This window comes from Kordiimonas lipolytica (genome assembly GCF_001550065.1).
Map to the genome: position 1 here is coordinate 391,466 of NZ_LRUB01000017.1, position 57,671 is coordinate 449,136.

Genomic DNA, 57,671 nt, shown 5'->3' on the forward strand with positions numbered 1-57,671 from the left:
CTGATACTGGTAGGTGCAGGAGGCGATCAGGCAGCCGGGGTGTGTTTTCGGCAGGTCACGCAGCATGTCTGTGAGGCCGTCGATCATATGCAGGAACTGCTCAAGCGGGTCGTCGGTGGCCGCGTCTGCGGCTTCAAACAGGTCCGCAAAGGCCTTGTTGTCACGCTCCAGATAGCGAAGATACATATGCTTCGCCAGCTCCGCCTTGTCCTTGAAATGATAAAAGAAGCCGCTTTTGGTGATACCAGCGGCTGCGATCAGTTCATCAATACTGGTGGCGGCGAAGCCTTTTTCCAGGACGGACTGTTCCGCAAGTTCAAGGATCAGGTCTCGTTTTGACTGTTTCTGTTCTGTCACAGGCCCCATTCCGTGTGTCAAAAAACATATAAATCAATGGCTTGGCTTTACTGTACCATAAGTACACTAGCCCGCCCATGACCAAATAAAGATAGTGGCCGCGAACGGGCGCCATGGTTGGACGCCTGAAAACTAAAAACAGACGCGAGGAAAAACCATGACCAATAGCAATCTGCCAAATGCTGGCGAGCTGATTTATCTGACAGACAGCGGGCTTGAAACCACGCTGATTTTCCATGAAGGATGGGATCTGCCGTATTTTGCGGCGTTTGACCTTCTGAAAACAGAAAAGGGCCAAAAGGCGCTTCAGGCTTATTACATGCGCCACGGTGAAATCGCGATCGACCAGGGGCGCGGCTTTTTGATGGAAGGCCCAACCTGGCGCGCGAGCGCTGACTGGGGCGACAAGCTGGACTATTCAGCTGACGCACTGGCTGCCGCCAATCGTGCTTCGATCGATCTGATGAATGACGTGCGCAGGACATTGCAGGCACACGCGGATATCCCTGTGTTGGTCAGCGGCTGCATCGGGCCGCGCGGTGACGGCTATGTGGCCGGCGAGGTGATGTCGGCTGAGGAGGCGCGTACCTACCACCAAGCTCAAGCCGATGCGTTCATGGAGGCCGGGGCGGATATCATCGGTGCCATCACCATGACCAATATTCCGGAAGCAACAGGCGTGGCCCTTGCCGCAAAAGAGGCCGGGATGCCGGTTGCCATCTCCTTCACCGTTGAAACCGACGGTCGGCTGCCAAGCGGTGATGCCCTCAAGGCTGCCATTGCGGCAGTGGATGCGGCAACAGGTGCCTATCCGGCCTATTATATGATCAACTGCGCCCACCCGGAGCATTTTGGCCATGTGCTGGAAGCGGATGCCGCCTGGATGAAGCGCATCGGCGGCCTTCGGGCCAATGCATCGCGCTGCAGTCATGCAGAACTTGATGAAGCCGAAGAGCTGGACGACGGCAACCCCGAAGAATTGGGCCAGCAATATCGGGCGCTTCTTGAAATCTTCCCGCAGATCAAAGTGCTGGGCGGATGCTGTGGCACCGATCACCGTCATATCGCCAGCATCGCGAAGGCGTGTGCGTCTCTTTCAAAGGCAGCATAAAGGCGCGCGCGGCATTCTTGATGTCGCCCCCGGGCAACAAGCGCCTTGCCCGGGGGCGTGCCATGCAGTATAGCGGGAACAGGTGGTGCTGGCCCGGCGTCTGAGGCGTTGGGCAGCTAAGAGGGAACACGGAGGTTGACCTGTCAACCATATGCCGTGGCTGTACCCGCAACTGTGATTGGGGACGCGTTTCAATAAGGCCCACTGGACCGTTGTAAGGTCTGGGAAGGGTGAAACCGCGGATGATCCAAAAGCCAGGAGACCTGCCACCGCGTCGCCCATCTGTCAGCCGGGCTAGCTGATCAGAGCGGTTCTCCCGCAATGGCGACAATCCCGCTGAAACGCGCGGAGATTGTCCCTGTCTTGATAAGGCAAGCTCCCCTTCAGTGGTTTTGTGCAACCAAAGACAACGGGAGCGGGCATGCCGTTTGCCCTGCATTTGAAAAACTGGTTGATCGCAGCATGCTTCGCGCTGTTGCTTCCAACGCGCGTCTCTGCGGGGCCGACTGTGGCGGGGCTGGACTTCTGCGCCGACCAATATGTCCTGGCCTTTGCGAACCGGTCTGACATTGTCGCCGTGTCCCGTGATGCGCAGGGTCCCAGTTCCTATTACCGAAATCGCGCAGTCGGTCTGCCTGTCCTTCAGGGCGGTGCGGAAGAATTGCTGATGCTGAGGCCAGATGTTCTGGTGCGCAGCTGGAGCGGAAGTGCCGCCATGGACCAGCGTTTTGACCGGGTCGGCATTACGGCCTATCAGCCACCTTATGCGCTCAGTTTTGAGGCCAATCTGAAGAATTTCGCCGATGTGGCGGCCCTTCTTGGGCATGAGGCCGAGGGCGAGGCCTTCATGGCGGACTATATGGCCCGCTACCGGGCGCTGCAGCAGGCAGCGCCGATCCCCCTGAAGGCTGTCTACATGACGCCCAGCGGCTTCACTGCAGGTCGCGGTAGTTCGGTGGATGATGTGATCCGCCTGGCAGGGCTCGACCCTATTGCAGAGGATCTCGGCCTCAATGGGTGGGGTCCTCTGCCGCTAGAGCAGTTGGTGATAACGCCGCCTGATGTTGTGATCGGCAGTTTCTTTGAAGAAGGGGCTGTGCATGTCTCGAACTGGAGCGGTGGGCGCCACACAGTGTTCCGCGACCTTGTAGCCGATGTCCCCTCCATCATGGTGCCCAGTGGGATGATGTCCTGTGGGGGCGCCTTCATGGTGGATGCCGCTGAATATATTCGTGCGGAAATCAGGCGTATGGGCCTTGTGCCCACAACAGTGGCGACCGCCTCCAAAGCGCTGGAGGGCCGCCGATGATCAGGGCACTTGGGCAGAATGGAACGCCGCTCAATGTGGCGCTCGTGGCGATTATCCTGATCGTCGCGTTGATGTCAGGAATGTTCGGGCAAGTTGATCTGGATTTGGTGCAAGTGGGGACGGCCGTGTTCGGGCCAGCCGATAGCCCTGAGGCCATCATCGTGCGCGAACTCAGGCTGCCGCGGGTGCTTCTGGCGATCCTGGCCGGTGCATCGCTCGGCTATTCGGGGGCGGCGCTTCAAGGCCTGCTCAGGAACCCGTTGGCGGACCCGGGCGTGATTGGCGTGTCGGCAAGCGCGAGTCTCGGTGCCGTGATTGCGATCTATATGGGGCTCGCGGCCCTGACGCCGGTCGCTATTCCTGTGATGGCCATGGTGGGGGCTTTTGCTTCTACCGCCATCCTGATGCTGCTGGCATCAAGGGACGCCAGCGTGCTGACGCTGATCCTCGCGGGCATCGGGATTTCGAGCCTCGCGACGGCGGCGATCGCGCTTGTTATGAATTTTACATCCAACCCGGTGACCGTGCAGGAAATGGTGATGTGGATGCTGGGCTCGCTTGAGAACCGCACCTTTGATGACCTGACGCTGGCGGGGCCTTTCATCGTGGCCGGTTGGATTGTGATGATGGGCGTGGGGCAGGGCCTGAATGCCCTTAGCCTTGGTGAAGACGCGGCACACACGTTGGGGATTGACTTGAAGCGTTTGCGCTGGCGCGTTGTGCTTGGGACTGCGCTCTCGGTTGGGGCGACGGTATCTGTATGTGGTGCGGTCGGGTTTGTCGGGCTTGTGGTGCCGCATATGGTGCGGGCAGTAATCGGCTATGAGCCGCGCCGCTTGTTGTTGCCCAGTGCCCTGCTGGGTGCAATCCTGATGATGCTGGCTGATATCCTCACACGCCTGCCTATTGGCCACGGCCAATTGCGCCTGGGGGTGGTGATGGCCATTATCGGTGCGCCTGTGTTCCTCTATATCGTGTTCAAGACGCGGGAGAGCATGCGATGAACGGGCTGCATGTCTCGGGCCTCTCCGTCACACTGGGCGGCAACCGTATCCTCAGCGACGTGTCTTTCGATGTTGAGCCCGGCCATGTGGTTGGGCTGATCGGCGCCAATGGGGCGGGAAAAAGCACGGCGCTCAAGGCGGTGCTGGGCATCGTGGCGCCTGAGGCGGGCGACATCCGAGTTGGCGAACAGGATGTGGTGGACCTCAGTCCTCGCGAACGCGCCAAGAAGCTTTCCTATGTGCCACAGGGCGCTCCGGTCCACTGGCCGCTAACGGCGGAACGCCTGGTGGGGCTTGGTCGCACACCACACCTGACACCCTGGCAGGATGTGACGGACGCTGATCAGGCCATGATTCGGTGTGTGATGCAGGAGACCGATTGCTGGCACCTGCGCGACCGCCTTGTGACGACTTTGTCTGGCGGGGAACGCTCGCGTGTGCTTTTGGCGCGCACCATGGCGGTGGGTGCCCCCTTCATGCTGGCGGATGAACCAACATCATCGCTTGATCCGCTACATCAGCTGCAGGTGATGGATATCATGCGTGGCCAGGCTGCTTGTGGCGCCGGTGTGCTGGTGGTGCTGCATGATCTTAGCTTCGCCCTGCGTTACTGCGACCGCCTGGTGCTCTTGCACCAAGGCGGCGTTCTGGCGTCTGGTAGCCCCGCTGAAGTGCTGACCGACGCGAACCTCGAGACCGCTTTCCAGGTGAAGGTCGCCCGATGGACCGAGGGCGGGGAGCAGTTTTTGGCGCCCCACGCCGCAAACGGGGGATAGGCCGTGGCCCGCTCGCTCATGCTGCAGGGCACGGGCTCTGACGTTGGCAAGTCCGTGTTGGTGGCGGGGCTGTGCCGCGCCTTCCACAATCGTGGACTGAAAGTCCGGCCCTTCAAGCCGCAGAATATGTCGAACAATGCCGCCGTCGCCAAAGAGGGTGGCGAGATCGGCCGCGCCCAGTGGCTGCAGGCCCGCGCCGCGCGCGTTCCTCCAAGCGTTCATATGAACCCGGTTCTTCTGAAGCCCGAAAGCGATACAGGTGCGCAGATTGTGCTGCAGGGTCAGGTTTACGGCAGGGCTGAGGCTCATACCTATCAGGAATGCAAGCAGGACCTGTTCGCGCGCGTGATTGAGAGCTATGAGCGCCTGAAGGCGGAAGCCGATCTTGTGCTGGTGGAAGGTGCCGGGAGCCCGGCGGAAGTGAACCTGCGGGCCACGGATATTGCCAATATGGGCTTCGCACTGCCGACCCAAACCCCCGTGGCGCTGGTGGGGGACATTAACCGGGGTGGTGTTATCGCCGCCGTTGTGGGCACGTATGCCCTGCTGCCGCCTGAGGAACGCGCCCTGATCAAGGGTGTGATCATCAACCAGTTCCGGGGCGATGTACGCCTGTTTGATGGCGGCCTCAAAACGATCACGGAAGTTACAGGCTGGCAGGACTTTGGCGTTGTGCCTTTCCTGCGCTGCGTGCGCGACCTTCCGGCGGAGGATGCTGTGGTGCTTGAGGGGGCGAGTGAAAAACGCAAGGGCCATCTGCGCATCGTCGTGCCCATGCTGCCGCGTATTGCCAATTTTGATGATCTGGACCCCTTGCGAGCGGAGCCGGGTGTGGAGGTGATTTTCATACGTCCAGGCACACCGTTGCCGCGTGACGGGGACCTAATTGTGTTGCCTGGAACCAAAGCGACCATCGCTGACCTCAGGTTTCTCAAGGCCGAAGGCTGGGATCTGGACATCAAGGCCCATGTGCGAACCGGTGGACGCGTGCTGGGCATTTGCGGCGGCTATCAGATGCTGGGCATTAGGGTGTCTGACCCGAACGGCGTGGAAGGTGCAACCGGTGAAGAAGAGGGACTTGGCCTGTTGAATGTTGAGACCATCCTGCAGAAGAACAAGGAAGTGCGTGAGGTGATGGCACACGCGCCGGTGCTTGGTGTGGACCTTGTCGGATACGAAATCCATACAGGCGATACCATTAGCATGGGCTCTGGTAGCCCCTTCATTCTTTCTGGAGGGGCAAGCTTAGGTGTTATGTCTAAAGATGGTCGTGTGATGGGAACATATGTGCACGGTCTTTTTGAGAAAGCAGCCTTTAGGCAGGCCTTTCTCAGTCGCTGTGGGAAAGCAGGGGAAACATTACAGGATCATAGCCAAAGGGTAGACCAAACGCTGGATGATCTGGCTGAAGCCCTTGAAAAGCACCTTGATCTTGATGCCCTTTATGCGGCAAGCAGATAAACAGGCGAGCAGCCAAGGCTACCAAGGGACAGGGCCATGGAAAATTTACTGACCATCTTCGATATCGCGGGCATCTTCGTGTTCGCTGTTTCCGGTGCACTGGCGGCGGTCAGAAACGGTATGGACCTGTTCGGGATTATTGTGCTTGCGCTGATGCCAGCTGTTGGCGGCGGAACCCTTCGCGACCTGATGCTGGACCAGCCAGTTTTCTGGATCGAAGGCACGCAGACCATCTGGATCGCACTTGGCGCAGCTTTCCTGACTTTTCTGGGGGCACGCTACCTGGATGGCAAGCGCTTGAAGTGGCTTGCCTGGGCGGATGCGATCGGTCTGTCGCTCTTTTGCGTGGTGGGTGCGGAAAAAGCACTAGACGTCTCAGGCAGCATGCTTGTGGCAACCATGATGGGTGTTGTGACCGGCGTTGCGGGCGGTATCATCCGTGATGTCATCTGCAACGAAATCCCGTTCGTGATGAAAAGAGGCGAGATTTACGCCACGGCCGCCTTCTTTGGTGCCGGGGCTTTCTGCTTGCTGGTCTATGTCGGTGTTGCGGGACCCATCGCGTTATGGCTTGCCATGCTTGGGGCTTTCCTGATGCGCGCCGGCGGCATCGTTAAGGGCTGGACGCTGCCGCAGGCACTGCACTAGTGCGACCTAGAAGCTCAGTATCTGCCCGGCCTTTGGGTCTACGCGGCCATCGACCATGTCTGAATAGATGCTCAGCATCAGGCTGGGGCCTTTGTGGCGCTCAATCTCAATCCAGCTGGCGGCAGGTTTGATGAAGCTGAGCCAGGCTTCAGCCGTATTTTTCTGGAATCCTTCAGGGCCCCAGTCTGCCAGCCGTTTCTGGCCCTGGGACGGGGCAAAAAACATGGTTGGCTTGGCACCGGGCAGGTTCGAATTGTCGCCCATCTCATCCCAGTGGGACGCGCCAACCGCACAGCTATAGACCAGATTGTCGCCGAAATGCGTATGCACATCGGTCCGCACCTGGCCGCTACCGGCCATATCAATATAGATGGTCTTCTTTGACGCATCCAGGCTGGCTACGTCGCCGTATGCCACGGCCTTGTCGTAACAGCCAAGGCTTTCAACGAAGCCAATGTTGCCGGGGGACGTGAGCCCGATCACATGGGTGCCGTCCCGTTTGGCCAATTGGAAGGCTGCGCCGAATGCCGTTTTTGAGGAGGCGCTTGAAAGCACAACCTGCGTGGCACCGAAAAAATCATTGTCTGCCATGAAATCATCGATCAGAAAGCTGGTCATGAACAGGGGGCGGAAGATCATCTGCAGGTCTTCCATGCTTTCTACATAGCCCGGATCAGTGGCGGCATTGACATACTGGTTATAGACGATTGCGAGCTCTGCCCTGTGCGGGCTGCCGTCCAGGAAACCGCCGGGGGTGACTTTTGCGGGCCTCACTACCAGATGCGTGGACATCGGGTAGTATCCGTAGAAGCGTTCGCCTACTTTCACGCCAGGATGGTTGCTGGCTTCCACATCTGCAAAGCCCCAAACCGGGATACGGCCCCAGCCATTTTCGGCCGGGAAAAATTGCCAGTATTTCATCACGTCACCGAAGGCAGCGTATGTCACATTGTTAGCTGTGAAGGCGAACCGGTCCAGCTTCAGCAGCACTTCGCCATCCTTCAAATCAGGCAGGTCGTGGCTTCTGAACTCGGTCTTGTGGAGGTCCGCTTTGGCGACCAGAAAATCGGTGCACTGTGTCATGTGATGCTCTTTTGCCCATGGTTTTTATTTTGTCCGTTAGACATGACCTAGGGTGAAGCTTTTTGCATTCAACTGCTCTTGTCGCTGCCGCGCCAAAAAGGCATACTGCGTTCAATTGGGGATCCTGGAGGACGGATACTATGGAATTTTTCAATACTGACGAGCTTGATACCGACAAGCTGGTGGCGCAGGCCACGGACATGGGCCTTACGATTATCGCTGCCATCCTGGTACTGATTATCGGTCTTTGGCTGGCCGGCGTGGTGGAGCGGCGCCTGAACGCCATGTTCAAGCGAAGTGACAAGATTGATGCAACTGTTTCGACCTTCCTGGCGAGCCTTGCGAAATATGTTGTGATTATATTCACGGGTATCGCGCTTCTGGACCAATTTGGTATCGAAACCACATCGCTTGTGGCCGTGCTTGGTGCTGCGGGTCTTGCGATCGGTCTCGCGCTGCAGGGCACGCTTTCGAACCTGGCGGCGGGTGTGATGCTGCTGATTTTCCGGCCTTTCAAAGTGGGGCAATTTGTGGAGGTGGGCGGTCATGCTGGCACGGTAAAGGGTATTTCCCTGTTCCTGACCAAGCTGGATACCGGTGACAATGTGCGCATCACCATCCCCAACAATTCGGTATGGGGCAGCTCCATCCGCAACTTCAACCATCATGATACGCGCCGCCTTCAAATCGTTTACGGCATCGGCTATGGCGACGATATAGACAAGGCGATGGCTATTATCAAAAGCTGTATCGAGGCAGACGAGCGCTGCATGAAAGACCCAGAGCCGGTGATCGCAGTGACGTCTCTTGGCGAGAGCTCCGTGGATATCATGGTGCGGGTGTGGTGTGCGTCTGGGGACTATTGGGCGCTGAACTGGCATCTTCTGAAAACCGTCAAGGAGCGGTTCGACGCTGATGGTGTCTCGATCCCCTATCCTTGTCGCACCATCTATCAGGGCGAATAAGGCGCAAGACTACATCTTTCGTTTAAAAAAATCGTTCAGGGCAGCCTGTGGTCAGTCAAAACCATTTCATTGGTTGACTGCGCCCGGGCTGCCCTGTTTTATGTCGCGGGTGGGCCCTGCGGCTGGGTGGTGCAGGGCCTTAGGAAAATAAGAATATCTCGTTACAGCTCCTGGAGGGGATCAATGATTAAAGCAGTACTCAAGTCGTCCGTTGCGGCGACGGCTCTGTTGCTTGCGGCGTGCGGCAACAGCGAACAATCGAATGACGCACCGGCGAACGAGCAGGTCGTTGCTAAAGCAGACGTGACGCCTGAACTAGGCAGCTTCGGTGTTGACCTGACCGCACAGAAAACCAGCGTCAAGCCGGGCGACAACTTCTTCGAATATATGAACGGGACCTGGCTCGACACGTTTGAGTTGCCGGCTGACCGCACCAACTATGGCGCCTTCACTGTGTTGGCCGAACGGTCCCGCGACCGGACCAAAGCCATCATCGACGAAGTGACCGCGGGTGATTTCCCGCAAGGGTCCGTCGAACAGAAGATCGGCGACTATTACAACAGCTACATGGATGTGGAAGCGATCAATGCGCGTGGCATTGAGCCCCTGCGTCCGCTGTTGGATGAAATCGCGGCTGTCGAAGACGTGACGGGACTGACCCGCATGTTCGGTCGTGAAGGCATGGACAGCATGATTTCGCCAGTATCCGGCGGCCTTGGCATCGATCGCGAAAACCCGGACTATTATATCCTGAACCTCGGCCTTGGCGGCCTTGGCCTGCCGGACCGCGACTATTATCTGGACGACAGTGAACGCTTCCAGGGCATCCGTGACGCCTATAAAGCCCACATCGCAGAGATGCTCGGCTTCGCGGGCGTAAGTGCGGAAGACGCAGCTGCACAGGCAGAAACCATTCTGGCACTTGAGACCAGGCTGGCTGAGAAACAGTGGGAACGTGCAGACCGCCGCGACCGCACCAAGAACTTCAACCCGACCACCATGGAAGAGCTGAAGGCGAACTACACAGGGTTCGATTGGGACGCTTTCTTCGCGGCAGGCGGCATTGAAGGCCTGGCGAAAGTGAACGTAAGCGGCCCGCAGCCGCTGAAGGATGCTATCGCGCTGGTGAACGAGATCCCGGTGGCTGATTGGAAGGCCTACCTGACCTATCATACCATTTCGAACCACGCGGCGATCCTGTCCGAGGAAATTGATACGGCTAACTTCAACTTCTTTGGCAAGACACTGCGCGGCCAACAGGAACAGCAGGACCGATGGAAGCGTGCAACGGCACGTGTCGGCGCCCTGAATGCCCTGGGTGAGGCTATTGGTCAGGTATATGTGAAGCGTCATTTCCCACCTGAAGCGAAGGCCGAGATGGTCAAGCTGGTGGAGAACCTGCGCACGGCCATGGGCCAGCGGATCGACGGCCTTGACTGGATGGGTGAAGAAACCAAGAAGGAAGCGCATGCCAAGCTTGCCTCCTTCAATCCGAAGATCGGTTACCCGAACAAATGGAAAGACCTGTCGAAGATCGACATCAAGGAAGGTGACCTGTTCGCCAACGCCAAAGCGATCGACGCCTTCAATTATGAAGATCTGCTGGGCCGCTTCAAGCGCAAGACCGACAAGGACGAGTGGTTTATGACGCCACAAACGGTCAACGCCTACTATAACCCGCAGTTCAACGAGATCGTATTCCCGGCGGCAATCCTGCAGCCTCCGTTCTTTGATCTGGGTGCAGACCCGGCTGTCAACTATGGCGGCATTGGTGCAGTGATCGGCCACGAAATGGGTCACGGCTTCGATGACCAAGGGTCCAAATCTGACGCCACAGGCGTGCAGCGCAACTGGTGGACCGACGAGGATCGCGCGGCGTTTGAGAAGCTGACGTCCGTGCTTGGCGCGCAGTATGACCAGTATGAGCCGGTACCTGGCAACCATGTGGACGGCACTTTCACCATGGGTGAAAATATTGGTGACCTTGGTGGCCTGCGCATGGCTTACACGGCCTACAAGCTGTCTTTGGGCGGCAAGGAAGCGCCAGTGATTGACGGCCTGACCGGCGACCAGCGCTTCTTCATGGCCTGGGCGCAGGTTTGGAAGCGCAAGTATGCAGAAGAAGAACTTCTGAACCGCCTGAAGTCTGACCCGCACAGCCCGTCTGAATACCGGACCAACGGCATCGTGCGTAACATGGATGAATGGTACGAAGCCTTCGACGTGAAGGAAGGCGATGCGCTTTACCTGCCGCCGGAAGAGCGCGTGCAAATCTGGTAATCCAGTATCACGAGAAGATTGGGAAGGGCCGGTTTTCCGGCCCTTTTCTTTTGGGCTGTTCCGGGTTTTCACAAACGGCTGATTTCGGCGTCTTTTTTGCGAGACTGATCAAGAGCAGGAGGGAGATATGTCAGGAAAATCACCAGTCACCATCACCGTTGTTACAGAGAACAATACAGGCGGGAATATTTCTGAAGTGAAAGTTACCGTGGGCGGAGAAGTGATCGACAATCTGACCGGCCTCGGCAAAGGCGCAAGTTCGCTGCCAAACCAATATAGCGGCCCTTCCGGCGATTTGGCCTGGACAGTGTCTTTCAGGGATGATGACGGAAACAAGAAAGCTGGCTCTGTCGATAGCGGCGCAACCAAGGCTGACCACAGCGCAAAGGTCATCCTGAATGCAGACGATTTCAATGTTAGTAAGCCAAGCGGTGATGCCACAGGCGACTATGACTAACGCTTTCCAAGCAATGACAGAATGATTGAAGGGCCGGTTTTTCCGGTCCTTTTTCTTGTTCACAAAATCCAAATTGACGCGTCTGCCCGTTAGCGAGCATTTCGGTTAGACGGAGGGCGTCGTGCGACGGCACAGAATGGTCAATATGATCCTGGTAGCGGCCAACAGGACAGGCGGCCCAATAGAACAGGTCAAGATTGCGATTGGAAGCAAGATGCTGGTGTGTCTGCCGAAGCTGGCGGCGGGGGAGATGTCCTTGCCAACGGAGTATAATGGGCCGACCGGGTCTCATGTCTGGCGCGTATGGCTGGTGGATGAAAACGGCAAACGCCGACGGGGCAAGGCCATTTGCCCGGTCACTCGCAAGGATGACAACAGGTGTGCTGTTGTTACCCTGCATCTGGGCGATTTTGTTGTTACCAAACGGCGTTGCCGCGCTGTTTCTTAAACAGTGCTGTTTTTTGAAGCTGAGTGAAAATTTTTGCTTCACAAACATAAATGCCGGGCGTCAGGCGTAATGGGGTATGTTTGTGCAGTATTCGGTTCAGTCGCGCTGTATGCACTTTTTGTCGCATTTTTCTGGTGCCCTCGGGCCTGCTTCCCATATGACTGCGGTTGAATTCAATGTCCAATCGTGGGGGAGGGGCACAGATGACCGATGCTGTTTTGGCGGTTGTTGCTGCAGTATTTCTTTTATCAGTTTCCGCTTTTTCAACAAACGCTGAGCCGAGGGAGCAACCGGAGGTGCGCATGCTGCCTGGCGGCACCTATATTTTATATGGTGGCGCTGACTTGGGGTCCTCCGTTGGAGTGGTTGAAACGCAGGACGGCCTTGTCTTGATCGACACGATGGAAGCCGGTGCCGCAGACCAGCTCGGGCAGGCCCTGCGTCGGCTTTCAAAGAAGCCTGTAAGTCATATATTCAACACGCACGGACACCGGGATCATTCAGGTGGTAATGACGTCTTCCTTCGCCAGGGCGCTCGCCTCATGGACTATCAGGTGCTGATGGCAAGCCGCGATGAGGTGAGTGGATTGGGTGATGCGCTTACGCTTGCACTGGGCGGTGTGCGGATTGAGATTCATGCAATCGCCGCCCACACGTCAGGCGATATCGTTGTTTTTTTGCCGGATCAGAATGTTATCTTCATGGGGGATACATTCACAACAAACTGGCATCCCACCTTTTATGCGGGTGGTGAAACAGGGCAGCTTGCGGTGATCGACAAGGTGCTTCAGCTCGCAGATGAACACACGGTGATTGTGCCGGGGCACGGCCGGGCGGGGAACCGTGACAGCCTGCTTTTGTATCGGTCTGCCTTCCGTCGCTGGATGGAGAAAATACGGGCTCTTTCGCACAAGGGCGCAAGCGTGCATGACATGCAGGCGGACCCCGAGTTGCGGCAAATCTCAGTGCGTTTCCTGCAGGATGGCAGTACCCAAGCGTTGCCTGAATGCGCATACCAGCGCTTCGTTGAGCGTACAATCTCAACCGAGCTGATGCCGACTGACCGGGAAGTTCTTGCGCATCTGGAGGACTATATCGGGGCGTACCGATATGAAGACGGCATTATCCTGCGGATCGAACGCGCTGATGGCGGCGTGCGCGTGACCGAAGGCGGAGCCCTGTCTGGTCTCGCTGTCCCACTATCAAAAACCCGGTTTCATTTTCGCGGGCGACTGGAGGGCGAAGGACACCTGACTTTCCAGATTGACGCCGAAGGCAAGGTTTCAGGTGTCACCTATATGGACGACGCAGAGAGCTGGTCGGCGGTCCGAATCCACAACTAGTGGGGCGCCTGCTTGTCTGGTATCCTTCCCTAAACAATTGGGGATGTTATGACGCGCTCTGCTGTGTGCCGGTTGGCGATGGTTTCAATGTTTCTGCTGCTTTCCGGATGCGCGGGAAGTGGCTTTTTCTGTAAAGCGGACCATGATGATCCGAAAGTCGCCAGCTTGATGCGCGATAGCTGCGCGGGCAACCGTGGTGCCAGCATGCAGTTGGGGTTGTGGTTCGAAGGGCATGATGACTATGAGATGGCGGTGCGCTATTACCGCGTGGCAGCCACGCCGGATATTGGCCAGACCTTTATCTGGGTACCGCCGGCGGGTGATGTTGGCGGGTATGTCATGCCCATCAGCACAGGGCCGGGGACACCCGGTAACGCCGAAGCGCAATATCGGCTGGGGCTGATGTACCGTGACGGCAGGGGCGTGAAGCAGAGTGTTGCGAAAGCGCGCAGCTATTTCCAGCAGGCCGCTGAACAGGGCCACGCTGACGCGAAGGCGATCCTCGCGGCTAACGGCTAGCTTCGCCTAAAAGCCAATCGGTGAAGGTTTTTACCTTCTTCAAGCTGCCTCGCCCTTCGGTATAGGCCAAATAGTATGCATTCCGGCTTTTCACTGGCCCGCCAAACGGGGCAATCAGGCGGCCTGTCGCCAGATCATCCGCCACATACATCAGCGGCAACACGGCCACCCCCAGGCCGGACCGCGCGGCCTCGATCATCATGGTGAAATTCTCGAACTGGGCGCCGCCGCGCGCGCCGCTGTCCGCCAGGCCCGTGCCCTCCAGCCATTCGGTCCAGGCGGTGGGGCGGGTGGTCATCAAAAGCCGGTCATAGTCATTGATGTTGGCGTCTTCCTTGCCTTTCATCAGGGCAGGGGCGACGACAGCGATGATCTCCTCACTCACCACCTTGTGGCTGGTCATGCCTGGCCAATTGCCGTCGCCATACTGCACGGCGACATCCGCGTTCGCGGCCTTGAAGTCATCTGGCGTCAGGCCCGTGACGATGTTGAGCTGGATGTCAGGGTAGGCGGCTGTGAAGTCGCCCAGCTTCGGGATCAGCCAGCGTGAGCCGAATGTGGGCAGAAGCCCCAAGGTCAGCACGCGGTCATCTGCGCCCCAGGTGATAAGTTTCAATGTCTCATTCTCTAGCCCGGCCAGGAGGGGAGCGACCGCAGCGGCATACTGTTTGCCCGCTTCCGTGGGCACAAGGCGTTTGCGCTCGCGCCTGAAAAGGCTTTGGCGTACGAATTCCTCCAGGTTGCCGATCTGGCGGCTGACCGCGCTTTGCGTCAGGTTCAGGGCCTCGGCGGCGCGGGTGACCTGGCCGGTTTTCATGACCTGCTCAAAGCATTCAAGGGCGATCAGGCTGGGAATTCTGCGTTTCATGGCTCAGATTCATGATTATTTGTAATGATAATAGTCCGAAATGTTACTTTATGAGGCCAGAAATTACTATATACATTCACTAAATTCATTAAGTGCCCGCCCGCGCGGGCGTAGTTGAGGGAAGAATAATGTCAAAGCCAGCATTCAATTGGGAAGATCCGCTGCTCCTGGATGAGCAACTCACCGAAGACGAGCGCATGATGCGCGATGCCGCGCGTGCGTACTGCCAGGACAAGTTGATGTCCCGCATCCTTGAAGCCAACCGCCACGAGCATTTTGACCGCGAGATCATGAGCGAGCTAGGCGAGATGGGCCTTCTGGGCGCAACCCTGCCTGAAGAATATGGCGGCGCTGGCGTATCCCATGTGGCTTATGGCCTGATTGCGCGCGAGGTTGAGCGCGTGGACAGCGGCTACCGCTCTGCCATGTCTGTGCAGTCGTCGCTGGTGATGCATCCGATCTATGCTTACGGCAGCGAAGAGCAGCGCAAGAAATACCTGCCGAAGCTCGCAAGCGGTGAGATGGTTGGCTGCTTTGGCCTGACCGAGCCAGACCATGGTTCTGATCCGGGCGGCATGAAATCCCGTGCGGAAAAAGTGGACGGCGGCTTCAAGCTGACCGGCAACAAAATGTGGATCACTAACAGCCCGATCGCGGACATCGCCGTTGTGTGGGCGAAGCTGGATGGCAAGATCCGCGGCTTCATCCTTGAGCGCGGCATGGAAGGCTTCTCCACGCCGAAGATCGAAGGCAAGATGAGCCTGCGCGCATCCATCACTGGCGAGATCGTGATGGACAATGTGTTCGTGCCGGAAGAAAACCTGCTGCCGAATGCAAGTGGCCTGTCTGGCCCGTTCGGGTGCCTGAACAAAGCGCGCTTCGGCATCGCCTGGGGTGCGCTTGGTGCCGCTGAGTTTTGCTGGCACGCTGCCCGCCAATATACGCTGGACCGTTCCCAGTTCGGTCGCCCGCTTGCACAGAACCAGCTGGTCCAGCAGAAGCTCGCGAATATGATGACTGAAATCACGCTTGGCCTGCAAGCCTGCCTGCGCGTTGGTCGACTGCTGGATGAAGGCAAGTCCGCGCCAGAGAATATCTCGCTCATCAAGCGCAACAGCTGCGGCAAGGCGCTGGATATCGCCCGCATGGCGCGCGACATGCACGGCGGCAACGGCATCTCTGACGAGTTCCACGTGATCCGCCACATGGTTAACCTGGAAACAGTGAATACTTACGAAGGCACGTATGACATTCACACGTTGATCCTGGGTCGCGCACAAACCGGCCTCCAGGCCTTTATGTAAGCAAGTCCGAGTTCGGAGTAAGCGATTATGGCAGGCCCTTTAACCGGCATCCGTGTTCTTGATCTCAGCCGCATCCTGGCCGGGCCCTGGGCAACCCAGTGTCTGGCCGATCTGGGCGCGGAGGTGATCAAAGTGGAGCGCCCCGATGTGGGCGATGACACGCGCACCTGGGGCCCGCCATTCTTCGAGGACGGCGACAAGCCGGTCTCGGCCTATTTTATGTGCGCCAACCGGGGTAAGAAGTCTGTCACTATCGATTTCACCAAGCCCGAAGGGCAGGCGTTGATCAAAAAACTGGCTGAAAAATCCGATATCTTGGTTGAGAATTTCAAGGTTGGCGGGCTGGCGAAATATGGTCTGGATTACGATAGCCTCAAGGCAGTCAACCCCGGCTTGATCTATTGCTCGATCACTGGCTTCGGCCAAACTGGCCCCTACAAGGACCGGCCGGGCTATGACGCGCTTATCCAGGCGCTCGGCGGCCTTATGAGCATCACGGGCGAACCTGACGGCATGCCCGGTGGCGGACCACAAAAGGTCGGCGTGGCGGTGACGGACCTGTTTACCGGGCTCTATAGCACCATCGGCATCCTGGGCGCGCTGCACCATAAGGCGCGGACAGGCGAAGGCCAGCATATCGATATGGCATTGATGGACACGCAGGTGGCTGTGCTGGCGAACCAAAGCATGAATTATCTGGTCTCAGGCAAGGAGCCCAAGCGGCTTGGGACCGCGCATCCGTCGATTGTGCCGTATCAGGTGTTCGCTTCCGCCGACGGCCATATGATGCTTGCGGTGGGCAACGACGGCCAGTTCGCACGCTTTTGTGAAGCAGCTGGCATGCCCGAGGTGGCGGCAGACCCACGCTTCAAATCGAATCCCGGACGGGTTGAGAACCGGGAGGTGCTGATCCCGATGGTGGCGGAAGCCATTGCCCGCAAAACGACAGACGAATGGATCGCGCTTCTTGAAGCCCACAATGTGCCGGGCGGCCCGATCAACACCATGGAACGCGTGTTTGATGACCCGCAGGTGGAAGCTCGCGGCATCACGCTTGCGCTCAAGGCTGAAGACGGCTCTGTCATGCCGTCCGTGGCTAATCCCATACATTATTCCGGAACCGAAATAAGCTATGACAAGGCCCCGCCAGCCCTGGGTGCGGATACAGATGCGGTGTTGGCTGATGTGCTTGGCATCACGCCTGAAAGCCTCAAACTTGTGAAAGCCACAAAGGTCCTGGGCTAGTCTTCGCCGAATGTAACACCCGGCATCGCCCGGGTGTTGACCTTCAGCTCAAATACATCAGGGCGGCTATAGTGGCCGTCTGTATCCAGTGCCTGGCATTCCTCAAGCTGCTTTGCCATATCAACTTCCCCCATCACAAGGCCGGTGCGACCATAAACCGGATCCGCGATATAGCTGCCATCAGCGGCAATGATCGCGCTGCCGCCGGTGTGGATTTGTGTGTCATCGTCTCCCGGCATGGAGGCCAGCAAAGATTCGGCTTCAGGGGCGTTTACGGCCAGCGAGTGAAACCCCGCCATCACATCTGCCTTGGTGATCACGGCACCCGCGGCGGCCACGGCGCAGCGGCCCTCAAACGCATAGTGGCGGCTGGCCACATGGTTCATTTCCTTCACCATGGGCCACTGGGCAATATGGATGGCCTCGCCTTTCGCATGCATGGCAGCGCGTGCAAGCGGCATCCAGTGTTCCCAGCATATCAGCCCGCCAAGGGTGCCCCACGGCGTGTCGACGGTGGCGAGCGTGGAACCATCTCCCCATCCCCACACCAGCTTTTCGGTATAGGTGGGCATCAGCTTGCGGTGCGGCACTGGGTTTCCTGCGCCCGGCATGAAATAGAGCGTGCTGTTATAAAGCGTGTTGCCGATCCGCTCATGCGCCCCCATGACCATGTAGGTACCTAAGCGGTCGCAGCTTTCCTGCAGGCGTGCCAGATGGTCGTCGCCAAGCTGGACGCTGTTTTCCGCCAGCAGGCGAAACAGGGTCTTGGCGCCCGGGTCATCCCAGAGGCCTGCGCCAGGCGCAAAATCAAGCCACACTGGGTAGCCGGGCAGCCAGGTTTCCGGGAACACGATGATGTTGGCGCTGGCCTTCGCGGCCTCTTCCATATGTGTGATGGCTTTTTCCACACTGGCGGAAAGGTTCAGGAAAACAGGGGCTTCCTGCACGATGGCGATGGTTGGGTTGGTCACAATGTTTTCCTTAGAATGATTTGGACAGGCCAATAAGAAGGAGGGTGTCGCTAACGTCCGCGACGTGGCCTGCATTAAAGCGCTGACCCGCGTTGGCCTCAAGGAACCAGCCGCCCAATTGCGTGCGGTAGGCCAGTTCAAGCGCCAGTTCGCGTGATGAGGGTGTCAGCGATAGCTGCCGTTCCTTGAATAGCACATTGCCATCAATGTCCAGCCTGTCGCCGACAGTGAGGTGCGCGTTCGCACTTTCAACCCTGAGGGGCTGATGCAGGGTCAGGCTCAGCTGGTCGGTGTCTGTCATAACATCCATGGCTGTCAGCCGCGCCGTGAAGCTGGTGCCCAAAATGGTGCCAACATCGTCAAAAAGGCTACCGGTATGTGCACTGGTTCTGGTCATCGTCGCGGTGCCGCTCACGCTGGCGCTGATGCGGTCCGAGACAAACCATGTGCCGCTTGCGCCAAGCCAGGTGGTGTCTGCGCCGCCTGCAAGTGCCAGGCTGCCTGCTGACCGACTGCCGAGCACGCTGCTGTCCTCATGCGATAGCCCGGCTTCAAGCGCCCAGCTCGCGCTGGTGGTGAAATGTTCGAACCGTGCGCCCACGGACTGTGTGCGGCTATCGTCTCTGAAGGCCTTGACCGGATGACGGTCCGTGCCGCTATCCTGATCGAGCGACAAGCCAACCCATACCATGCTGTTCTTGCCCACCGGCTGGCCGACTGCCATGTAGCTGCCACCGCCACCAGGTAAGGGGCTGCTGTTTGCATCGGTAACCGACAGGGTTTGTCCCGTGCGGTAATCCACCGGCTGACGCCGGAGCGCGTCAGTAAGGCTGCGACCTGTGCCGATGACCCAGGTCGTGTTGCCCAGCGTGCCTGTAAATTCAAAGCTGGCGTCGATGGTGGGATCGAAGCTCTGTTCGGCCTGACCTGTCAGGGCAAAGGTGGGCGCAAAGTCCCTGTCGCGTGCCAGTGAATAATTCAGCGCCATGCCGCCAAGGCCCAGGCTGCTGGCCTGCTGGTCACGCCGCAGGTTCAGTGCGCCCTCCAGTAGACGCTTGTTGGTACTGGCCTGCACGAGGCCTGACGCGTCCATCTGGAAATCGCGGCCGTAGCTATCAAGGATCATGATGTCTTTAAGCCCGGCATGCAGCCCAGCTGCGTCACCGAAAGCACTGCCCAGCAGGATGGCGGCGTCGGCGACAGGTTGCGCACCTGCCTTGACAGCAACCTTGGCTTGCCCCACAGGCTGAAGTGCCGCATCCAGGTTCAAAAGCCCTTGGCCGTATATATTGTCGACCCCGGCTTCACCCAGGTCGGTGGCTGTCTCAAACAGAATGTCCGCAACTTCACGGCCAGTCAGACTGGGCCAGCGATCAAGGATGAGGGCCGCGGCACCTGTGATGTGTGGCGCGGAAAAACTTGTACCGCTTAGAAAATAGAGCCCGGGGCCATTGGCTTCCGTATTCCATGGTGCAACGATCTTTTCGCCTGGCGCAACCAGATAGTGAAAGCGGGCAATGCCGTCACCTGCACGGTCAGAGAAGTCTGAAATTTCGAGGTTTTCATCCACTGAACCCGCAAGGATCAGCGCGCCCTTGCCATTGTTCAGGATGCCCCTTTCCACAAGCCGGTCAATGGCGTTGAGGTTTGATAGTGACGGCTCTGGATCATAGTTGTTGCCAGCGGAACTGACAATCAGCGCACCCGCTTCGATGGCGGTGGTTTCAAATTCAAGGGTATAGCGCTCATCCACGTCCGGTAGGTTGCTCACCACGTCATCTTCATCGAAACCAAGCGATTTGTTGATCACTCTCGCGCCATTTTCATAGGCGTAAAGATAAGGGTTGGAAACGGTATAGAGAATGCCGTTCGACCTCTCCTGATAGCTGCGAACGCCCGAGAAAAAGTCCACCGCGATCACTTCGGCGTCATAGGCCACGCCGTGGGTGTCAGCATCGTTCTTGATACCGGCCGCCACTACAGCCACGGCTTGGCCATGCGGTTGAGTGGATGCGGGCTTGTCAAACTGGGCTTCGTAGATTGCGCGTAGGTCTGGGTCTATGCCGCGGCTGGCACTGTGGAAGTTCACCTCATTTGAGGCGAAATTGAAATTGAAATCCACCAGCCCGATGGTGACACCGTCGCCGGTGTAGCCCTTGGCATAGGCGCTGGCTGCGTTGATGGCCTCAAGTCCCCAGGATCGATCATATTCCTCAGTTTTAAAGTCTTCGGGGTTTCCGTCCAGCGGGGGCTGTTCGGGTGGCTCTACAATCGTCGGAATGACGGGAACCAGCCTTGGCGAGCTGGACCCTCCACACGCTGCCAAGGTTGTGGATAAGGCTATAAGCCCGACCAGATTGAGCCAACTGATGCGACGCAGCATACGGTTCCCCTTTAACCCGCTTCCTACCCTGTAACTTTAGATGAATAAAAGCCTTGCACAAGCCAGCTGAACAAAATTTGAATGAACTCCAATGCCTACTACACGAATAGTTGACGCTGTCTTGAAGTGCGCCTCCGCATCTCCGCTGATAGACAAACAAAAGCACAGACAGGAGCATACCATGAAGCGCATTATACCATTATTGGCCGCGATCATATTCGTTACAGCCCGTCCCGCTTGGGCCGGGGAGGACCCCATCTATACCGGCATTTTTAATAACCGGGCCGCGGGCGGCTATGATGTGGTGTCCTATTTTACGGACGGCACGGCGGAAAAAGGCAGCAAGAAATATCAGACAGACTATATGGGCGCAGAATGGCGGTTCACATCAGAAGACCATCTCAATGCGTTCCTGGCTGAGCCCACAAAGTATGCGCCGCAGTATGGTGGATACTGCGCCTGGGCCATGGCACGTGGGTACACAGCGAAAGGGGACCCCGAGCAGTGGCGGATCGTGGATGGGAAGCTCTACCTGAACTATGACGCGTCAGTGAAGGCCAAATGGGAAGCCGACATACCGGGATTTATAACGAAAGCTGATGTGAACTATCCCAAGCTCGTGGACCTGGAGGAGAATTGAGAATGCGGATTTCGCACTATCTGGCCGGTATCTGGCTCCTGGTGGCAGGCGCTGCCCCAATTGTGGTCGCCGAGGCGCCGACCCTGGGGGTCAATCATATCGGGCTTGCGGTGTCAAAACTTGATGCGTCGGCATCCTTTTTCGTCGATACGCTCGGTTGGCGCCGGGCCGGTGGCGACCCTGACTATCCAGCGATATTCGTCACCGACGGCAAGGCGTTTGTTACATTATGGCAGGTGGAAAATCCGTTGGAAGCCGTGCCATTCAACCGCATGAAAAATGTCGGCCTGCATCATATGGCCATGACCATGGAAAGCCTGGAAGCGCTTCATGCCCTGCATGCGAAGCTTTTGCAGACAGAGGGTGTCACCATAGAGTTCGCTCCGGAATTCATGGGGCAGGGGCCCACCACGCATATGATGATCCGCGATCCTTCGGGCCTGCGGCTGGAGTTTGTTGTACCCGCCAGCCGGATGCCCAAGGCGGAAGGCGAGTAAACGTCAGGTCCATTCACCTTCGGTTGGGATCTTGATTGTCGTGCCGCAATGTTTACAGTGCACGGCGTCCGGGTCATGCCGGTTCAGACCGCAGGTTTCGCAAGCATATTGCACCTTTGTAGGCCTGAAGATTGTTTGTACCAGGCGCAGGAACAAAGCCACGCCAAACACCATGATGATCACAGACACCATGCGGCCCAGTGTATCGTCCATGGTGATGTCGCCAAAGCCTGTGGTCGTCAGGGTCGCAACTGTATAGTAAAGCGCGTCCAGATAGTTGTTGATGGACGCGTTCCGCCCCGCTTCTAGCACATACACAACGGCAGTGATGACAAACACGAAAATGGCAAGGTTGACGCTTGAAAGGATAACCTGCTCATTCTGCCGGAACCAGGAGGATTCCTGCCGTATGGTCTTCAGCATATGGTAGCTGCGCATCAGGCGGAGCATGCGCACCACGCGCAGGAAGCCAAGGTTGTCGATGAAGAGCGGGGCAATCAGCGAAAAGATCACGATCAGGTCTGCGAGCGAACTGAAGCTGACAAGGAAGCGCAGCTTACGGCGCGCGATATAAAGCCGGGCGGAAAACTCCACAAGCAGGAATAGGGCGATACTGTAGTCGATGATATACGTGGCGAGGCCACGCTCCAGCAGCGATGACAGGATGAAAAAGGCGATTGTCAGCAGATCCAATGCCAACAAGGCCAGTCGAAAGCGGTGAGCCCGTTGATCTGCCCCGAAATATAGATGTGCCAGTTTTTCTTTCACCCTGGTTCCTCCCTTGGACGAGCTTGTGCGGGCTGTTCGCGCTAGCAGAAACCTGCCCCATCAGAGCGAACCCTGCAAGTGTCTTGGCGCTGTCCTAGTGCTGCGATTGACGGGCTGCGGCATTGAACGATACACTCCCAACACATCTGGGAAGTTCGTCAAATATACGGGACAGCCGTATCAGAGGGAGTTTTGTATGCGTATGCTGCGTATTTTTGTGGCCCTGGTAGCCGCGTTTGGGGTGATGGCTAGTGCCACTTGGGCCGACACAAGTGCCCCTATCATTGTTTATGACACCCAGTTTCACCCAACCATAGCCCGGAACGGGATGGTGGTGAGCCAGGAGACTTTTGCTTCTGAAGCAGGCAGAGAAATCCTTGAAAAGGGCGGTAATGTGGTGGATGCGGCGGTGGCCACGGGGTTTGCCTTGGCCGTTACCCACCCACAGGCCGGTAACCTGGGTGGCGGCGGCTTCATGATGATCTACCTTCGGGCGGAAGACCGGGTGATAGCGCTGGATTACCGCGAGATGGCGCCCGCGGCGGCCCACAGGGATATGTTCCTCGATGAAAACGGCGATGTAGATGACAATCTCGTACAATACACGATGAAGGCCAGTGGTGTCCCAGGGACAGTGATGGGCCTGACGACAGCCCTTGAGAAATACGGCACCATGTCCCTCGCGGATGTGATGGCCCCGGCTATCAGACTTGCGGAAGAGGGCTTCCCGATGACATGGGCTTTGAATGAGTCGCTCGGGCGCTATGCAAAGCGCCTGAAGGCAGACCCGGAAAGCGCCAAAAACTATTTTAAGCCGGATGGCTCCCTTTATGAAGCTGGGGAGATTTTCCGCCAGCCTGATCTGGCAGAAACGCTGAAAATTATCGCAGCCAAGGGTGCTGCCGGGTTTTATGAAGGCCCGGTTGCCGACAAGCTCATCTCGGCAATGGAGGCGCAGGGCGGCATCATGACCCATGAAGACCTGAAGAAATATCGCGTGGTCGAGCGTACGCCACTCACGAGCAGTTACCGCGGGTATCAGATTGTTTCCATGCCGCCGCCATCGTCTGGCGGAGTGCATGTGATACAAATGCTGAATGTTCTGGAAGGCTGGGACATGAAATCGCTTGGCCATAATAGTGCGGCCTATATTCACCGGCTGACGGAAAGCATGAAATATGCCTATGCGGATCGTTCAAAATATCTGGGAGACCCGGACTATTTCGATGTGCCGGTCAAGACGCTAACCAGCAAAGAATACGCAGCTGATATCAGGGGCAAGATCAATCTCGATCGCGCAACACCCTCGACAGAAATCGCACCCGCGCAAAACCTTCCGGAAGAAAGCAACGATACCACGCATTTCTCGGTGATGGACAAGGCAGGCAACATGGTTTCCAACACCTACACGCTGAACTACACCTACGGCAACGGTCATTCGGTGCCAGGTGCGGGGTTCCTGCTGAACAACGAGATGGATGATTTTTCTGCTAAGCCGGGTATGCCGAACGGCTATGGCTTGCTGGGTGGGGAAGCCAATTCCATCGAGCCGGGCAAGCGCCCCTTGAGTTCCATGACACCGACTTTCCTTTTCAAGGATGGAGAGCCGGTTATGGCGACCGGCAGCCCAGGCGGGTCTACTATTATCACAGTTGTTTTGCAGACAATCCTGAATGTGATGGAGTTTGACATGAATGTGCAGGCCGCAGTCAACATGCCGCGCATTCACCACCAGTGGTATCCTGACCGTTTGTTCCTGGAACCGGGTCATTCGGTTGATACTCGCCGCATGCTGGGGCAGATGGGGCATAAGGTGAAGACGGGGGCCAATGAAGCTTGGGATACCGTTCTTGGCTCTGCCCAGTCCCTCGCCCGTTCGGTGGATGGCCTGATCCTGGGGGCCGCTGATCCGCGCAGACCGGGCTCCTTTGCCGCTGGGTACTAGCGGCAGCTTCACAAAGAGAAAGGCCACCGGACATCCGGTGGCCTTTCTTTGTTTCGCCATGCTGTGCAGCCTATTCGGCCTGTGCAGGTGCTTCTTTCTTGGGTTTGCCCTGGAAAATGCGTTTTATCGCCGCCCATAGGCGCCGGAACATGGCACCGATGTCCAGCCCGATAGCGAACAGGGCCGGTACCATCAGAAGCGTCACAAAGAAGGCAATCAGGACGCCGCCTGCCAGTGCAACAACCACCGGCTTCAGGAAGGCCGCCTGGATCGACTGCTCCAGCATCATTGGTACCAGACCAACGAAAGTAGTGACAGACGTCAGCAGGATTGGGCGGAAGCGAGCAACGCCTGCTTCCACGATCGCCTCAATTGGCTTCATGCCTCGTTCGCGTAGCTTGTTGCAATAGTCCATCAAGACAAGGTTGTCGTTGATCACAACCCCTGCAGCGGCCGCAATACCGAAGTAGCTGAAGATGCCCAGTGTCATGTCCGTTGCAAGGTGGCCCAGGAATGCGCCCACAATCGCATATGGGATCGCGATCATGATCGCAAAGGGTTGCCAGTAGCTTTTGAAGGCTACCGCCAGCATCATATACATGATGAAGAAAGCCATGCCGTACAGTTTGGCGATCTCGATCAGGAATTTCTGCTGTCCTTGCGCCTGGCCAATTGGCTCACGGTTCACGCCGGGATACTTCTTCTCCCAAGACGGGAAGAAATTTTTCTCAAGGTCCTTCATGATGTCATCACGAACGCTTGTCTTGAGATCGGCACTGACACGGGCCGCACGGCTCATGTTCCAGCGGTTGATCGCGGTAATGCCTGGGGCATATTCGAGATCTGCAATTGCCAGCAGCGGCACCTCTTTACCATCAGACGTCCGAACACGGAAATCTTTCAGGCTTTCAATGGTGCGACGGCTTTCCCGTGGATAGCGAACCATGACTTTTACGTCCTGGCCCTCACGTGGGATGCGCTGTGCTTCAACGCCATAGTATGCCTGGCGAACCTGTGTCGATACATCCGCAAGTGTCAGGCCAAGCTTTTCGGCGCCGGGCTTGAGTTCAAGGCGGATTTCCTCAGACGCACCGGAAAGGTTGTTCCGCACATCATAGAGGGCATCATAAGTGCGCAGCTGTGATTCAAGATCGTCAACCGCATCGCGCAGGATGTCGAGGTCAGGGTGACGAACCGACAGCTCAAAGCCCGGGCTGTTGTTGCCGTCCTGGTATTCCACGGAAACAGACTTGGCATCAGGTACATCGCCCATCAGTTCGCGAAGGCGGATAGCAGCCTCTTTTGTCGTCATCTCCCGTTTTTCTGGTGGAGCCAGCTTCACAATCGCCAGAACGCTGTCACGGCGAGACCGGGTATACCAGTTCTCAATAAGGTGGCCTTCCCCATCGCTCAGCTGTTCAACCTCTTCCACCAGAGCCTTTTCGGCGTTCTGAAGCTGTTCGAGGATTTCCAGTGCCCGATTATAGGACGCCCCTTCCGGCATGGTCACATTGACCCTGATTTCGTCGCTATCGAATTCCGGATCCCAGCCTTGCTTGATATAGCCTAGGCTGTTGAGCGCGAAGCCGACGATCAGGACAAAGATGAAGATAGAGAACGTCAGATACCGGCGATTTACAGCCCACTCGCCGATGCCGCGATAATGGCGTTGGGCGAAGTTGGTGATGCCACCGGAAATCTTCTTTTGGAAGCGGCTGAAACGACCCAGATTGGTGCGGGGTTTCAGGTGCGACAGGTGAGCCGGCAGGATCAAGAGCGATTCAACCAGCGAGAAGGTCAGCGCCGTTACCACAACCCAGGTAATGTGCCGCGTGAATTCAGCGGTGTTGCCACCGACGGCAACCCAGGGCAGGAAAGCGATGATGGTGGTCAAAACGGCGAAAATCACCGGTTTGGCCACAAGCTGTGTGCCGAATACAGAAGCGGTTATGCCGCCTCCGGTTTTCTGGCTTTCAGAGTGAATGCTTTCACCTACGACGATCGCATCATCAACCACAATCCCCAACACCAGAAGGAAGGCAAAGGTGGACAGCATGTTGATGGAAACACCAAGCGCTGGCAGGAACACGAATGCACCCGCATAAGCGGTGGCGATACCGATGGATACCCAGAAGGCCACAATGGGCCGCAGAGTGAGCATCAGCACGATCAGAACGAGGATGAGACCCCAGAAGGCAGAACCGCCGATGGTTTCCATCCGCCCCTGGAAGGCTTCGTTATTGTCGGTCCAGAGTGTCAGTTTCGCACCCGTGGGCAGGCTTTCTGTACGCTCCTTGATCCATTTATTCACGGACTGTGACGCCGTCACGATGTCCATGGTTTCTGTGGTCATTACCTGCAGAAGCACAGCAGGCTCACCGTTCAGGGTTGCCAGGATTTCATTATCCTCGAACCCGTCAATAACGGTTGCCACGTCGCCAACGCGAATGGTGCCACCGTCATTGGTTTGGCGAACAATGATGGAAGCGAAGTCATGCTTGTTGTCAGCCATGTTCCGCGTCGTAATATTGAACTCACCGGCACTGGTGCGAACCGTGCCGCTTGAAGAATTCAACGAGTTATTGCGGATTGCGTTGGCAACTTGGGCAAAGCTCAGGTTGTAGCGGCGAAGCTGCTCTTCGCTCACCTCGATTGAGACTTCTTCGTTGCGAACGCCAAACAGTTCAACAAGGTTCACGGCATCAAGCTGAGCCGCTTCACGGCGTAGCTTTTCAGCCAGCCGTTTCAGTTCACGTTCCCCAAGGTCACCGTGTACTGCAATGCGGATATATTCGTCCCTGTTGACCCACTGCTGAACCCGAGGAGGTTCAATGTCACGTGGGAAACTGGAAATGGAATCGACCCGGATCTTCACGTCGTTCATGAACTGGGTGAAGTCGACATTCTCTTCCGCAAGGATGTAGATGCCGCCGAAACCTTCCTGGGACGTTGACCGCACCCACTGGATGTTATCCAGGTCGCGAACCGATTCCTCGACCCGCGCGACAATCTGTTCCTCAATCTCAACGGGGCTGGCGCCAGGCCAGGCCACTTCGATTTGCAGACCAGGAAAACGGACGGTCGGGAACATTTCCCGTTCCATGGAGAAGTAGCCAACGATACCGGCCAAGAAGATACCGATCATCAGCAGGTTGGCAGCAACGGAATTGCGTGCCCACCATTCAATAAGCTTATTCATGCTGGCCCCCTCTTAACGCGACGCGTTATCTAGGTTCTGTGCGCTACGCTCGATGGCCTGTACAGCCATACCTTCATACGCGGCGCGGACAGGCGACGTGACAACTTTATCGCCAGGCGCCACGCCTGCCGACACAAAGACACGATCCACAGATGTCGACAGGACTTCGACAGTCTTGATTTCAAGCTTGTTGTCTTTGATCACATAGACCTTGTCTTCGCTCCTGAGAGCGTCGCGAGGCATCACCAGAGCATTCTGTGGCACAACCCCTTTGATCTCGGCATTGACAAACAGGCCGACAGCCATTGGCATGCCTTTTTCGTCTACTGAAAGGCCATAAGGGTCCAATACTTCGGCGACCGCATACATCAGTCGGGTTTGTTGATCCACCGAGGCATGGGTGCGCACAATGCGGCCCGTCCAAGTGTGAGCTTCACCGCCCATTGTCGCGCTGAAAGTCACAGCGGGCGCGTTGTCAGCGGTTGCGACGAAGCCAAGTGGCAGGTCAAGCTCAGTCAGTTGGCTATCGGTCAGCGGCAGGCGAACTTCCACTTTATCTGTTGCGAACACGCGGCCCAGTTCAGTGCCGACATTCACGAATTGGCCAACACCGACCTTGCGTTCCAGAACGCGGCCCGCAAAAGGCACCTTGATCTGGGTGCGGTCCAAATTCAGTTTGGCTTTTTCAAGGTCAGCTTCAGCTGCACGCAATTTCGCCTGGGCTTCGGCAACCTGTGGCTGGTTCAGGGCGAGGGGCGTTGGCTCGCCATCCTTAACCCAATCCTGCCACTGCTTTTTCTTGATGCGCGCATCTGCGAGCTCTTGCTCAAGCCTTACGCGGGCTTCAGCAACCCGGGCTTCCGCGCTGGTTACTGCCAGGCGGTAATCTGAGTCATCAATCTGGATCAGTGTGTCGCCTGCATGAAACCCGGCGCCTTCAGCAAACGACTCTGAAATCGAAATGATGCGCCCCGACACTTGTGGTGTCAGGTCTACCTCTGTTTTCGGGCGAACCTCGCCCTGTGTGCGCACAGACAAGGCAACGCGCTCTGCACGTACTTCGTCAACGTGCAGCGAAACGGGTCGCGGCGCTTCTTGTTTCTTTTCCGGGGCATCTTTGGCTGCAGCAAGTACCATAACAGAACCAATGGCAGCCGCCAGCACCATTCCAGGTGCGGCAATCTTAAGAATCTTCCTCACGTCATCCTCGCGTTTTTTCTGTGTGACTTGCGTCACTTGTCGTTATTGTGTGGCTTATGCCACTTATATATCGTGGCTTATGCCACTTGTTCTATGGTTTCCCATATATACTAATAAGATATAGTTTGTCACGGCATTAATTTTAAGGGGAAAGCGGAAAAAGGGGCGAACTTTGTGCGACTTTTCGTCGTCTTTAGCAGGTGAATGCCATGCTTTAAGTCTGCTATGGTATGGAAGATTCAGAATGGGGCCAGATGCTGAATTCCGGGACATGCTTTGAAGTTACAGGCTTGACCAAGATTTATGGGGAAGGCTCGGCCCAGGTGCGCGCGCTCAGGGGTGTGGACCTGACAATCGAGATGGGCGAAGTGATCGTTCTTCTTGGGCCATCCGGCAGCGGCAAATCCACCCTTTTGAACATCCTTGGCGGGCTTGACACGCCAACGGACGGACACGTTCTCTATAAGGGCAATGATTTGACCACCATGACCGACCGGGAACTCACCAGCTATCGGCGTGACAATATCGGGTTCGTTTTCCAGAACTACAATCTGATGCCCGGGCTAACGGCCGAGGAAAACGTGGAACTGGTGACCGAAATCGCGGCCCATCCGCTGAAGGCCGCAGACGCGCTTCATCTGGTTGGCCTTGGCGAGCGGCTCAAGCATTTCCCCAGCGAGCTTTCGGGCGGCGAGCAGCAGCGTGTGGCCATTGCGCGCGCCATCGCAAAGCGCCCTAGTGTGCTGTTCTGCGATGAACCAACCGGGGCACTTGATTCGACAACAAGCCTGAAAGTGCTGAATGCGCTGAACCGTGTCGTGGAGGAACTTGGCACCACCATGCTGATGGTGACCCACCACCAGGGCATTGCGCCGCTGGCGCACCGGGTGCTGCATTTCAAGGATGGCAGCATCGACCGCGAAGTGGTTAACGAGACGCGCGCCAAGCCGGAGGATATCCATCTATGATCCGCAGCCGTCTCATCACGCTTTTCAAGCCACTGAACCGCAAGCTCCTGCGCGACATCAATCTGATGTGGGGCCAGGTGCTGGCCGTCAGCCTTGTGCTGGGGTGCGGGGTGGCCATCTATGTGATGATGAATGGCACGTTGGCATCACTCAAGGATACGCTGACGGCATACTATAGCCGCTACGCCATGGCTGACGTTTGGGCGCCCGCGCGTCGCGCGCCCCTGCAGGAGCTGGAGCATCTGAAGAACATCCCTGGCGTGCGGCTTGCCGAAGGCCGCATCGCTGTGGGCGGGATATTGGATATGCCGCTTGAGGCGGAGCCTGTGCGTGCAAAAATCGTGTCCCTGCCGGATGGCCGGATGCCGCGTATCAACTCGCTTTACCTCAAGGCTGGAAGCCTGCCCGAGCATAGTTCCGAGCAGGTGGTGATAGCGGACGACTTCGCCGAAGCTCACAATCTGCGTGTGGGTGATCAGATCGCGGCGACGCTCTATGGTGTCAGGCGAACGCTCAAGATTTCCGGCATTGCGCTGGCGCCTGAGTTTATCTACTCGATCGCGCCTGGCGAAATGATCCCCAATGCCCGGCGCTATGCCATCATGTGGATGGGGTATGAGGCACTGGGGCATGCCTACAATATGGATGGCGCCTTCAATGAAGCTGTCTTTCTGTTGGATCGCAGCGCCAGCGTGCCTGAAGTGCTGGCAAAAATCGACGTTGTTTTGGACCGCTATGGCGGTATCGGCGCCTACCACCGTGACGATCAGCTGTCGGACGAATTCCTGCAAAGCGAGTTTACCCAGCTTGATACGCTTGGCGGCTTGTTGCCGCCGATCTTCCTGGGGGTGGCCGCTTTTTTGCTGAATATGGTGGTGACCCGGATCGTGGAGCAGGAGCGCGAACAGATCGGCCTGATGAAGGCTTTCGGTTACCGCCCGGCGGCGATTGTCTGGCACTATTTGCGTTTTGCTGGAATCATCGTGCTTCTTGGCGTGCTCGGGGGCTGGTTTGCGGGATACCGCATGGGGGGCGGCATGGCCAGCATCTATCAGGACTTTTACAAGTTCCCGATTTTGATCTTCGATCCCGGTGTGGGGATTTATCTGCGGGCGGCTGTGTTCGCTGTCGTTGCTGGCGTGCTTGGTGTGCTGCTGGCTGTCAGGAAGACCATTTCGCTCAGGCCTGCGGTTGCCATGGCGCCGCCGCCCCCGACCGACTACAGCAAGCTTGGCTCGTTCGCCTCAAGGGCGCGCTGGATGGACCAGGGGATGCGCATGATTGTGCGTCACATCGCGCGCTGGCCCGGCCGTTCGTCCCTGACCTGCCTTGGGGTGGCCATGGGCATGGCTATCATGATCGGTGCGCAAAGTGGCCAGGATGCGGTTAACCTCATGATCGCGACACAGTTCGAACTTGTCAGCCGGCAGGATCTTACGGTTGCTTTCACCGAAAAACAGGACCCGGTGGTTATCAATGACCTGATGGCGCTAGACGGCGTGATCGCAGCGGAACCTTTCCTGTCCGCGCCTTCAACTATCAAATATGGCCACCGTTATCGCCACCAGGGGGTGATGGGGGTGGTGCAGAACGCTGATCTGAATGTGTTGATCAATGAGAATGACCAGGCTGTCAATCCCGCCCCCCGTGGGGTGACCTTATCCGACAGCCTGGCAACAGCGCTTGCTGCAAAACCAGGTGATATGGTGACGATTGATTTCAAGGATGGGCTGAGGAAATCAGAACGTCTGCCGGTGATGAAGGTGGTGCCCACCTATCTGGGCACACCCGCCTATATGGATATCGATGACCTGTCGGCGCTGTTGCGGGAAGGCGACCGCGTGTCAGGAGCTTATCTGATGGTGGATGCGCGCGAGCAGAACAGAATCTACAGCCTGCTGAAGGATATGCCCACAGTGGCGGCAGTGTCGACGAACCAGTCGTCGCGGAAGTCCATGGCTGACACGATGGATGAAACCATGGGCACCATGACCTTCTTCAACTCGCTCTTTGCTAGCCTGATCGCCATCGGCGTGGTTTTTTCAGGTGCGCGCATATCCTTTTATGAGCGCCAGCGAGAGATTGCGAGCTTGCGCGTCCTTGGTTTCACGGTTGGCGAAGTGAATGCCGTCCTTCTGGGTGAACTGGCGGTGCTGACCTTCCTGGCGCTGCCGATCGGTGCCTTCCTGGGGTATCAGCTTGCGCTCTTTATCCATTCGAGCATGAGCAGCGAGCTGTTCCGCGTTCCGACAACAGTTTCCAACTGGTCGTTTGCATATGCGACGACCGTGATTATTCTGGCAGCGGTCGTATCTGCCGCCGTGATTGCAAGACAAGTGGCCAAGCTGAATTTGGTTATGGCCCTGAAAACGCGCGAATAATGATAAAGCGTGAACGGAGAGGAAAATAAAATGGCTGCACCGCGTGCGCGCACAATCATGTTTACCGCCATGGGGGCACTTGTCCTGGCGTTTCTGATATTCGCTTTCCGGCCTGAACCCTTGCATGTGGAAGCGGGAGCCGCGTCACGTGGGCCAATGCAGATTTCAATCACGGATGATGGCCGCACGCGGGTGAAGGAACTTTATGTGGTTTCGGCACCGATTGCCGGGCGGGTGCTGCGGCTTGAGCCGGAAGTGGGTGACCGTGTGGTTGCCGGTGAAACGCTTCTGGCGACTATGCTGCCCTCAGGCCCTGCCTTCCTTGACGAACGCCGCCAGAAAGAGGCGGAAGCCGCAGTGGAAGCCGCGCGCGCGGCGCTTGAACTTGCGCAGGCCAGCGTCAGCAAGGCAGAGGCCGAGGTGGATTACGCGCAAGCTGAAATCAAACGCACAGAAACGCTGGTGGCCAGCAATACGGCTAGCCCGGCAGCTCTTGACCGCGCGCAGCTCGCGTTCCGAACGGCGGCTGCCCAGCTTGATACTGCCAAATCCAGCGTCCGTATGCGCCGGGCCGATGTCGCGGTGGCGGAAGCCGCGCTCATTGGGCCGGACCAGGCAGACGGCGCGGGTGGCGGTGTGGTGCAGATCAATGCGCCGATTAGCGGAGCTGTTCTGGCGCTAAGCCATGAAAGCGAAGGTGTTGTCGCTGTCGGAACCCCGCTTCTGGAACTTGGCGACCCGCAAGACATTGAAATCGTGGCAGACTTTCTGTCGCATCAGGCAGTACAAGTTAAGCCCGGTGCGCACGTGATGGTGGAAGGCTGGGGTGGTGAGCCACTGTCGGGCCATGTGCGTCTGGTGGAGCCCAAAGGATTCACAAAGTTTTCGGCGCTCGGCATTGAAGAGCAGCGGGTGAACATAATCATCGATTTTGACGATGCGTCACGGGAACAACTGGGCCAGCTCGGGCATGGGTTCCGTGTCGAGCCACGCATCATTTTGTGGGAAGGGGAGAATGTCCTCCAGGTGCCCACAAGCGCCCTGTTTCGCAAGGGCGAAAGCTGGGCGGTTTTCCGTATCATCGACGATACGGCAGTGCTGACCGAAGTTGAAGTTGGTCGCATGAACGACCGCGAGGCTGAAATAATGGGTGGACTAACTGACGGGGAAACCGTGGTCCTGCATCCTGCGGATGTCCTCGAAGACGGCATGTCGGTAACTATTCATGTTCAATAACAGATGGTTACTGGGCATTCTGTTCAATGATAAAGCCTGTCAGGCAAATGAACTTAAGTAACCATTGTCATTGCAATTTTCTGCCCTGAATCTATGATTTCTGGTGAACCAGTTGTGAGGATTCAGGGTGACGACCAGTTTTCAGAACAAAAAGGGCCAGCCGAAGGAGGCGCACTTGGACACAGACCAGGGCGTAACGTCGTCTGACGACCTCTCCGCAGTAATGGATTTGCTGACGGAAGGCGTGATCGTACGCCGCGAAGCAGAGGTCCTTTTTGTCAATGAGGCCTTGCGAAGGCTAATGGGCTTCGAAGGCCCGAAAGAAGACATGCTGAAAGAGCCGATGGAACATTGGCTTCACCCCGAAGACTATAAGCGGATCGAAGACTATTACGCCCAGCGCATTGGGGGCGGTGATGCGCCTGATAGCTATGAAGCCCGGATACTGAGGGCGGATGGTGAGGTTCGCTGGTGTTCCTTTCGCGCAGCCCAGATCATATGGGAAGGAAAACCGGCGGTCACAGCATCGCTGACCGATATCACCGACAAGCGTGAAACCGAACAGGCCTACGCCCAATCTGAACGCAAGTTCCGCAACATCTTCAACCTGACGCCCGAGGTGATGATCATATCAAGCCTCGTGGACGGGAAGATACTGGATGTGAACCCGGCATTCCTGAATGTTTTTGGGCGTCGGCGCGATGATGTGATCGGCAAGACATCGGCTGAGCTGGATATCTGGGCAGATACTACGTTCCTTGGCCGCTTTGTCGAGGAACTGAAGATGAATGCTTCGATGACTGACGTGCCCACCACAGTAAAAACGCGTGGCAACCTGATCCGTCATTTCCGACTGTTTGCGCAAAAGATCGAGCGCGACGAAGAGCCGATGCTGTTGATGATTGGTCGGGATGTCACTGAAGATCTGACGCAGGCACAGGAGCTTCAGCGCAGCAAGGATTCAGCCGAACTCGCGAACCGCGCCAAGTCTGAGTTTCTCGCGAACATGAGCCATGAGCTGAGAACGCCCCTGAACGCGATCCTTGGGTTTGCGGAGATCATCAAGGAAGAGATGATCGGCCCTTTGGGGACACCGCGATACGCTGAATATGCCAAGGATATTCACGAAAGCGGCACGCACCTTTTGTCAATCATCAACGACATCCTTGACCTGTCGAAGGTGGAAGCTGGACGCCTTGAAGCCTACCTGACCTGGGTTGACCCGCTTGAAAACCTTGAGATGTGCATCAACCTGGTGCAGCAGCGCGCCCGCGAGGCGGAACTGAAGCTGAGCTATGAATTTGACGATGACATTCTTCTGGAGGCTGATGATCGGCTGATCAAGCAGATCGCCCTCAACCTTCTGTCGAATGCGATCAAATTCACAGAACCTGGCGGCAGTGTGGTGATGAAACTTGAGAAAACGGCCCCCGGTGGTCTGTGCCTCAGTGTTGAAGATACGGGCATCGGCATGACGGGGGAGGAGATCAAGATCGCAAAACGCCCGTTCGGCCAGGTGGACAGCAGCCTCAGCCGCCGTCACGAAGGGTCGGGTCTTGGCTTGCCGCTGATCTCTGCTTTTGCAGAAAAGCTTAGCGCCACCATGACGATTGACAGCCAGCCCGGTGTCGGCACGCGCGTCAGTATTGTCTTCCCGCCTTTCAAAGTGCGCTCGAAAGGCAAAGACAAAGACGATTAAGGCGCTTTTGCGTGGCAATGCAGCAATTTAAAAAGCCGGCTTCTGAGGCCGGCTTTTGTGTGTTTTGGATAGGGGCTACTGGGCCTTTTCGCGCTCAACCGCCCGCCAGCCGATGTCGCGGCGACAGAAGCCACCGGGCCAGTTCACGGTGTCGACAGCTTCATAGGCTGTTTTCTGCGCTTCGGTCACAGTTGCGCCAAGGGCTGTCACATTCAGCACACGGCCACCGTTTGCCACCAGGATACCTTCTTCAAGCTTGGTGCCCGCATGGAACACGGTGGCGCCGGTTTTCCGTTCGGCTGCCTTGATGCCGCTGATCTCATCGCCCTTTTGGTAGCTGCCGGGATAGCCCTTGGTGGCCATCACCACGGTCAGCGCTACATCATCGCGCCATTCTACTGTACAGTCGTCCAATTCGCCCTTGGCGCTTGCCAGCAGCAGCGGAACGAAATCACTTTTCATCCGGGACATCAGCACCTGGCACTCAGGGTCGCCGAAGCGTACGTTATATTCGATCAGTTTCGGGCCCTCTGCTGTAATCATGAGCCCTGCGAAAAACACACCCCGGAAGGGATGGCCCATGTCGGCCATGGCCTTGACGGTGGGGTTGATGATCTCATTCATCACACGGTCGCACATATCGTCTGTCATAACCGGTGCCGGGCTGTAGGCGCCCATGCCGCCGGTGTTGGGGCCTGTATCGCCTTCGCCCACGGCCTTGTGATCCTGGGCGGTTGCCAGCGCCAGCGTGTTTTGCCCGTCGCACAGCACGAAGAAGCTGGCTTCCTCGCCGGTCAGGAATTCTTCTACCACCACTTCGGCACCGGCATCACCAAAAGCGCCGCCGAAAATATCGTCGATAGCAGCAAAGGCTTCTTCAACTGTTTGCGCCAGGATGACGCCCTTACCCGCCGCAAGGCCATCTGCCTTCACGACAATCGGGGCACCCTGTTTTTCAACATAGGCCTTCGCGTCTGCAGCCGATTTGAACCGGCCATAGGCGGCGGTAGGGATGTCATATTTGGCGCACACGTCCTTGGTGAAGCCTTTGGAGCCTTCAAGCTGCGCGGCCCCTGCGGTGGGGCCGAATGCCAGGATGTCGGCCTCCGTCAGTGCATCCACAAGGCCTGCGACCAGTGGGTCCTCGGGGCCGACCACGACAAAATCAATCGCCATCTCGCGGCAGAAACTGATCACAGCGTCAAAGTCTTTGGCGTCCAGCGGTACGCAGGCAGCTACATCGGCGATGCCGCCGTTACCGGGCGCACAATAGAGCGTATCCACCAACGGGCTCTGGGCAATTTTCCAGCAAAGGGCATGTTCGCGGCCACCTGAGCCGATGACGAGAATGTTCATTTTTTATCCAGTCATATGATGGTTGCTTGAAGGCTGCCCCCTTGTATCATAGGTTCCTGAGCACTCAAGCCTGAACTGGGGCAAATCCATCAGGTGCGGCAAAAAAGTAAGGGAGCATCGCGGCAATGTCGAATGACGACACGCCAGCTGGCGCGCCATCAGGCGCACGCAACGTCTTTGAATATAGCGTCTCGGAACTTTCGGGCGCCTTGAAGCGTTCGGTTGAGGACCAGTTCGGCTATGTGCGCGTGCGCGCTGAGCTTTCAGGCGTCAAGCGCCCGGCTTCAGGGCATCTCTATTTCGCGCTGAAGGATGATAAAGCCGTGCTGGATGGTGTCTGCTGGCGTGGTGTGGCTGGGCGCTTTGCCTTCAAGCCGGAAGACGGACTTGAAGTCATCTGTACCGGCAAGCTGACAACATACCCGGCGCGCTCCAAATACCAGATGGTGGTGGAGCATATGGAGCCCGCAGGCGCGGGTGCGCTGATGGCGCTTCTGGAAGAACGCAAGAAGAAGCTAGCGGCTGAGGGCCTGTTCGATCCAGCGCGAAAGAAGCCGATTCCCTACCTGCCGCAGGTGATTGGTGTGGTCACGTCACCTACGGGCGCAGTCATCCGCGATATCCTGCACCGCCTGAATGACCGTTTCCCACGCCATGTGCTGGTCTGGCCTGTGTTGGTGCAGGGCGAAGGTGCCGCGGACCAGGTGGCCAATGCGATCAAAGGGTTCAATGCTATCGACGGTTCGCGCGACATCCCACGGCCGGACCTTCTGATCGTGGCGCGCGGTGGTGGCTCGATCGAGGACCTGTGGTCCTTCAACGAAGAAGCCGTGGTACGTGCCGCGGCAGAGAGTGATATTCCGCTGATATCCGCCGTGGGGCACGAAACTGACACCACGCTGATTGACTATGCGTCTGACCTGCGCGCGCCAACGCCGACAGGGGCGGCAGAGAAGGCCGTGCCGGTGCGTGAAGACCTGCGCTTCACGGTGGCAGACCTTGGGCGCCGCCTTGCAGGACTAAGGGTAACCATGCTGCGGGACCGGGAAGAACGCCTGCGCGGCCTTGCCCGTGGTCTGCCAAGCCCGCGTGATATCCTGGGGCTGGCGCAGCAGCGCTTCGATGATCTGTCGGACCGTTTGCCGCGCGGTCTTGTGGCGGCTGTGCAGCAAAAATCCATTCAGCTCAATCGTCTTGTGGGCGGCTTGAGCGTGGGGCGCTTGAAGCAGCTTGTGACCTTCAGGGGTAAGGAACTGGAAAGCACATCAAAACGGTTGACGCCAGCCTATGCCCGGAAGCTGGAAGATCTGGGATCGCGCCTTGCAGCCAGTGGCCGGATGCTGGACAGCCTGAGCTATGAGCGGGTGCTTGAGCGCGGCTACGCACTGGTGGAGGACGCAAGTGGGACACCGGTTTCGAAAGCGGCAAGCCTTGCTGCAGGGGATCAGGTGACCGTGCGCTTCGCGGATGGCACCAGCGACATGCAGGTTCTTGGTGGCGACGCGCCCAAGCCGGTTCAAAAGCCGAAGCCTGCGCCAAAGAAAAAGCCTAAAGCAAAAACGCCGGGCGGCGATGACCGACAGGGCTCGCTACTTTAAAAATCGGCGGCAAATGCCCAACTTTTGCCGTCTTCACAAGAGAAACAGGGTCTCATGATCAAGATTGTCCAAATATGTGTTGCCGTCCTTCTGTTCACCGTGCTGTCGCCGCTCGTGCACGCGGTTGAGCTGCAGGGGCAGCTGGTGCAGGGCGGCCTTGTTTGGGGGCAGCTTTCCCCAGGCAGTGAAATGAGCCTTAACGGCGAGCCCGTGAAGGTTGGCCAGGAAGGTCATTTTGTTTTCGGCTTTGGTCGGGATGAGGGGCCAACGGCATCGCTTGTGATCCTGCACCGCGACGGCAAGCGCGAGGAACGTACGCTCAGGATCGAGAAACGCGAATTCGATATCGAACGCGTTGACGGCCTGCCGCCCAAAACGGTTACGCCGCCGCCTGAATGGCGCGAACGCCGTAAGGTAGAAACCGGGAAGGTGCGTGAGGCCCGCAGCTTCCTGGCGGACAATATGCATTGGTCGCGGGGGTTCATCCGGCCCGCTGAAGGTCGGCTCTCCGGCTTCTACGGCAGTCAGCGCATCTTGAACGGCAAGCCCAGAAGCCCCCATTACGGTCTGGATATCGCGGGGCCCACTGGCACGCCGGTCCATGCCCCGGCGGGAGGTGTTGTGCGGCTCGCAGTGCCTGATTTTCTTCTGGAAGGCGGTATCGTGATCATCGACCACGGGTTTGGCGTTACCTCCACCCTGTTTCATATGAACAGCGTGGATGTTAAAGAGGGCGCCTGGATACACCAGGGTGACCTGATCGGCACCATCGGAGCCACCGGACGCGCGAGTGGCCCCCATGTGGACTGGCGGGTGAACTGGAAAAATGTGCGGCTTGATCCGCAACTACTGATTAGTGACAGCATCGAGGACTAAAAAATGAAAAAGACAATCAGCTGCCTTGGATTATTGCTGGCGGCCTCAACCGCAGCCACCGCGCAAGACGATGAAAGTCTTGCGATTGACGGCTATGTCGGCGTTCTGAGCGACTATCGCGATAGGGGGCTGAGCCTTTCTGACAAGGACCCTGTCCTTGTGGCCTCCGTGGGCGCCTTTCATGATAGCGGTTTTTACGGCGGCGTTGTGGGTGGCATCCTTGGGGACGGCTTTGCCGGCGAAACCAAGGCCGAGTTTTATGCCGGTTACCAGATGGACACCGGTACATACATCTATGATTTCTCGGCAGAGCTCGACAGCTTTCACGGTGATGGCAACAGTCGTTTCTTCCCCGAGTTCAAGGCAACCATGGCGCGGGACTTTGGCCTGGCCTTCATTCGCGGCGGTGTAGCTTACGCGCCGGATGGCCGCTGGAGCGACCCAGACCGCGACAGCTTTTATGTCTACTCGGACCTTGAAGTGCCGATCCCATCCGTGCCGGAACTGACGCTTATCGGGCGACTTGGCTATGACATGCGGCAGGACCGGTCGAATGTATGGGACTGGGGGCTTGGGGTCAGTGCGTTCATCGACAATGTCGAGCTCAGCATCATGTATGAAGACAGCGGCCGTGAGCATGACCTGGGCGAAGGGGCCTTGGTTTTTGGTGCGCGCTTCTATTTCTAGTCTGAGCAGTTAGCTGGCGGCTTTGGAGCGCATGCTTGCGAGCGTGCGCGACGCCGGGAAGCGCATGGTCACCGTTGTGCCCACACCTTTTTCCGACGCGATGTCCAGTTCCCCGCCGTGCAGTTCCATCAGGCTTTTCACCAGTGGCAAGCCAAGGCCTGTGCCTTCGTGGCTGCGTGTCATGGTTGATCCGGCTTGCCCAAAGGGCGTCAGGGCGATCACCACTTCGTCCGGGCTCATGCCGATGCCGTTGTCTTCAACCGCAACATAGAGGCAGTTGTCCTTGTCAACTCCCGCCCGCATGTTGATATGGCCATTCGCATTGGTGAATTTGGTAGCATTCCCAACTACGTTCAGAAGGACCTGCTTAAAGAGCCGCCTGTCCCCGTGCAGGATCGGTAGGTCTGCAGGAACATGAGTTTCCAGAGTGATGTTTTTGGCTGTAACCCTTGGCGTCATCAGTTTGGAGATATCGTCAAGTAATGCGCTGATATCGACCGGCTGTTCCTTCAGGACAAGTCGGCCCGATTCCACTTTCGACAGATCGAGGATATCGTTGATGATATCGAGAAGAAGCTTGCCGCTTTCATTGATATGGTCGACATATTCTTCATATTGCGGCGCGCCCAGCTTGCCGAAGACCTCATGTTCCATCATCTCTGAAAAGCCGAGGATCGCGTTCAGGGGCGTTCTGAGCTCATGGCTCATGTTCGCCAGGAATTCTGATTTGGCCTGGTTGGCCGCTTCTGCCTGAAGCATGCTGCGCTTCAATGCCCGGTTGTGGCGCTGCTGCATTACCAGAACGGTCACCGCCGCAATGGCCACCAAAAGCGCGAGTGCGATGGCAAGCCGGGTGTAGGCTTCTTCGGCGTCCGCGAGTGCTGCTTCGGCTTTTTGTTTCGCCAGCATGGTCTCCAGGCTGGACCGCAAATCTGTGATGCTGCTCTGGAACTGATTGAACTGGGAGTTCAGAAGTTCCCGGCGCGCTTTGTTCAGGAGCTCAAAACCTTCTTCATATCTGCCTTCCGCCTGAAGAATATAGGCGCTGGTGAGCATGTCCTGCCCGCTGGGGCCATCCTGGCTGTAGTCGGGGTGCTCCTTGTAGAAGTCCTGTACCATCTTCTGGTAGGATTTGGCGGTTTCTGCGTCTCCCAGTCGGGCGTAGCTGACAGCCAGCAGGTCATAGAAAGAGGTATCGAAGCCGGAATCGCTTGAATAATTGTTCAGCGCTTCCTTTGCCAGCGTTATGCTTTCTTCGTAGTTTTCCTCGTCATAGGCAATCCAGGCAAGGCCGAACAATACATAATAGTGTCCGGAGTCCCGACCGGTTTGCTCAATGACTTTCTCAAGGCCCCGATAATACTGCTTCGCAAGCTGGTTTTCTTTCAGGTTATTCAGTGTAGAGGCGATATTGAAAAGCGCGCTTTCGCGGTCAAAGGCAATGCCTTCTTTCTCGGAAATCTCCAGCGCGTTGCTATAGTTTTCGATAATGGCGTCAATTTCATCTACGCCCGAATATGTATAGGCCAGCACCAGATAGGCCAGCATGCGCATGCGGTTGCCGCGCGGTGTGTCGGGCAGCGTTTGTGCAGCCTGCGACATGGTGGAAAGCCCCTCCAGGAAGTTGCCCAGCTCGGGGCCTAGGATTGCCAGCGTTGCATCGGCGAAAAAGACGCCAAGGTCATCGCCCTCTTGCTCTGCAAAGGCCCGGGTTTCAAGAATCTTGTCGCGTGCCTGATACAGCTCGCCTATTAGTGAAAGGTAAGTGGCGTGAGCCAGGTCGCCATAAATCTTGAGCTCCGTATCCTTCAGTTCGGCAGCCAGCGCCTGAGTCTCCCGCGCCGCTTCTTCAAGTCCATCAGGTTCCGCGATGTCCATATAGTGGAAGACCAGCTCTTTCAGGACCTCAGCGCGGTCATAGGGGGCGAGGTCCTTTTCAAGGCGGTTTTTCAGAAGCGCAAGGTGCAGGTGGGCATCGGATGACCGCGCGGCCACGATTTTAGGAAGCAAAGTTTCAGCACGGGCGCGGGCCTCGTCGCTCAGTTTGCTGGTTGCCAGGGATGGCACAGCCAGAATAACGATGGCCGTAAAGATCGCTGCAAGCCAAAAGCTGAAGCGTGTACCAAGCCAGGATCTAAAGAAGAATTCTGTCATCCAGCACCAAATTCCAGCGAGCCCCAAACCACCATACCTACCTGCATACACAAAAAAAGGAAATTGAAGGTTAACGTGGCCGAAAGATTCAGAGATCAGGCGGCGACATGGCGCCAGGCGGCAAGGGCCGGTTCCACACGTTCCATGATGGCGCCCCTCAGGCCCGGGGTGCTGGCCACGATATGGTCATGCAGTGGCTTTTTTCGGTTGAACAACAGGCCTTTGCCTGTACCGGTTGTCAGTTGTCCGCCTGCTTCCGACAGGATCAGGTCTGCGGCCGCCACGTCCCAGTCGTTCTTGGGCCTGAGTGTCACGCAGCAGTCAAACTGCCCGTCCGCGATCTGGCAAATCCTGAGAGCGATGGAGTTGGCCTGTTCTGTGTGCATGGACTTCGGCCATGGCTCCGGCCATATTTTTTCCGACTTGAAGGCGCATGGGTCGCCCATCATACGGGCTTTTGTCAGGTCTGATTGGCCGCTCACACCAATGTTCATGCCGTTCTTCGTGGCGCCGCGCCCTTCCTCGGCAAAATAGAAGGCGTCTTTCACCGGCGCATAAAAGGCTGCCAGAATAGGCTTCTGGTCCTGCACCAGGGCAACGGATATGCCCCAGTCGTCACCGTTCCTGAGAAACGCGCGGGTGCCGTCTATTGGGTCAACAACCCACAGGCGGCCACACCTGAGCCGCTCCGGGTGGTCTTCGGTTTCTTCCGACAACCAGCCATAGCCCGTGCGGTTCTGCATCAATGTGGTGCGCAAAAACTCATCAACAGCCATATCGGCTTCGGATACCGGGTTGTTGGGTGATTTGTCCCAGGCGTGACAATCGCGCGAGAAATAGGATAGGGCGATCCGGCCTGCCTCTTCGGTCACAGAGCGGATAAGCTTTGCATCGTCCGTGCGGTCCCACGGACAGGTATCTTCGTCAAAAAGTTCGCTACTTGTGCTCACACTCTGTCTCGGCTTGGCCTCAGCCTGGTTTATCCTGCCCCCGCGACGGTCATTCCTTCAACCCGAAGGGTCGGCGCGTTGATGCCGTAACGGAATGACAAGTCTGATGCTGGCACAAGATGCCTGAACATTTCCTTAAGGTTCCCGGCAATGGTGAATTCGCTGACAGGCTCCGCGAGCTCGCCATTCCTGATGCGGAAGCCCGCGGCTCCCCGGCTGTAGTCTCCGGTCACGCCGTTCACGCCCATGCCGATCAGTTCGGTCACATAGACGCCATCCTTGATGTCTGCGATCAGGTCCGACGGGCTCACCTCACCGGGCGCCATATAAAGGTTGCTGTGCGAAATGCCGGGTGCCGAAGACGTGCCGCGGCTCGCGTGCCCCGTGACCTCAAGCCCTAGCTGGCGTGCGGTGGCGGAATTCAGCATCCATGTCTGCAGGATGCCGTCTTCCACGATGGCACATTCGCCGACACTTACACCTTCGCCATCAAACATGCGCGACGAAAGCCCGCGTACCTTCAGGGGATCATCGATTATGGTGATGCCAGTGGCGAAAATCTGTTCGCCCATCTTGTCCTGCAGGAAGCTGCTTTTGCGCGCGATGGCACTGCCGTTCACGGCGCCGGAAAGGTGGTTGACGAAGGATTTGGAGATGCGCGGGTCGAAGACAAGCGGCATGCGGCCGCTGGCCATCTTCTGCGCGCCCAGGCGTTTCACTGCACGCTGGCCGGCTTCTGTGCCTACCCAAGCGGCGCTCTGAAGGTCGCTGAAATGCCGTGCGCTTGTGAATTCATAATCGCGCTCCATGCCCGTGCCTTCCCCTGCGACGGCGGAGGAGGAAATGGAAAAGCTTGACCCCTGATAGTGGCCGGAAAAGCCATGGCTGGTGACAAGCGAAATGGCCCAACTGCTTGTGCCCGCGCTTGCGCCTGAACTGTTGGTGACACCTTCGACCGCACGGGTCGCGTCTTCCGCTTCGCGGGCCAGGTCTGTCAGCTGTTCGGCGGAAACGTCTGTGGCGTCATAGAGATCCAGCTCCGCCAGGGGGCCGGTGTGCAGCCTGTCCTCGGGTGCCAGGCCGCAATATTCGTCGTCCGGCACGGCTTTGGCCATGGTCACCGTGCGTTCCACCAGTGCCTTCAGGCTGGCCGGGCGCCGGTCACTTGTGGACACCATTGCCTGCTTCTTGCCAATCATGACCCGAAGGCCGATGTCTTCGCCTTCCGACCCGTCCACATCCTCCAGTTTGCCCTCGCGCCAGGACACGCTTTTCGACCGGGCATCGACCGCGACGGCATCGGCGGCATCGGCACCCGATTTCATCGCGCTTGAGACAAGGTCCTGAAGCAGGTTGAGGGTTGTATCGGTCATGAAAAATCCTTGGGAAATAAGATCAAAAACATGGCCGACACTAAGCCATAGAACGCGCTGGCGTTCAATGTTGTTTTGGGCTGTTTTAGGTTGATGCGGGCGAAAAGCCTACACTAGGTGCTCTGCGAAAAACGCCAGCGTGCGTGCCCAGGCAAGCTCGGCGGCCTCTGCGTCATAACGGGGCGTGGTATCATTATGGAAACCATGGTTCGCGCCTTCATACATATGCATAGTGTAGGCCTTATTGTTTGCCTTAAGCGCCGCTTCATAATCCGGCCAGCCCGCGTTCACGCGTTTGTCCAGTTCGCCAAGGTGAATAAGGAGCGGGGCGTTAATGTTTGGCACGGCCTCGGCGCTCACGCCGCCGCCATAAAAGGGCACGGCCGCCTTCAAGCTGGGCACTTCCGCGGCAAGCCGGTTTGACACACTGCCGCCGAAGCAGAAGCCCACACAGCCGACATTGCCGGTGGTGTTGGGGTGTTTCTCAAGGAAGCTGACCGCGGCCTTGAAATCCTCGACCATCTCGTCGCGGTCGCGCTGGCGCTGCATCATGCGGCCATCGTCGTCATTACCCGGATAGCCGCCAAGCGGATAGAGCGCGTCAGGCGCCAAGGCCACATATCCCGCAACCGCCAGCCGCCGCGCCACATCGCGGATATAAGGGTTCAGGCCGCGGTTTTCATGGATCACCACCACGCCGGGACGGGGGTTGGTGTCGCAGGCGTCAATGGGGCGCACCAGATAGCCCATCATGGTGCCCGCCCCGTTCGGGGACGGGTAGAGAATGTCTTCGCCCACAATGCGCATGTCGTCTGGCTTCACCTGTTCGGCCAGCGCATAATTCGGGAGCAGGCTGTTCGCGAGAGCCGTGACCGTGAGGCCGCCGACGGCGAAGCGGCCCAGCCGGTTCATGAAGGTGCGGCGGTCGATAAAGCCGTGGGCATATTTGTCATAAAGATCCAGCACTCCCTGCTGTGGTGTTATCTGGTCGCTCATTGTTCTGTCCTCCCATCCCTGTCTCGAGGGGTAGCATATCATACAATCCCTGATATGCGGTACGGTGTCGCGCATGGGTCTGGATCAGCCAAAAAGCTGGAAAATCTGCGGAAAATGGCGTATGACGCGCCCCAACCGGCTCCTTGGGGTGCCAGAAAGCTAACGTGCGAGCGATGAAGAAGAGTGACCAAATGAAACTGAAAACAGCTACAGGACGCCGGTCTGAACTGTTGATGCCTGCGGGCAACCTGGAAAAGCTGAAGGCTGCTGTTCTCTATGGCGCTGATGCGGTTTATCTGGGCACGCCGGATATGAGCCTGCGCACCAAATCCGCTTTCTCGCTCGAAGACGTGGTTGAAGGTGTGAAGTTCGCGCACGAACACGGCAAACGGGTTTACCTCACGCTCAACCTCTTCTCCCATAACAAGGACATCACCAAGCTGCCGCAATATCTGGAGACGGTACGCAAAGTGGCGCCTGACGGCCTGATCGTGGCAGACCCCGGCGTGTTCATGTTTGTAAAGGAACAGGCGCCTGAGCTTGAACTGCATATCTCAACGCAGGCGAATGTGTGTTCCTGGCAGTCGGTCAAATTCTGGGAAGACCTGGGCGCGGGGCTTGTGGTTCTGGGGCGTGAAGTGTCGTTCGAGGAACTGAAGGAAATTCGTGAAAAATGCCCCGGCATCAAGCTTGAAGCCTTTGTTCACGGCAGCATGTGCATGACTTATTCGGGGCGTTGCATGCTCTCTAACTTCATGGCGGAACGCGGCGCCAACCAGGGTGCATGCGCCAATTCCTGCCGCTGGAAATACAAGGTGCATATGCGCCTGAAGGACGGCACAGTAAAGGAACTGCCGCTCACTGAAGAAAACCTGGAGCTGTTTGAATTCCTCATTGAGGAGGAGTACCGACCGGGGGACCTGCTGCCGATTGAGGAAGACCAGCGCGGCACCTATATTCTGAACAGTAAAGACCTGTGCATCATGCCGAAGCTGAATGACCTGCTTTCCATCGGCGTCGACAGCCTGAAGGTCGAAGGGCGCGGCAAAAGCCCCTACTATGTGGCCATGGTGGCGCGGGCTTACCGCATGGCGATTGATGCCTGGTACGAAGACCCTGAAGGCTGGTCCGCTGACCCATTCATGAAAGAGCTGACCACCGTGCCATCGCGCGGCTACACGCTGGCGTTCCACGACGGGCGGCTCACGAACTATGCGCATGGGTTCGAAGATACCTACACGCTTGCGGACCATGAATATGCGGGTCTTGTGGAAGACGTGACCGACGATGCCTTTATCGTACGGGTCAAGAACAAGCTGGTTGCGGGTGATGTGGTGGAGTTTGTGCCGCCAAGTGCGCGAGAGCCCATGCTCCTTAGGGTCTATGAGTATGAAAATGCCGAAAACGGCAAGATCACCACAGAGGTGCACGCGGGCAACACGCCGCTTATCCGCCTGCCGTTTAATCTGTTCGATCAGGAGACAGTGGAAAGCTTGCAGGCGGATTTCCCACCCATGACGATCCTTCGGAAAGAAAAGGCGTTGACGGACGATCAGTGGGCGCGCTTGAAGCTGGACGCCGAGGCGAGAGCGCTTGAGCAGGGCCGGGGCAATGCAGCGGTGTATGAGCAAAAGCGTGGGGCGCTGCAGGATGCGCTGGATGAGCGCCGGTCGGAACTGCGCCTCCGCACACCGCGGCGCGGTACTGAAGGCTGTTGCGGCAAGGGCTGTAATGGCTGTCTGGTGTTCTGGCACGACGACAAATACGCCAAGGCTCGCGAGATTCTGGCGAAGAAAAAGCAGGGTGAGATGCTGGCCCGCAAGCTGACGGACGAAGATATCGCCGCGCTTGAGGCGGAGCAGGCCGCAGATGAAGCCCAATTGGCTGCAGGCTGACCCAAGGACGGGCAGAGTTAGGAGAGCCCGCTGGGGGCGTTATTCGCGCCTGTCCAGTTGCGGGTTGTTAACCACATATTTGGGGCTGCCGACCTGGAAAAGGATAGGCTCATCATACCCCATGGCCTCCAGCTCTGCTTGAATCCCGCGTGCCATGTCGCGCATGTTGGCGCCTTCATAGCATTGGGCCAGCATCGCCTTGGTCGGGGGCGATAAGCTTGCGGGGCTGTTTTCGGCACGGGAGGCAAAAGCAAGCCAGGTTTCCTGAGCCTTTTCAGGGCCGCCTAAATCCTGCTGTAGCCACCCCGAAAGGAAGGACACTTTCGCTTCCAGTTCAAGGGACTGCGGCATCCGGTGGAAATGATCAGCTTCCGCGTTCAGGCTTTCACGCACTTTCGCCAACAGGTTATTGGCTTTTTCAGGCCTTCTTTCTGCCAATGCCAGCTGCGCTTCAAGATAGTGCCCTTTATAAGAGGCCAGTCGCCGCTTGCTTCTTGAATTGTCCCGGTTCAGTGCTTCCGCCAGTTGCTTTTGTCCAACAGCCAGGGGGGCGACCGCCTTGTAATGTTGCCCAGTCTGAATATAGAAAGCCGCCAAATTGATATAGGCTTCACCGGAGTCAGCAAGCCACATGGTGTTTGCAGGATCTGTGGTTGTGAGCAGGTCAAAGCCTGATGCACCCGCTTCCATCAGATGCTGGCTCTCCACGGTCTTGCCCTGCTGCAGCAGCAGTTTTGCGATATATTGTTTGGTCATCAGGCCGCGCCTCTTGAACCGGAGGTTTTTCGGTTCGCGCTCTATGAGCATGTCGAATATGGCCTGCCGTTCTCTGAAGGCCTTCAGGGCAGCATCATACGCGCCCCGAAGCATGTGAATTTTGCCGAGATAATGATAGCTGCTGGCAAGGTCAACATAGGCGCGGTTGCTGTGGGGCGCTGCCTCGGCCAGTTCTTTTCTTGTGGCCAGGCTTTGTTCTGCTAATGGGAGTGCTTCTTCAATGTTGCCAAGCGGGCCAGCCAACAGGTCGGCCAAAACGCCCTGGGAATCGGCCACTTGTTCGCGGGCGTTGGCGCGCCTCTCGGCCTCCGTGTCAGGGCCGTTCGGATGAGCCGGTATGATGTCCTGCTGTGAATGAAGCCTAAGTCTCTCACGGTAGTCTGCTTCCGCGAGCTGGTAATCTCCCGTTCGGGCAGCTAGATAGCCGCGAAAGAACAGGATGATACCCATGCGAAATTTCAATAATTCCTCATCAGGCCTTTGTGCGATCAATTCACTGACAATGTCGAAAGCCTGGTCAAACTGTTCCTTGGCTTTGTCGCTGTGCCCCTGGCGGTCATAGGTCTGTCCCAGCCGCAGCATGGCACCAGTCAATCTGATAGCTTGCCCGGGAGAGAGCGTGTCAAAGTCCTGTTCGGTATAATAGTTTTTGACCTTGGTGACGATTTGTTCGGCAGATTTCAGGTGCCCAACTTTCAGCAGATCATAGTAGGCGGTTTCCAGCATGAAGAAAGCCATGCTTTCGGCGTCAGAACGCCGCATTTTCGATATTTCGCTCATTTCCTCGGCAATGGTCTGGAGCTGTTCTGCTTCCTGCCGCGCCATGCTCGCTTCATAGGTCAGGGCGCCCATCACTGACATGCCAATGAAAGCCGCTGCTGTGACTGCGATCATGTTTCTTTGTCTGTGCTGTTCTTCCCGGCGCACAAGGTCATTGAGGCCCACGCCGATCATGCCTGCCACAATCTTTTGCAGTCCCAGTTTCTTGCCGTCACCTTCAGCGCGCAGGTCGGCGGCAAGCCCTTCTGCTGACAGTCCCGCTTTTTTACCGTCTTCTGTGAAGCTGTGCAGCAAGGCTTCCGGGAAGCATTCTTGTTCGGGATTGTCCGCGAAAGGCATGCCGTCCACGATCATGCACAGGACCTGTCCATCGCCGTGAGTTTTCTTGAACTCAATGATCTCGCGATTAACGAGCTTTGACTTTGCGGCCCTTGGAGAACACAGCACGATCAGGAACTCGGATGCCTTGAGCGCTTCAGACAGCCGGTCTGTCAGGCGGTGTGCAGCGGGTAGTTCATCCCGGTCACGAAAGATGGGGGCCAGGCGTACTGGCACTTCGCCCAAGTCTGTTTTTTGGCCAACGAGGGACTTCGGAACCTTATAGGATTCGAGCGATTTCAACAGCCATTCGGCCCAGACCTTGTCGGCGTGACTGTAGCTGATAAAAGCCTTGTACCGAAATTGTGATACAGACATTGCACCCCCATGCATGTGCGTTTTTAAGCGCTTATCGGTCGACCGATAAAAACAACCTTTGCGGCCTTTTAAGGGCCTGCTGCACTTATTGATGACAGATTAGGGCGTGTGGCTCAATTCAGGATTGCGCGAAGAATGGCAGTTTTTTGCGCCATAGAGCTTATATTGTTCGTTTACCTAAAAGTTTACCTTGTTTTCTGCGGTTTTCCTTAAGGCTGACGGATAAGATGAATCAAGATAATCTATTGGTGTGTCAAAAACGGTAAAAGGCTTTTGAACTGGTGGTGCTGGGAAGGGGCGTGCGAATCTGCTGAATTGAGGGGCAAAGGCTACTTCTTCCAGATTTTCGGGTTTTCGCCTGGGATGCCAAGGCTGTTCCAGATGGCGTCGACCTTGTCGACCACCTTATCTTCCATGTAAATCTCGGTGCCCCATTCGCGGTGGGTTTCATTGCCCACCTTGTTGGTGGCGTCCATGCCCAGCTTGCCGCCAAGGCCGCTTTCAGGGCTGGCGAAATCAAGATAGTCGATCGGTGTGTTCTCCACCGTCACGATATCGCGCACCGGGTCCATCCGGGTTGAAATCGCCCACATCACGTCTTTCCAGTCGCGCGCGTCGATATCATCATCCACCACAATCACGAACTTGGTGTAGACGAACTGGCGTAGGAAGGACCAGACCCCCTGCATCACGCGCTTGGCGTGGCCGGCATAGGCCTTCTTGATGCTGACGACCGCGATCCTGTAGCTGCAGCCCTCCGGCGGCAGCCAGAAATCTGTTATCTCCGGGAACTGCTGCTGCAGAAGCGGGATGAACACTTCATTCAGCGCCTCGCCCAGAATCGCAGGCTCATCCGGCGGCCGACCTGTGTAAGTGCTCAGGTAAATCGGGTCTTTCCGCATGGTGATGGCGGTGATGGTGAAGACCGGGAATTTCTCAACGCTGTTATAGTAGCCCGTGTGGTCGCCATACGGGCCCTCATCGCGGTAGTCATCCAGGCTTACAAAGCCCTCAAGCACGATCTCCGCCGTCGCAGGCACTTGCAGCGGCACGGTCTTGCAGTCCACCAGCGGCACCTTCTTGCCCCTCAGAAGCCCTGCGAACTGATATTCCGAAAGCGTGTCCGGCACCGGCGTGACAGCCGCCAATATGGTGCCTGGGTCCGCGCCGATGACAACAGCGGCAGGCACGGGCTCGCGCTTTTCATCTTTCCAGCGCTGATACTGCTGGGCACCGCCCCGGTGCTTCAGCCAGCGCATCAGGGTCTGGTTCTTGCCCAGCTTCTGCATCCGGTAGATGCCAAGGTTATAATTGTCTTGGGCTTTGTCAGACGGGCCTTTGGTCACCACCAGCGGCCAAGTGATCAGCGGTGCGGGCTCGCCCGGCCAGCAGGTCTGGATCGGCAGCTTGTCGAGGTCGATATCGTCGCCGGTCAGCACCACTTCCTGCACGGGCGCTTTCTTGACGCGCTTCGGCTTCATCGAAAGCACCTGCTTCGCCAGCGGCAGCAGGTCAATGGCGTCCTTGATACCGCGCGGCGGTTCCGGCTGCCTGAGGAAGGCCAGCGTTTCACCCACTTCGCGGAGCTCATCCGGCTCGCGGTTCATGCCCCAGGCCACGCGCTCAACGGTGCCGAAAAGGTTCACCAGCACCGGCATGTCGGATTTTTCACCGCGTTCGTTCAGCACATTTTCAAACAGCAGCGCCGGCCCGCCAGCGTGGAGCACGCGGGTTTGGATTTCCGTCATCTCCAGTTCGGTGGAAACGGGTTCCTTCACGCGTACCAGACGGCCTTCGGCTTCCAGCCTGTCGATAAAATCTCTGAGTGAATCATAAGCCATAGAAGGGCTTATAATAGAGCTCGCAAAAAAGCGCTATGGCGAAATTGTCGCGCGCCTTCTATTCCGCGGGCGTTGGCGCTGTGGGCGCTGTTTCCTCAAACGGCGTGGTCTCATCCCGCACCAGGGGCCACAGAAGCTGGGCACCGGCGCTCATCGGCGTAAGGTTTTCAACGCCATATTCCCTGGGGTAGCTGCGGGTGATTTTGGCGGTGCCGAACAACACGTCCCAGAAGAACAGCAGGTTGCCGAAATTGCCCTTGTAGTTGGTCGCCGGGTCGGCGGAGTATTTGCCGTGGTGGGAAAAGTGGGTCGATGGCGTGCTGATGGTGCGTTCCACCACCCACATCAGGGGCGACAGCCATTTGATGGCATAGAGCTTCTTGTCCCAGCAGACATTCGAATGGGCACCATAGATCACCAGCAGCTTGAAGATGATATAGACGGCATAGATATGGCCAAGGCCAAGGTAGATCAGCGCGCCCGCGAACCACAGCGACGGCATGAAGGCGTAATAGAGGATATTGTTCCGGTACACGATACGGATGCTCATATATTCCGCGTTATGGTGCGACCGGTGCAGGCCATATAGCCACGGGAAGGTGTGCGAGGCACGGTGCCACCAATATTGCATCAAATCGTCAAACACCAGAAACAGGGCGACGCCTGCGTATATGGGCGCGTCTGCCAGCGCGCCGGCGGCGTCTGGCGCGATCCAGCCGCTCACATATGTGGAGGCCATCAGCACAGCTGGCTGTGTGGCGGCCAAGAGGAATATGCTGCCAATGATTTCCACCCACTTGTCTTCGGGCTTTTCATTGGCGTGAGAAAAGAACGTGGAGCGTAACGCTTCAGCCGCTGCGAAAGCGAAAAAAATTGCAAAAAGAATAAGCCCGTATGGCATGTGTCACGTCCCTTCCAATGCGGCCAGTGGCCTTCCCCTGATGTGCACAATAACCTTTATTCTTGGCCAGGAATGTTAACTAGTTTACATTCTGTGCATGAGCTTCATTTTCAATTTCGGCATTCCCGGCCTGATGGAGGTGCTGCCGCCTGAGATGCGGGCGCGCTTCGATGCCATTGGCGCCGTAAAGCGCTATCACCACAAGCAGCATATCCAGAGCAGGGGGGACCGGACAGCCGGCTTTTCGGTGATAAAGTCGGGATCGGTTGTTTTCGGCAAAAGCGACAGGGAAGGGCGTTTTATCACGACAGCCGTTCTGGAAGCCGGGCAGTGCTATGGTGAATTCACCGTGTTTGGCGGCTTGCCGCGCACCCATGACGGCTACGCCGAAGGCGAGACGGTCATCAGCCATTTGTCCAAGGCCCAGTTCGACCAGCTTCTTTTGGATGAACCAACGCTTGCAGCACCCATCATCTCGCTTCTGACGGTCCGGCTGCATCACATGCTGGAATGGGTCGATGACCTGAGGCGCTATCCGCTCAAATACCGGCTGGGGAAGGCGCTCTTGTCGATGGTGAAGGGCTCGGGGGATGCTTTTATCGCCGCAACTCAAAGCGCCCTTGCGGACCTGATGGGCGTTAGCCGTGTGGCTGTCGCGCAGGTGCTGGCGGACTATAAAGCCTTGGGTTTTGTCGCCACCGAATATGGCGGCGTGCGAGTGCTGGACAGGGGCGGCCTCAGGGCTTGGCTGCAAGGGTTTGAAACCATAGACCCGGTTGTGCCGACAACGCCCCTCTTTACAGACGCAGCGCTTTAGCTTGCGGTGATGATCCTGTGAGGGGGCACGCCGCCAACATAATAGGCCAGTTCGGCGGGCTCGCTGATATTCAAGGCATGCAGGTTTGTCCTGTCTGCGCCGATCTGCTACATGTGGCTGAAGTCAGACTGATGGGGGATATGATGCGATCACTGTGGTTGGGCTTGAGCCTGATATTCGCAGGTTTCTCTGCATGCGCTGCAGATGAGGCCATCTTTGAGCGCAAGGTACCGATGATGATCCGGTTGACTGTCTACGTGGCTGGAGGGTCGGTCACGCTGAGCCAGCCTGCTTCGTGCCAGATGGAAAAGAAGCTGTTGCGGAATGGTTGGGTGCAAAGCGGCAGAGATACATTTGACGCCCCTCCCATTGAGCATGAGTTTGCAGATGGGTCCGGTTTAATCATCGATTTCCCCCATAACGTCTGTAACTGGGAAGTAAAGTCGGTTCGATCAGCCTTTCATCATACTCCAAAAGGAGCCAAGCGGAGCATTGGCCGGATTCTAGCGAATGTACGTTGGGTGGATAATATGTATGCACCCAGAGAAGTGGAGATATTGACCCCGCACAGGGTGGATGGTGTGCCGCCCGGACATTTGTTGGGTGTTGATGTTTCTTTCGAGTGGGATATTGATGGCGATCCCGAAGGGGCCGATTTCAAGAAAATTGCGGACAGATTTTTGGAAACTGGCGAGGCACCACAAGAAAAATCTGTCCAAGCTTTTAAGCGACCTCAGGTGCCGGTGGTTGTAACGCCAGCCTTGCGTCCAGCACTAAAGCCTTATCTGGCTCTTCGCAATTCGGCAGACGCATGCAAGGCGATGGAGTTAGGATTCTTCTCGCTGCCGCTTGTCGTATATGAAGATTATATCTGGCGTCGGAATGAGCCGTTCTCTGAGGCGCTCTCGCGTATTACGGGCGATGTCTGGTTGACTCCAGAGCGCAATCCCGCCTTGTTCAAAGGGCTGGCTGCAGTACAAGAAGGGAAAAGAGGGCGCCCTAATTATTATGTAGATTTTGGGCTGCTGCGTTTATTGATGGATCGTCAGAAAGAAGGAAAGGAAACCGCTTTGCCATATGTTTGGCCACGTTATGACGCAGATGTATGGCTGGTGGAGCAACGCACCCGAAACGAACGATTTTTCAAAGTATCCGATCAGCCACTTGTTTCACGCAATAGTAGGATGACCACCTACAAAAAATTCCCGAACCATTTGTCGTGTACCGCTCCGCTAGATGCGCTTCCTGGGCGGGAAATAGTATTCGGTGGGCGCGAAGACCCGGTGATAGGCCTGAAGGCGCATCTGGCCGAGCCGCACCAGAAAATCTGGTTCTATGAGGCTGGAAGCAGGCGACTGTTCCAGCTCACAAATGCCACTGCAACCGGTGTCGGGGCTACCCTACATTAGGTGGGCGGCCTAAGATGCCCGGATAATCTTTTCGGGCGGCACGCCGCCGACATAATAGGCCAGTTCTGCGGGCTCGGAAATGTCAAACAGCAGGATGTCAGCCTGTTTGCCCACTTCAAGGCTGCCAAGTTCAGCTTCCAGACCCAAGGCCCGTGCGCCATTCAAAGTGATGCCACGCAGAGCTTCTTCTGGTGTCATGCCAAAAAGTGTACATCCCATGTGCAGCATCAGCTGCAGCGACAGCACAGGTGAACTGCCGGGGTTGGCATCTGTTGCCAGGGCCATCTTCACGCCGGCCTTTCGCATCATCTCTACCGGCGGGCGCTTGCTTTCCTGCAGCACATAGAAGGCGCCTGGCAGCAATACGGCAACGGTGCCACTGTCCGCCATGGCGCGTACGCTTGTCGCACTTGCATATTCCAGATGGTCGGCTGATAAGGCCTGATAACGGGCAGCCATTGCGCCGCCTGAAAGGTCTGATAGCTGATCCGCGTGCAGCTTCACCCTGATGCCATGCTTTTTCGCGGCGTCGAACACGCGCGCCGTTTGCTCCGGGCTGAAAGCGATGCCTTCGCAGAAGGCGTCGACCGCGTCGGCCAGCCCTTCTTTTGCGATCGCGGGGATCATCACATCGCACACATGGGCGATATAGCCGTCTTTATCATTCCTATATTCCGGGGGCAGGGCATGGGCGCCCAGGAAGGTGGTGCGCAGGCGCAGGCCGACCTCTTTCGCGGCAGCCCTGGCGGCCCGCAGCATCTTGACCTCGTCTTCAAGCGTCAGGCCGTAGCCGGATTTGATTTCAACCGTGGTCACGCCGTCTGCGGCCAGCCGTTTCAGGCGCTTCACCGCAGAGGCTGTCAGCTCTTCCGCGCTTGCAGCACGAGTGCCCTTTACAGTCGAGAGGATGCCGCCACCCCGGCGCGCGATCTCTTCATAGGACACACCGTTCAGGCGTTCTTCGAATTCGCGGGCGCGGTTACCGCCATAGACAATGTGGGTGTGGCAATCAACAAACCCAGGGAATGCCCATATGCCGTTACCGCTGATTTCCTCAACAGCAGACGCGCCAGCGGGCAGGTCAGTCACCGGGCCAACGAAGGCGAGTCGGCCATCCTTGACACCAATCGCACCATCCATGATGGCACCGTAGGGCGCGCCGCCCTCTGTCATGGTGGCGACGTTGATGTTGCGCAACAGCGTGTCAAACATAGGCTTTCCCTTAACCTTCCTCCCCCAGCCTTTTCGAGTATCACAAGATTCGATTGACAGAAAGTATCACTTGTATGAACTTGTATATACAAGTTGGAGAGGGCGATGCAAAAACATTATTTTTCCGAAGGTCTGGTGGGCAAGGATTGGCTTTTTGATATCTGCCTGACCGTGGCGCCGGACGGCATGATCACCGCGCTTGAAAGCGGGGTGAAGGCCCCTGCGGGCACGCCTGTACACGGCCCTGTGCTGCCGGCCATGCCCAACCTCCATAGCCACGCCTTCCAGCGCGCGTTCGCTGGCCTTGCCGAATTCCGTGAAGCCGGCGCGTCTGACTTCTGGAGCTGGCGCACCGCCATGTATCATTTCGCCCGCCACATGACGCCCGAGGCGGTCGAAGTGATCGCAAGCGCCTTGTATGTGGAGATGCTGAAGGCCGGCTATTCCGCGGTGGGCGAGTTCCACTATTTGCATAACGCGCACGAGGACCAGTCGCTTGTGATGTCCGAAGCGGTCCTGAAGGCGGCGGACAAAAGCGGTATTGCGCTCACACACCTGCCGGTTCTTTATCAGGCGTCCGACTTCGGGGGCGAGCCGCCGCTTTCCGGGCAGGCACCCTTTATCCACACCACTGATGATTTCACGCGGCTCCTGAAGGTCCTGAAGCCGCGCTTTGATGGCCGCCACAGGCTGGGGCTGACGTTCCATAGCCTGCGTGCCGTGCCAGAGGAAAGCTTCGCGCCCGCGATTGACGCAATCGAGACGCTGGATATGAAAGCGCCTATCCACATCCATATCGCCGAACAGACCCGCGAAGTGAATGCCTGCATGGACTGGGCGGACAAGCGCCCGGTTGAGTGGCTGCTGGACACCCAGAATGTGGACGAGCGCTGGTGTCTGGTGCACGCAACCCACGTGGTGGAAGCCGAGTGGCGCGGCATGGCCGAACGTGGCTGTGTTGTGGGCCTGTGCCCCACAACGGAAGCCAATCTGGGTGACGGCATTTTCCCGGCGCATGAATTCATCAAAGCGGGCGGTCGCTTCGGCGTCGGGTCCGACAGCCACATCAGCATTGATGCCCGTGAAGAACTTCGCCTGTTGGAATACGGCCAGCGGCTGGCGCGGCAGGCCCGCACGGTCCTGACGGGCGCGGAGGGCGGCCATACGGGCGAGCATTTGTGGCGGCAGGCGGCAAAGGGCGGCGCGCAGGCGTTGGCGCAGCCGATTGGCGAGATTGCTGTGGGCAAGCGCGCAGACCTGATCGTCCTTGATCGGTCCGCCCCCATGTTCGCGGGCGCGGCCTACAGCCAGATTGTGGATGCTTTAGTGTTCAGCGGCCAGTCGAACCCCATCACGGATGTGATGGTGGCGGGCGACTGGATTATCCAGGATGGCAAGCACCCGCAAGAAGACGAGATCTTTGGCCGCTACAATGAGACCGTGGGCCGCATCGCCCGCCTGATGGAAGAGGAAGGCGCATGATCCCGGTCCCTCGTTACGAGCAGGTCAAGCGCCATATCATGGATGCCATCGAGGCAGGTGATTATGATGCGGGCGACAAGCTGCCGAGTGAAAATGAGCTGGTGCGCGAACTGAGCGTATCGCGCATGACGGTCAATCGCGCGCTTCGGGAACTGACGGAAGAGGGCCATATCGTTCGCCGCGCGGGCATGGGCAGCTTTGTCGCTGACCGCCGCATGCGCGGCCATGCCGCCGATATCCTATCGATCCGCGGCGAACTGGAAGCCCGCGGTGAGGAATGGTCAGCCACTGTTCTGTTCCAGGAAGAAATCGCGCTGACAAAGGATGTGGCCGTCGAGATGGGCCGAGCCGCGGGCGACAAGGTTTTCTACCTGCTGATTGTCCACAAGGGCGACGACATGCCGATTGAGCTTGAAGAGCGCTGGGTAAACCCCGAGATCGCGCCCGAGCTTCTGGCACAGGATTTTACGGCTTCTACGCCAACGGATTATCTGCTCGCGGTGGCACCGCTTCTGCGGGCAGAGCATGTGGTGCGGGCGGTTGCACCCACAAACAAAGAACAAAGGCTGCTTGAGATTGAGGCAGGCATTCCCTGCCTTGAAATCAGCCGCCGAACATGGACCGGGGAGCGGGTCGCGAGCTATGCGCGGCTACTTTACCCCGGTGACCGCTATGAACTGACGGCGCGATTCTCCCCCGTGGGTGCGCCGGCAACCCAATAACAACGAAGAATATCCGTTCAAAAGAAGGGACAAGAATATGAAAAACCGCCCTGATATCCATGCGCCGCACGGCGCGGAGCTGAC

General features: G+C 57.4%; 47 protein-coding genes and 1 riboswitch (2 of these 48 running past the window's edge). Of the genes, 30 read left to right on the forward strand and 17 right to left on the reverse strand.

The genetic code is table 11. The annotated features are described in order from the left end of the window. Positions 1-366 carry the 5' portion of a TetR/AcrR family transcriptional regulator gene (locus KORM41_RS09950; RefSeq protein ID WP_068143950.1) on the reverse strand. It extends 261 nt beyond the left edge of the window, so only the first 366 of its 627 coding nucleotides appear in the window; its start codon is at positions 364-366; its stop codon lies off the left edge, out of view. A 148-nt stretch (positions 367-514) separates the two neighbouring features. Between KORM41_RS09950 and KORM41_RS09955 the strand changes: the two genes are divergently transcribed. From KORM41_RS09955 to KORM41_RS09980, 6 genes are all read left to right on the forward strand, one after another. Beyond that, on the forward strand, positions 515-1,468 hold the full coding sequence (locus KORM41_RS09955; protein WP_068143952.1) for a homocysteine S-methyltransferase family protein: 954 nt from the start codon (positions 515-517) through the stop codon (positions 1,466-1,468). A gap of 66 nt (positions 1,469-1,534) precedes the next feature. Further along, a riboswitch (cobalamin riboswitch) is annotated at positions 1,535-1,753 on the forward strand. 136 nt (positions 1,754-1,889) lie between these two features. Further along, on the forward strand, positions 1,890-2,777 hold the full coding sequence (locus KORM41_RS09960) for an ABC transporter substrate-binding protein (RefSeq protein ID WP_068143953.1): 888 nt from the start codon (positions 1,890-1,892) through the stop codon (positions 2,775-2,777). After that, entirely contained in the window at positions 2,774-3,781 is a 1,008-nt protein-coding gene (locus KORM41_RS09965) for a FecCD family ABC transporter permease (protein WP_068143955.1), read from the forward strand. The genes KORM41_RS09960 and KORM41_RS09965 overlap by 4 nt, the downstream gene beginning before the upstream one ends. Further along, on the forward strand, positions 3,778-4,557 hold the full coding sequence (locus tag KORM41_RS09970) for an ABC transporter ATP-binding protein (protein ID WP_068143957.1): 780 nt from the start codon (positions 3,778-3,780) through the stop codon (positions 4,555-4,557). Before KORM41_RS09965 ends, KORM41_RS09970 begins: the two co-directional genes overlap by 4 nt. Positions 4,558-4,560: 3 nt before the next feature. Continuing rightward, positions 4,561-6,018, forward strand: coding sequence for a cobyric acid synthase (locus KORM41_RS09975; protein WP_068143960.1), 1,458 nt, complete (start codon positions 4,561-4,563; stop codon positions 6,016-6,018). A gap of 36 nt (positions 6,019-6,054) precedes the next feature. After that, positions 6,055-6,666, forward strand: coding sequence for a trimeric intracellular cation channel family protein (locus KORM41_RS09980; protein WP_068143962.1), 612 nt, complete (start codon positions 6,055-6,057; stop codon positions 6,664-6,666). Positions 6,667-6,672: 6 nt separating this feature from the next. Here the strand turns inward: KORM41_RS09980 and KORM41_RS09985 are convergent, their stop codons facing one another. After that, the gene (locus KORM41_RS09985; RefSeq protein ID WP_068143964.1) at positions 6,673-7,749 is read right to left on the reverse strand and encodes a DUF2855 family protein; all 1,077 of its coding nucleotides are present in this window, start codon (positions 7,747-7,749) and stop codon (positions 6,673-6,675) included. Positions 7,750-7,889: 140 nt separating this feature from the next. Between KORM41_RS09985 and KORM41_RS09990 the strand changes: the two genes are divergently transcribed. From KORM41_RS09990 to KORM41_RS22370, 6 genes are all read left to right on the forward strand, one after another. Further along, positions 7,890-8,714, forward strand: coding sequence for a mechanosensitive ion channel family protein (locus KORM41_RS09990; protein ID WP_082719680.1), 825 nt, complete (start codon positions 7,890-7,892; stop codon positions 8,712-8,714). Between the two features lie 183 nt (positions 8,715-8,897). Continuing rightward, positions 8,898-10,994, forward strand: coding sequence for a M13 family metallopeptidase (locus tag KORM41_RS09995; protein WP_068143967.1), 2,097 nt, complete (start codon positions 8,898-8,900; stop codon positions 10,992-10,994). Positions 10,995-11,121: 127 nt separating this feature from the next. Further along, a complete protein-coding gene (locus tag KORM41_RS10000; RefSeq protein WP_068143969.1) occupies positions 11,122-11,451 on the forward strand; it encodes a hypothetical protein in 330 nt (109 codons plus the stop codon). Positions 11,452-11,572: 121 nt separating this feature from the next. Beyond that, a complete protein-coding gene (locus KORM41_RS10005) occupies positions 11,573-11,899 on the forward strand; it encodes an SH3 domain-containing protein (RefSeq protein ID WP_156431860.1) in 327 nt (108 codons plus the stop codon). A gap of 203 nt (positions 11,900-12,102) precedes the next feature. Further along, a complete protein-coding gene (locus tag KORM41_RS10010) occupies positions 12,103-13,242 on the forward strand; it encodes an MBL fold metallo-hydrolase (protein WP_068143973.1) in 1,140 nt (379 codons plus the stop codon). A gap of 48 nt (positions 13,243-13,290) precedes the next feature. Next, complete coding sequence (locus tag KORM41_RS22370; protein ID WP_068143976.1) at positions 13,291-13,761, forward strand: tetratricopeptide repeat protein; 471 nt, start codon at positions 13,291-13,293, stop codon at positions 13,759-13,761. Here KORM41_RS22370 and KORM41_RS10020 read toward each other — a convergent pair. Further along, a complete protein-coding gene (locus KORM41_RS10020) occupies positions 13,751-14,629 on the reverse strand; it encodes a LysR substrate-binding domain-containing protein (protein ID WP_068143978.1) in 879 nt (292 codons plus the stop codon). The genes KORM41_RS22370 and KORM41_RS10020 overlap by 11 nt on opposite strands. A 128-nt stretch (positions 14,630-14,757) precedes the next feature. Here KORM41_RS10020 and KORM41_RS10025 point away from each other — a divergent pair, with 128 nt between their 5' ends. Beyond that, the gene (locus tag KORM41_RS10025) at positions 14,758-15,933 is read left to right on the forward strand and encodes an acyl-CoA dehydrogenase (protein WP_068143980.1); all 1,176 of its coding nucleotides are present in this window, start codon (positions 14,758-14,760) and stop codon (positions 15,931-15,933) included. Positions 15,934-15,960: 27 nt separating this feature from the next. Continuing rightward, a complete protein-coding gene (locus KORM41_RS10030; RefSeq protein ID WP_068143982.1) occupies positions 15,961-17,178 on the forward strand; it encodes a CaiB/BaiF CoA transferase family protein in 1,218 nt (405 codons plus the stop codon). Here KORM41_RS10030 and KORM41_RS10035 read toward each other — a convergent pair. Continuing rightward, positions 17,175-18,149, reverse strand: a complete 975-nt coding sequence (locus tag KORM41_RS10035) for a carbon-nitrogen hydrolase family protein (protein WP_068143984.1) — start codon at positions 18,147-18,149, stop codon at positions 17,175-17,177. The genes KORM41_RS10030 and KORM41_RS10035 overlap by 4 nt on opposite strands. Before the next feature lie 10 nt (positions 18,150-18,159). Then, a complete protein-coding gene (locus tag KORM41_RS10040; RefSeq protein WP_068143985.1) occupies positions 18,160-20,532 on the reverse strand; it encodes a S8 family peptidase in 2,373 nt (790 codons plus the stop codon). A gap of 181 nt (positions 20,533-20,713) precedes the next feature. Between KORM41_RS10040 and KORM41_RS10045 the strand changes: the two genes are divergently transcribed. Beyond that, a complete protein-coding gene (locus tag KORM41_RS10045; RefSeq protein WP_068143986.1) occupies positions 20,714-21,172 on the forward strand; it encodes a YHS domain-containing (seleno)protein in 459 nt (152 codons plus the stop codon). Between the two features lie 2 nt (positions 21,173-21,174). Further along, positions 21,175-21,669 (forward strand): VOC family protein, encoded by a 495-nt coding sequence (locus KORM41_RS10050; protein ID WP_082719682.1) that lies wholly within the window; start codon positions 21,175-21,177, stop codon positions 21,667-21,669. Positions 21,670-21,672: 3 nt separating this feature from the next. On the opposite strand, the gene KORM41_RS10055 is transcribed toward KORM41_RS10050, so the two are convergent. Beyond that, positions 21,673-22,371, reverse strand: a complete 699-nt coding sequence (locus tag KORM41_RS10055; RefSeq protein WP_231727088.1) for a potassium channel family protein — start codon at positions 22,369-22,371, stop codon at positions 21,673-21,675. Between the two features lie 262 nt (positions 22,372-22,633). Here KORM41_RS10055 and ggt point away from each other — a divergent pair, with 262 nt between their 5' ends. Further along, on the forward strand, positions 22,634-24,382 hold the full coding sequence (gene ggt / locus KORM41_RS10060) for a gamma-glutamyltransferase (RefSeq protein ID WP_068143992.1): 1,749 nt from the start codon (positions 22,634-22,636) through the stop codon (positions 24,380-24,382). A gap of 70 nt (positions 24,383-24,452) precedes the next feature. Here the strand turns inward: ggt and KORM41_RS10065 are convergent, their stop codons facing one another. Both KORM41_RS10065 and KORM41_RS10070 read right to left on the reverse strand, forming a co-directional pair. Continuing rightward, on the reverse strand, positions 24,453-27,581 hold the full coding sequence (locus KORM41_RS10065) for an efflux RND transporter permease subunit (protein WP_068143994.1): 3,129 nt from the start codon (positions 27,579-27,581) through the stop codon (positions 24,453-24,455). A 12-nt stretch (positions 27,582-27,593) separates the two neighbouring features. Then, positions 27,594-28,781: an efflux RND transporter periplasmic adaptor subunit gene (locus KORM41_RS10070; RefSeq protein WP_231727089.1), complete on the reverse strand. Its 1,188-nt coding sequence runs from the start codon at positions 28,779-28,781 to the stop codon at positions 27,594-27,596. A gap of 290 nt (positions 28,782-29,071) precedes the next feature. Between KORM41_RS10070 and KORM41_RS10075 the strand changes: the two genes are divergently transcribed. The 4 genes from KORM41_RS10075 to KORM41_RS10090 all read left to right on the forward strand — a co-directional run bounded on the left by KORM41_RS10075 (position 29,072) and on the right by KORM41_RS10090 (position 35,065). Beyond that, positions 29,072-29,749 (forward strand): ABC transporter ATP-binding protein, encoded by a 678-nt coding sequence (locus KORM41_RS10075; protein WP_231727091.1) that lies wholly within the window; start codon positions 29,072-29,074, stop codon positions 29,747-29,749. Continuing rightward, a complete protein-coding gene (locus KORM41_RS10080; RefSeq protein WP_068143998.1) occupies positions 29,746-32,130 on the forward strand; it encodes an ABC transporter permease in 2,385 nt (794 codons plus the stop codon). The genes KORM41_RS10075 and KORM41_RS10080 overlap by 4 nt, the downstream gene beginning before the upstream one ends. A 30-nt stretch (positions 32,131-32,160) precedes the next feature. After that, positions 32,161-33,366 carry an efflux RND transporter periplasmic adaptor subunit gene (locus KORM41_RS10085; protein WP_068143999.1) on the forward strand — a complete coding sequence of 402 codons (1,206 nt, stop codon included), beginning with the start codon at positions 32,161-32,163 and terminating at the stop codon, positions 33,364-33,366. A 175-nt stretch (positions 33,367-33,541) separates the two neighbouring features. Beyond that, positions 33,542-35,065 (forward strand): PAS domain-containing sensor histidine kinase, encoded by a 1,524-nt coding sequence (locus tag KORM41_RS10090; RefSeq protein WP_156431861.1) that lies wholly within the window; start codon positions 33,542-33,544, stop codon positions 35,063-35,065. Positions 35,066-35,140: 75 nt separating this feature from the next. Here KORM41_RS10090 and purD read toward each other — a convergent pair whose 3' ends face one another. Beyond that, the gene (gene purD, locus KORM41_RS10095) at positions 35,141-36,421 is read right to left on the reverse strand and encodes a phosphoribosylamine--glycine ligase (protein ID WP_068144001.1); all 1,281 of its coding nucleotides are present in this window, start codon (positions 36,419-36,421) and stop codon (positions 35,141-35,143) included. 125 nt (positions 36,422-36,546) lie between these two features. Here purD and xseA point away from each other — a divergent pair, with 125 nt between their 5' ends. The 3 genes from xseA to KORM41_RS10110 are packed head-to-tail and all read left to right on the forward strand — an operon-like array spanning position 36,547 to position 39,582. After that, positions 36,547-38,019 carry an exodeoxyribonuclease VII large subunit gene (gene xseA / locus KORM41_RS10100; protein ID WP_068144003.1) on the forward strand — a complete coding sequence of 491 codons (1,473 nt, stop codon included), beginning with the start codon at positions 36,547-36,549 and terminating at the stop codon, positions 38,017-38,019. Between the two features lie 54 nt (positions 38,020-38,073). Beyond that, positions 38,074-38,895 carry a M23 family metallopeptidase gene (locus tag KORM41_RS10105; RefSeq protein ID WP_068144005.1) on the forward strand — a complete coding sequence of 274 codons (822 nt, stop codon included), beginning with the start codon at positions 38,074-38,076 and terminating at the stop codon, positions 38,893-38,895. Between the two features lie 3 nt (positions 38,896-38,898). Next, entirely contained in the window at positions 38,899-39,582 is a 684-nt protein-coding gene (locus KORM41_RS10110) for a TorF family putative porin (RefSeq protein ID WP_068144006.1), read from the forward strand. Positions 39,583-39,591: 9 nt separating this feature from the next. Here KORM41_RS10110 and KORM41_RS10115 read toward each other — a convergent pair whose 3' ends face one another. From KORM41_RS10115 to KORM41_RS10130, 4 genes are all read right to left on the reverse strand, one after another. Beyond that, on the reverse strand, positions 39,592-41,736 hold the full coding sequence (locus KORM41_RS10115) for an ATP-binding protein (protein WP_068144008.1): 2,145 nt from the start codon (positions 41,734-41,736) through the stop codon (positions 39,592-39,594). A gap of 95 nt (positions 41,737-41,831) precedes the next feature. Further along, complete coding sequence (locus KORM41_RS10120) at positions 41,832-42,686, reverse strand: 3'(2'),5'-bisphosphate nucleotidase CysQ (RefSeq protein WP_068144011.1); 855 nt, start codon at positions 42,684-42,686, stop codon at positions 41,832-41,834. A 29-nt stretch (positions 42,687-42,715) separates the two neighbouring features. Continuing rightward, entirely contained in the window at positions 42,716-44,059 is a 1,344-nt protein-coding gene (locus KORM41_RS10125) for a TldD/PmbA family protein (RefSeq protein ID WP_068144013.1), read from the reverse strand. A gap of 108 nt (positions 44,060-44,167) precedes the next feature. After that, on the reverse strand, positions 44,168-45,055 hold the full coding sequence (locus KORM41_RS10130) for a dienelactone hydrolase family protein (protein WP_068144014.1): 888 nt from the start codon (positions 45,053-45,055) through the stop codon (positions 44,168-44,170). Between the two features lie 191 nt (positions 45,056-45,246). Here KORM41_RS10130 and KORM41_RS10135 point away from each other — a divergent pair, with 191 nt between their 5' ends. Then, a complete protein-coding gene (locus KORM41_RS10135; RefSeq protein ID WP_068144015.1) occupies positions 45,247-46,950 on the forward strand; it encodes a U32 family peptidase in 1,704 nt (567 codons plus the stop codon). Positions 46,951-46,989: 39 nt separating this feature from the next. Here the strand turns inward: KORM41_RS10135 and KORM41_RS10140 are convergent, their stop codons facing one another. From KORM41_RS10140 to KORM41_RS10150, 3 genes are all read right to left on the reverse strand, one after another. Continuing rightward, positions 46,990-49,203, reverse strand: coding sequence for a toll/interleukin-1 receptor domain-containing protein (locus tag KORM41_RS10140; RefSeq protein ID WP_068144016.1), 2,214 nt, complete (start codon positions 49,201-49,203; stop codon positions 46,990-46,992). Positions 49,204-49,532: 329 nt separating this feature from the next. Continuing rightward, positions 49,533-51,044, reverse strand: coding sequence for a UbiD family decarboxylase (locus tag KORM41_RS10145; protein WP_068144017.1), 1,512 nt, complete (start codon positions 51,042-51,044; stop codon positions 49,533-49,535). Between the two features lie 58 nt (positions 51,045-51,102). Then, the gene (locus KORM41_RS10150) at positions 51,103-51,945 is read right to left on the reverse strand and encodes a sterol desaturase family protein (protein ID WP_068144019.1); all 843 of its coding nucleotides are present in this window, start codon (positions 51,943-51,945) and stop codon (positions 51,103-51,105) included. 97 nt (positions 51,946-52,042) lie between these two features. Between KORM41_RS10150 and KORM41_RS10155 the strand changes: the two genes are divergently transcribed. Both KORM41_RS10155 and KORM41_RS10160 read left to right on the forward strand, forming a co-directional pair. Then, positions 52,043-52,762, forward strand: a complete 720-nt coding sequence (locus KORM41_RS10155; RefSeq protein ID WP_068144021.1) for a Crp/Fnr family transcriptional regulator — start codon at positions 52,043-52,045, stop codon at positions 52,760-52,762. 17 nt (positions 52,763-52,779) lie between these two features. Further along, the gene (locus KORM41_RS10160; RefSeq protein ID WP_068144023.1) at positions 52,780-54,171 is read left to right on the forward strand and encodes a hypothetical protein; all 1,392 of its coding nucleotides are present in this window, start codon (positions 52,780-52,782) and stop codon (positions 54,169-54,171) included. Positions 54,172-54,180: 9 nt separating this feature from the next. Here the strand turns inward: KORM41_RS10160 and hutI are convergent, their stop codons facing one another. Next, positions 54,181-55,383 carry an imidazolonepropionase gene (gene hutI / locus KORM41_RS10165; protein WP_068144024.1) on the reverse strand — a complete coding sequence of 401 codons (1,203 nt, stop codon included), beginning with the start codon at positions 55,381-55,383 and terminating at the stop codon, positions 54,181-54,183. 105 nt (positions 55,384-55,488) lie between these two features. Here hutI and KORM41_RS10170 point away from each other — a divergent pair, with 105 nt between their 5' ends. The 3 genes in view from KORM41_RS10170 to hutU are tightly spaced (at most 37 nt apart) and all read left to right on the forward strand, a layout consistent with a single transcriptional unit that may run on beyond the window. Further along, positions 55,489-56,865: a formimidoylglutamate deiminase gene (locus KORM41_RS10170; RefSeq protein WP_068144026.1), complete on the forward strand. Its 1,377-nt coding sequence runs from the start codon at positions 55,489-55,491 to the stop codon at positions 56,863-56,865. Continuing rightward, positions 56,862-57,587 (forward strand): histidine utilization repressor, encoded by a 726-nt coding sequence (gene hutC, locus KORM41_RS10175; RefSeq protein ID WP_068144028.1) that lies wholly within the window; start codon positions 56,862-56,864, stop codon positions 57,585-57,587. Before KORM41_RS10170 ends, hutC begins: the two co-directional genes overlap by 4 nt. Before the next feature lie 37 nt (positions 57,588-57,624). Then, positions 57,625-57,671 carry the start of a urocanate hydratase gene (hutU, locus tag KORM41_RS10180; protein ID WP_068144030.1) on the forward strand. Its footprint extends 1,612 nt past the window's final position, so only the first 47 of its 1,659 coding nucleotides appear in the window; it begins with the start codon at positions 57,625-57,627; the stop codon falls past the right edge of the window.

Coding starts and splice junctions, on each gene's coding strand:
- KORM41_RS09955 (WP_068143952.1), top strand. CDS start 515: ATGACCAATAGCAATCTGCCAAATGCTGGCGAGCTGATTTATCTGACA.
- KORM41_RS09960 (WP_068143953.1), top strand. CDS start 1,890: ATGCCGTTTGCCCTGCATTTGAAAAACTGGTTGATCGCAGCATGCTTC.
- KORM41_RS09965 (WP_068143955.1), top strand. CDS start 2,774: ATGATCAGGGCACTTGGGCAGAATGGAACGCCGCTCAATGTGGCGCTC.
- KORM41_RS09970 (WP_068143957.1), top strand. CDS start 3,778: ATGAACGGGCTGCATGTCTCGGGCCTCTCCGTCACACTGGGCGGCAAC.
- KORM41_RS09980 (WP_068143962.1), top strand. CDS start 6,055: ATGGAAAATTTACTGACCATCTTCGATATCGCGGGCATCTTCGTGTTC.
- KORM41_RS09985 (WP_068143964.1), bottom strand. CDS start 7,749: ATGACACAGTGCACCGATTTTCTGGTCGCCAAAGCGGACCTCCACAAG.
- KORM41_RS09990 (WP_082719680.1), top strand. CDS start 7,890: ATGGAATTTTTCAATACTGACGAGCTTGATACCGACAAGCTGGTGGCG.
- KORM41_RS09995 (WP_068143967.1), top strand. CDS start 8,898: ATGATTAAAGCAGTACTCAAGTCGTCCGTTGCGGCGACGGCTCTGTTG.
- KORM41_RS10000 (WP_068143969.1), top strand. CDS start 11,122: ATGTCAGGAAAATCACCAGTCACCATCACCGTTGTTACAGAGAACAAT.
- KORM41_RS10010 (WP_068143973.1), top strand. CDS start 12,103: ATGACCGATGCTGTTTTGGCGGTTGTTGCTGCAGTATTTCTTTTATCA.
- KORM41_RS22370 (WP_068143976.1), top strand. CDS start 13,291: ATGACGCGCTCTGCTGTGTGCCGGTTGGCGATGGTTTCAATGTTTCTG.
- KORM41_RS10020 (WP_068143978.1), bottom strand. CDS start 14,629: ATGAAACGCAGAATTCCCAGCCTGATCGCCCTTGAATGCTTTGAGCAG.
- KORM41_RS10025 (WP_068143980.1), top strand. CDS start 14,758: ATGTCAAAGCCAGCATTCAATTGGGAAGATCCGCTGCTCCTGGATGAG.
- KORM41_RS10030 (WP_068143982.1), top strand. CDS start 15,961: ATGGCAGGCCCTTTAACCGGCATCCGTGTTCTTGATCTCAGCCGCATC.
- KORM41_RS10040 (WP_068143985.1), bottom strand. CDS start 20,532: ATGCTGCGTCGCATCAGTTGGCTCAATCTGGTCGGGCTTATAGCCTTA.
- KORM41_RS10045 (WP_068143986.1), top strand. CDS start 20,714: ATGAAGCGCATTATACCATTATTGGCCGCGATCATATTCGTTACAGCC.
- KORM41_RS10050 (WP_082719682.1), top strand. CDS start 21,175: ATGCGGATTTCGCACTATCTGGCCGGTATCTGGCTCCTGGTGGCAGGC.
- ggt (WP_068143992.1), top strand. CDS start 22,634: ATGCGTATGCTGCGTATTTTTGTGGCCCTGGTAGCCGCGTTTGGGGTG.
- KORM41_RS10065 (WP_068143994.1), bottom strand. CDS start 27,581: ATGAATAAGCTTATTGAATGGTGGGCACGCAATTCCGTTGCTGCCAAC.
- KORM41_RS10080 (WP_068143998.1), top strand. CDS start 29,746: ATGATCCGCAGCCGTCTCATCACGCTTTTCAAGCCACTGAACCGCAAG.
- KORM41_RS10085 (WP_068143999.1), top strand. CDS start 32,161: ATGGCTGCACCGCGTGCGCGCACAATCATGTTTACCGCCATGGGGGCA.
- purD (WP_068144001.1), bottom strand. CDS start 36,421: ATGAACATTCTCGTCATCGGCTCAGGTGGCCGCGAACATGCCCTTTGC.
- xseA (WP_068144003.1), top strand. CDS start 36,547: ATGTCGAATGACGACACGCCAGCTGGCGCGCCATCAGGCGCACGCAAC.
- KORM41_RS10105 (WP_068144005.1), top strand. CDS start 38,074: ATGATCAAGATTGTCCAAATATGTGTTGCCGTCCTTCTGTTCACCGTG.
- KORM41_RS10110 (WP_068144006.1), top strand. CDS start 38,899: ATGAAAAAGACAATCAGCTGCCTTGGATTATTGCTGGCGGCCTCAACC.
- KORM41_RS10115 (WP_068144008.1), bottom strand. CDS start 41,736: ATGACAGAATTCTTCTTTAGATCCTGGCTTGGTACACGCTTCAGCTTT.
- KORM41_RS10125 (WP_068144013.1), bottom strand. CDS start 44,059: ATGACCGATACAACCCTCAACCTGCTTCAGGACCTTGTCTCAAGCGCG.
- KORM41_RS10130 (WP_068144014.1), bottom strand. CDS start 45,055: ATGAGCGACCAGATAACACCACAGCAGGGAGTGCTGGATCTTTATGAC.
- KORM41_RS10135 (WP_068144015.1), top strand. CDS start 45,247: ATGAAACTGAAAACAGCTACAGGACGCCGGTCTGAACTGTTGATGCCT.
- KORM41_RS10140 (WP_068144016.1), bottom strand. CDS start 49,203: ATGTCTGTATCACAATTTCGGTACAAGGCTTTTATCAGCTACAGTCAC.
- KORM41_RS10145 (WP_068144017.1), bottom strand. CDS start 51,044: ATGGCTTATGATTCACTCAGAGATTTTATCGACAGGCTGGAAGCCGAA.
- KORM41_RS10150 (WP_068144019.1), bottom strand. CDS start 51,945: ATGCCATACGGGCTTATTCTTTTTGCAATTTTTTTCGCTTTCGCAGCG.
- KORM41_RS10155 (WP_068144021.1), top strand. CDS start 52,043: ATGAGCTTCATTTTCAATTTCGGCATTCCCGGCCTGATGGAGGTGCTG.
- hutI (WP_068144024.1), bottom strand. CDS start 55,383: ATGTTTGACACGCTGTTGCGCAACATCAACGTCGCCACCATGACAGAG.
- KORM41_RS10170 (WP_068144026.1), top strand. CDS start 55,489: ATGCAAAAACATTATTTTTCCGAAGGTCTGGTGGGCAAGGATTGGCTT.
- hutC (WP_068144028.1), top strand. CDS start 56,862: ATGATCCCGGTCCCTCGTTACGAGCAGGTCAAGCGCCATATCATGGAT.